Below are 53,923 nucleotides of genomic sequence, written 5' to 3'. Positions count from 1 at the left end.
CTCGTGCAGGCCGCCCGGGGTCGGCGCGATGACCTGGCTGGCCAGCAGCTCCGCCACGACCGGCGTGATGTAGCGGCTGCCCTGCGCGACCCGGCGGATGGCGATCGGGATTTCCGTGGGATCGCAGGCCTTGTTCAGGTAGCCGCTGGCGCCGCTGCGGATCAGGGGCACCGCGTACTGGTGCTCGGGATAGCCGGAGAGCACCAGCACGGCCACGTGTTCGGCCTTCGCCTTGATCATCGTGAGCGCATCGATCCCGCTCTGGCCCGGCATGTCGAGGTCCAGCAGCAGCACGTCGAGGGTCTGGGTGCGCACGAGGTCGATCGCCTCGCGCCCGGAGGAGGCCTCGGCCACCACGCGGATATCGTCCTGCTCGTCGAGGAAGGAACGCAGGGCACTGCGCGTGATCGGGTGGTCATCCGCAATGCCGACGCGGATCGCGCGCAAGCCCCACTGCCCCGAGGCCAGTGGCGGGGTCCCGGCCTGCTCGCGATCGCGGTGCAGCTTCACGGACCTTCCTGTGGTCTGCCGGGCCGACGGCCCGCACAGCTTGCATTAGGAAACCAGCTGCGTACGCACCCCGTAGGCCCGTACCTACACGGCAGTAAGAACTTTCCGCATTGTTGCGCACCGCTTCAGGGCGCCCTCAGGATGCAGGCGAGCGCGGCTCCACGTCGCTGACGTCGACCAGTCGGGTGCGGACTCCCGCAGCGGTGTCGGCACGGGGCGTGCGGCTCGCTGGCGGCGCGCGCCGCATCATGGCGGCAAACGCAGACCCCGAACCCATGCGCATCACGAAGGGAGCGACCGGCCGGCCGGTGAGGCGCGCCCAGAGCGCACGGACGGACCACAGAGCCAGCAGCAGCGCGAACGCCGCCAGCACGCTGGCAGCGAAGACGAGGCCCGCGGCCAGCAGGAGCACGCGCAGCAGGAAGCGGAGGATCAAGGTCATCTCCGTCGCATTGTGGGCGAAAAGAAAAGCCGGGGCATGCCCCGGCTCTTCTCGAAGTATCAGGCCGCTGCCGCTTCGCGCCTGGGACTCTCGTGCGCACCGAAGTGGAAGACGCCGGGCTCGCGCACCGGATCCACTTCCACCGGGATGGTGCTCTTGGGCGGGAAGCGGCCCTCCAGAATCAGCTTCGACAGCGGATTCTCGATGCGCTGCTGGATCGCCCGCTTGAGAGGCCGCGCACCGAACACCGGGTCGAAGCCCACCTTGGCGAGTTCTTCCAGCGCCGCCGGCGAAACCTCCAGGTGCAGGTCCATCTTGGCGAGGCGCTGCTCCAGCACGCGCAGCTGGATCTTCGCGATCTGCGCGATGTTCGCCGCGTCGAGGGCGTGGAACACCACCGTCTCGTCGATGCGGTTCAGGAACTCGGGCCGGAAGTGGTTCTTGAGTTCATCCCACACCGCTTCCTTCACGTCCTCGTACGGCCTGCCCACCATCGCCTGGATCATGTGCGAGCCGATGTTGGAGGTCATCACGATCACCGTGTTCTTGAAGTCCACGGTGCGGCCCTGGCCGTCGGTGAGGCGACCGTCGTCGAGCACCTGCAGCAGCACGTTGAAGACGTCGTGGTGCGCCTTCTCGATCTCGTCGAAGAGGATCACGCTGTAAGGCTTGCGGCGCACGGCTTCCGTGAGGTACCCGCCCTCCTCGTAGCCCACGTAGCCGGGAGGCGCGCCAATGAGCCGCGCCACCGAGTGCTTCTCCATGAACTCGCTCATGTCGATGCGCACCAGGTGCTCCTCGCTGTCGAACAGGAAGTACGCCAGCGCCTTGCACAACTCGGTCTTGCCCACGCCCGTCGGGCCGAGGAACAGGAACGAGCCGGTGGGGCGGTTCGGGTCGGACAAGCCCGAGCGCGAGCGGCGGATCGCGTTGGCCACCGCGCTGATCGCCTCGTCCTGGCCGATCACGCGTTCGTGCAGCTTGGCTTCCATCATCAGCAGCTTCTCGCGCTCGCCCTGCATCAGCTTGGATACGGGGATGCCGGTCGCACGCGCGACCACTTCGGCGATCTCCTCCGCACCGACTTGCGTGCGCAGCAACTGGCGCTTGCCTGCCTTGCCCTTCTCGCTCTCGGCGTCCTGCGCTTCCTTCAGCTGCTTCTCCAGCGCCGGCAGCTTGCCGTACTGCAGCTCGGCGACCTTGTTGAAGTCGCCCTTGCGCTTGAACTCCTCCATCTGGAACTTGACCTTCTCCATCTCCTCGCGGATCTGGGCGCTGCCCTGCGCAGCGGCCTTCTCGGATTTCCAGATCTCCTCGAGGTCGGAGATTTCCTTTTGCAGCCGGACGATCTCGTCGTTGATCAGGCCCAGGCGCTTCTGCGAAGCCTCGTCCTTCTCCTTCTTCATCGCCTCGCGCTCGATCTGCAGCTGGATCATGCGGCGGTCCAGCCGGTCGATGGCCTCGGGCTTGGAGTCGATCTCGATCTTGATCTTGGACGCGGCCTCGTCGATCAGGTCGATGGCCTTGTCCGGCAGGAAGCGGTCGGTGATGTAGCGGTGCGAGAGCTCCGCCGCGGCCACGATGGCAGGGTCGGTGATGTCCACGCCGTGGTGGGCCTCGTACTTCTCCTGCAGGCCGCGCAGGATGGCGATGGTCGCCTCGACGCTCGGCTCGCCCACCAGGATCTTCTGGAAGCGGCGCTCCAGCGCGGCGTCCTTCTCGATGTACTTGCGGTATTCGTCCAGCGTGGTCGCGCCGACGCAGTGCAGCTCGCCGCGCGCCAGCGCCGGCTTGAGCATGTTGCCGGCATCCATCGCGCCTTCGGCCTTGCCGGCACCGACCATGGTGTGCAGTTCGTCGATGAAGACGATGGTCTGGCCTTCGTCCTTCGCGAGTTCGTTGAGCACGCTCTTCAGGCGTTCCTCGAACTCGCCGCGGTACTTGGCGCCGGCCAGCAGCGCCGCCATGTCCAGCGACAGCACGCGCTTGTTCTTCAGCGTCTCCGGCACTTCGCCGGCGACGATGCGCTGCGCCAGCCCTTCGACGATGGCGGTCTTGCCGACGCCGGGCTCGCCGATCAGGACGGGGTTGTTCTTGGTGCGGCGCTGCAGGATCTGGATGCAGCGGCGGATCTCCTCGTCGCGGCCGATCACCGGATCGAGCTTGCCGATGCGGGCGCGCTCGGTGAGGTCGAGCGTGTACTTCTTCAGCGCCTCGCGCTGGCCTTCGGCTTCCGGGGAATTCACGTTCTGGCCTCCACGCACGGCATCCACGGCCGTTTCGAATGACTTGCGGGACAGCCCGTTCTCGCGGGCGATGCGGCCGATGTCCTGCTTGGTATCGGCGAGCGCCAGCAGGAAGTTCTCGCTGGCGATGAACTGGTCGTTGCGCTTGAGCGCTTCCTTCTCCGCGCCCTGCAGCAGCGCAGCGAGATCGCGGCCGACCTGGATCTGCTCCTGGCCCTGCACCTGCGGCAGCTTGTGCATGGCGGCCTCGGCGGCGGCGAGCAGGCCGGGCACGTTGACGCCGGCGCGCTGCAGCAGCGCCCGCGGGCCGTCTTCCTGCCGCAGCATCGCCACCAGCAGGTGGACCGGCTCGATGTAGGCGTGGTCGTTGGCCAGCGCCAGGCTCTGGGCGTCGCCCAGGGCTTCCTGGAATTTGGTGGTGAGCTTGTCGAGTCGCATGGAAATACTCCGTTACGGACCAGATAGGCCCCAGGCCGTTCTTTTCAAGCCCGCACTGTAGGACGGGCGCACGGAGTGCGGGGCTGACTAGAATCAACTCCATGCAGATCCACCAGATGTCGGTCACCTACATGCCCGAGCAGGACCGGATCCTCATGCGCATCAACACGGTCGAAGGCGAGGAGATGCGCATGTGGCTGACCCGCCGCCTGATGGTCGGCCTGTGGCCGCTGCTGTCCAAGCTGCTGACCGAGCACCTGCTGAAGCTGGAGTCCGCGGGCGCCTCCCTCTCCGGCGCCACCCCGGAGCTGAAGAAGATGCTGGCGGAGTTCCGCAAGGAGGAGTTCCTGCAGCACGCCGACTTCGACACGCCCTACAAGGAAGGGGAGCACCGGCTGCCGCTCGGCGAGGACCCGCTGCTGGTCACCGACGTCGACGCCGCGCCGATCGCCAGCGGGCCGCTGCGCCTGAACTTCAACGAGCGCCCGCCCAATGGCGACACCAAGCCGCGCAGCTTCCAGATGGAGATGCAGCCCAAGCTGATGCAAGGCCTCATGCACCTGCTGGACCAGGCGCTGCTGCAGTCGCAGTGGCGCGAGTCCTTCGTGCCGGTGACGGCGACGGAAAACGCCGCCGTCGAGGACGGCGAAGGCCGCCCCAAGTACCTGAACTGAGGCCGCCCTACTTCTTTTCCAGGGCGAAGCCGGCGACCTGCTTGTAGTGTTCCGAGATCCGCGCCAGCTCCTGCGGGCTGATCAGGTCGTCGATCGTTCCCGGGAAGGGTTTGCCCCCACTGAGTTCGTCCGCCTTCATGATGATGAAGTCCGGCGGCACCGTGCGATTGGTCTCCACCACCTTCGCCGTCGCCGGCAGGCGCAGCGCCTCGTATTCCTTCAGCGCCGCAGGCGCGTCGCCGCCGCGCGCGAGCAGCCGTGACAGCGCCGCCGCGTCGAGCAGCGCCTGCGCACTGCCATTGGAGCCGCGCGGGTACATCGGGTGCGCGGCGTCGCCCAGGAAGGTGACGCGGCCGAAGGTCCAGGCGGCGACCGGGTCCTTGTCCACCATCGGGTACTCGAGGATCTCGCGCGATTGCCGGATCAATTGCGGCACGTCGAGCCAGTCGAAGGTCCAGTCCTGGTAGATGGGCAGGAAGTCCTCCATGCGGCCGGGCCGGTTCCAGTCGTTCATGCCCCTTTGCGGCTGGCGGATCTCGGTCGTCCAGTTGATCAACTGGTTGCCCTGCCCATCGACGTTGTCGACGATCGGGTAGATCACGATCTTGCCGGTGTCGACGGTGCCGATGCGCAGGTAGCTCCTGCCGGTGAGGATCGGCTTGTGCACGCTCACGCCGCGCCACGTGTTGATGCCGCCGAAGGCCACCTGCTCCTGCGGATAGAACTGCCGCCGCACCGCGGAATTGACGCCGTCGCAGGCGATCACGATGTCGGCCTGCACCGGCGCGAGCGCCTGCCCCTTCGCATTGACGAAGGACAGCGTCACCTGCTGCGCGTCCTGCGACACGGCCACGCAGCGGTGGTCCAGGTGGATCGCCTGCGCGCCGAGCCGCTCCGTCGCGGCGCGCGCCATGGTCGTGTGCAGCTTGCCGCGGTGCATGCCGAGCTCGGGGAAGGCATAGCCCGCGTGGCGGCCGCGGGCCTCGCGGTAGACGAACTGCCCCCAGCGATTGAAGAAGACGCTCTCGAGGTTCTCGATGCCTTGCGGCTCGAGCTGCGGCTGCAAGCCCAGCGCCGCGAGCTCGCGCATCGCGTGCGGCAGGAGCGTGATGCCGACGCCGAGTTCCTTCAGCGCGGGCGCCTGTTCGTACACGTCGCAGGCGATGCCCTGCTGGTGCAGCCCGAGGGCGAGTGCGAGGCCGCCGATGCCGCCTCCGACGATTGCGATGCGCATCAGTCCGCCTTGATGTGGGCCGTGCGGACCACCTTCGCCCAGCGGTCGGCGTCGCGCGCCACCAGGCGGCGGAACTCCTCGGGCGTGCTCGTCGCCGGGTCCATGCCCTGCGCGTGGAAGGCCGTGCGAATCTCGGGGCTCGCCAGGATTTCCTTGAGGTCCTGGTTGAGCCTCTGCACCTGGTCGGCGGACGTGCCCGGCGGCGCGAAGATGCCGTACCACATGTCCATGTTCACGTCGCCCGCCCTGGCCTCCTTGAGCGTCGGCACGTCCGGCAGCAGGGGATGGCGCTGCTCGCTGCCGATCGCCAGAGCGACCAGCTTGCCGGCCTTCACGAACGGCAGCGCCACGTGGATCGGCAGGAACATCGCGTCCACCTGGCCGCCGACCAGGTCGGTCACGGCCGGTGCGCTGCCGCGGTACGGGATGTGCGTGAGGTACACCCCCGCGGTCTGCTTGAACAGTTCCATGGACATGTGGTGCGGCGTGCCCACGCCCGGGCTCGCGTAATTGAGCTTGCCGGGCCGGGCCTTGGCCGCCGCCACCAGGTCACCGACGGTCTTGAAGCCGGTCGAGGGCGACGTGACGAGGATCAGCTGGCCCCAGCTGGTGAGCGACACCGGCACCAGGTCCTTGACGGGATCGAAGGGCAGTTGCGGGTACAGGCTCTTGTTCATCACGAGCGTGTTCACGCTCACCAGCAGCGTGTTGCCGTCGGCCGGGGCACGCACCACGGCCTCCGTCCCGATGTTGCCGGAGGCGCCCGCGCGGTTCTCGACCACCACGGGTCGATGCAGCTTCTCGCCCAGGCGCGGTGCGACGGTGCGCGCGATCATGTCGATGCCGGTGCCCGGGGTGAAGGGCACGATCAGCTTCAGCGGAACGTTGGTGGGAGCCTGCGCGAGCGCGCCCAGGCTGCACAGCGCGAGCAAGGTGATTGCGAGGCGGACGAGCAGTTTCATGGGCGGATCCGGAAGTGAGTTGGCATGCTAACAATTATCGGCGCCGCGCCGCGAGGCACAATCCGCGCATACCCCAAGGATTTCCTGCCGTGCCTGCTCCCTCGAAGACGCCCCCCACCCTGGCCCGGCTGTATGCCCGGCCGGGCTTCCTGCTGCGCCGCGCGCACCAGATCTCGGCGGCCGTGTTCGAGGACGCATGCAAGGACCTCTCGCTCACGCCGGCGCAGTTCGGCGTGCTCACTGTGGTGCAGGCGCATCCGGGACTCGGCCAGTCGAGCCTGGCACGCGCGCTGGGCTTCGACAAGGTCACCGTGCTGCGCGTGCTGCGCGGCCTCGAATCCCGCGGCCTGCTCGCGCGCACGCCGGCGCAGGACAACCGCCGCAACGTCTGCGTCGCGCTGACGCGGGAAGGCGAACGCGTGCTGCAGCAGGCGCAGAAGCCCGCCGAGCGCGCGTACAAGCGCCTGATGGCGCCGCTGGACAAGCAGCAGCAGGAGCAGCTGCTCGAGCTGCTGCGACTCCTGACCGGCGAGCTGGAGGACGAGGCCCGGGCGGCCTTCGTGCGGCCCGGCGCGCCAGCGACCCGTCAGGCTGCCTGAGCCGGCTCGTTTATGCTCGGCCGATGGCCGATTCCCACCGCATCCAACCCTTGCGCCGCCTGCTGCTCGCGGGCCTGTTCTCCCTCGCCGCGGGCCTGAGCCACGCGCAGGGCTCGCAACCGATCCGCATCCTGGTGGGTTTTCCGCCCGGCGGCGGCACCGACGCCATCGCGCGCGTGCTCGCCGACAAGCTGAAGGACCAGCTCGGCGCGCCCGTGGTGGTCGAGAACCGTGCGGGGGCCGGCGGCCAGATCGCCGCGCAGGCGCTGAAGGCGTCCACGCCCGATGGCCACACCTTCTTCCTGAGCCACGATCACTCGATCTCCATCCTGCCGCTGGTGACCAAGAACCCCGGCTTCGATCCGGCGGTGGACTTCGTGCCGGTCGCCGGTTTCGCCACTTTCGCGAACGCGCTCGCGGTTTCCGGCGCCACGCCGGCGAAGTCGCTGCCCGAGTACGTGCGCTACGTGCAGGCGAACGGCGGCAAGGACACGGTCGGCATCCCGGCGCCGGCGTCCATTCCCGAGTTCCTGGTGGGCATGGTGGCCCGCAAGTACAAGCTGGACCTGCAGGCCGCGCCCTATCGCGGCAGCGCGCCGATGATGCAGGACATGCTGGGCAACCAGATCAAGGCCGGCGTCGCCTCGATCCCCGACTTCATCGAATACCAGAAGGCCGGCAAGCTGCGCGTGGTGGCCGTGATCGGTGACAAGCGCCAGGCGCTGCTGCCGGATGTTCCGACCTTCACCGAGCTGGGCATCGCAGGCCTGGAGGAGCTGCCCTACTACGGCATCTTCGCGCCGGCCGGCACGCCGGCGCCGGTGCTGGAGCGCTTCGACCAGGCGCTCGCGAAAGTGATCGCCATGCCCGACGTGCGCGAACGGCTCACCGGCATGGGCCTCACGGTGGACTACCAGCCGCAAGCCGCCTTCGCGCAACGCGTGAAGAGCTACACGCAGACCTGGGCGGGCATCATCAAGGCGAGCGGCTTCACGCCGAAGTAGGTGCGAGGACCAGCGAAGTAGGTGCGAGGACCAGCAAGGGAACGCAGAGGACGCAAAGGTTTCGCAGAGGACGCAGAGGAATCCCTTTCAAGATCTTTTCTGCGTCCTCTGCGTAATCTCTGCGTCCTCTGCGTTCCTCCTGTTCGCATTCGCACGCTTCAGGAATTGCGGCTCTCGATGCCCCAGCGCTGAAGCGCAGCATCGTCGGCCACGCGGGCGTCGACCCAGCGTTCGCCTTCGGGCGTGCGTTCCTTCTTCCAGAACGGCGCCTGCGTCTTCAGGTAGTCCATCAGGAACTCGCAGGCGCGGAAGCTCTCGGCGCGGTGCGCCGAGGCGACCACCACCAGCACGATCTGGTCCTGCAGCTGCAGCGGACCCACCCGATGGATCACGCGCGCGGCGCGGATGTCGAACCGGCGGAACGCCTCGTCGATCATCTGCTCGATGGCCTTCTCGGTCATGCCCGGATAGTGCTCCAGCTCCATCGCGCTCACCGCGCTGCCGTCGTTGCGGTCGCGCACCGTGCCGATGAAGCTGCAGACCGCACCCACGCCCGGGTCGTCCCGGCGCAGCGCCGCGATCTCGGCCGAGACGTCGAAGTCGCCGGACTGGATGGTGACGCGCGCTGCGGCCATGGCCTCGCTCAGCCGCCGGTCACGGGCGGGAAGAAGGCGACCTCGCAGCCTTCGCGCAGCGCGGCCGACTCGTCGCTCATGTCCTGGTCCAGTGCCATGCGCACCGCGCGGCCGCGCGCGAGCACGGACGCATAGGGCGCGCCGCGCGCGATCAGCTCGTCGCGCAAGCCGCCCAGCGTGCCGGTGCGCGTCTGCAGCTCCTCGCCGCCCTGCCCCAGCGCCTCGCGGATGGAAGCGAAGTAACGCACGCGCACCTTCATGCCAGCAACTCCGCCATCGGCAGGAAGCGCACGAGGTCGCCCCGGGCGATCGTCTGACCCGCCGGCACGTCCACCAGTCCGTCGGCCCACACGGTGGACGTCAGCACGCCGGAACTCTGGTTGGGGAACAAGGCGAGGCCGCCTTCCGCATCGCGGCGCACGCGCAGGAACTCGCGGCGCTTGTCGGCGCGAGGCCAGTCGAAATGGGCCGGCAGCTGCAGCGCGTGCGGGCCGAGCGTGCTGGCGCCCTGCAGCTTCAGCAGGAAGGGCCGCACCAGCAGCAGGAAGGTCACGAAGCTGGAGACGGGGTTGCCCGGCAGCCCGATGAAGTGCGCCTCGCCCACGCGCCCGTATGCGAAGGGCTTGCCCGGCTTCATCGCGATCTGCCACAGATCCAGCGAGCCGAGCTGCTGCACGGCAGGCCTGATGTGGTCCTCCTCGCCGACCGACACGCCGCCGCTAGTGAGGATCAGGTCATTGCCGCTGGCCGCGTCGCGTAGCGCGGCGATCGTGGCCTCGCGCTGGTCCGGCACGATGCCGAGGTCCTGCACTTCGCAGCCGAGCCGCTGCAGGAGGCTGCGCAGGAAGAAGCGGTTGGAGTTGTAGATGGCGCCCGGCCGCATGGCCCCGGGTGCGACATCGCCCGGCATCACGAGTTCGTCGCCCGTGGAGAACAGGGCCACGCGCGGCCGCGGCGCGACCTGCAGTCGATCGCGGCCGATGCTGGCGGCGAGGCCCTGCGCCGCCGGCCCCATGCGCGTGCCGCGCTCCAGCACCGTACTGCCGCGCGTGATGTCCTCGCCGCTGCGGCGGATCCACTGCCCTGCGGAAGGCACGCGCAGGATGCGCACGCGCCCGTCGGGCAGCGTCTCGGTGTCCTCCTGCATCACGATCGCGTCCGCGCCCTGCGGCACGGTGGCGCCGGTGAAGATGCGGGCAGCGGTGCCGGGTTGCAGGGGCTGCGCCACGCCACCTGCGGCGATGCGCTGGCTCACCAGCAAGGGCACGCCTTCGTCCGCGATCTCGGCGCTGCGCACCGCATAGCCGTCCATGGAGCTGTTGTCCTGCGGCGGCACCTGCAGCGGCGAGACGAGGTCCTCCGCCAGCACGCGGCCATCGGCATCGAAGGTGGCCACGCTGTCCGTGCCCGCGAGCAGCCGCGCATGCGCGAGCAGCTCGAGCAGCGCGTCGTCCAGGGGCCGCAGCGGGGGACGTTGCTGGGTCATCAGGCCTCCCGTGCGGTGCTCATGCGTAACTCTCCGCGTCGTAGTCGAACCGGTGCCCATTGTCGACCAGCCACTGGGCGATGGCATCCGCGTCGTTCAGATCCAGCACCGGGCGCAGGGTGGACTGCGGCAGCCGGGCGGCATCGTCGGTGGCGATCGCGACGATGAAGTCGTCGTCGGGATAGCGCGCCGGCTTGGCCGCCTCGGGCCGCCAGACCTCGACCTTCAGCAGGTTGCTGCTCTTGAAGCCCTCGACCAGCACCCAGTCCACGCCCTCGTAGAGCTCCGCCAGCAGGTGGTGCACGCTGAGCTCCGCCGGCTGCTCGAACTCGCGCATCAGCGCCAGCCGGCGATCGGATGCGACCACCACCTCGAAGGCGCCCGCCTCGCGGTGCCTCCAGGTGTCCTTGCCGGGATGGTCGATGTCGAACTTGTGGTGGGCGTGCTTGACCACCGACACACGCAAGCCGCGCATCTTGAGCGCAGGGATGAGCCGCTCGACGAGGTGGGTCTTGCCGGATCCCGAATAGCCTGCGAAGCCGACGACTTTCATGCGCAGTGCGCCGCGATGAACTGCTTCACCCGCTCGGCATCCGCAGGCAGCACGGTCACGCGCTTGGGCAGGTCCTCGATGCCGGCGAACTTCGCCGGCCGCTCGGGCTCGCGGCCCAGGGCTTCCACGATCGTCGCAGCGAACTTGATGGGCAATGCGGTCTCCAGGACGACCATGGGGATGCCGGGCTGGAGCTGCTCGCGCGCGACCTTCAGGCCGTCCGCGGTGTGCGTGTCGATCATCGTGCCGAAGCGCCGGTACGTGTCGCGGATGGTGGCGAGCCGATCCGCGTGCGTGCTGCGCCCGGAAGCAAAGCCGTAGCGGTCGCGCGCGACCAGCACCGCATGCGAGAGGTCGAACCGGCCCTTGGCCACGAGCTCCTCGGCGAACAGGTAGCGCAGCTTTGCGCCGTCCCGACCGAGCAGGTCGAACACGAAGCGCTCGAAGTTGCTGGCCTTGGAGATGTCCATGGAGGGACTCGAGGTCTCGTGCGTGTCCTGGCTGGCGCGGACGCGGTAGATGCCGGTGCGGAAGAACTCGTCGAGGACGTCGTTCTCGTTGGTCGCGACCACCAGTTTCGCGATGGGCAGGCCCATCATGCGCGCGACGTGGCCCGCGCAGACGTTGCCGAAATTCCCCGAGGGCACCGTGAAGCTGACCTTCTGCTTTGCCCCCTCCCCCTCTGGGGGAGGGCTGGGGTGGGGGCGCCCCGTCGCCTGGAAGTACCCCGCGAAGTAGTAGACGACCTGCGCCAGCAGCCGCGCCCAGTTGATCGAGTTGACCGTGCCGATGCGGTACTTGCGCTTGAAGGCGAGGTCGTTCGACACCGCCTTGACGATGTCCTGGCAGTCGTCGAACACGCCCTCGATGGCGATGTTGTGGATGTTGGCGTCCTGCAGGCTGAACATCTGCGCCTGCTGGAACGGGCTCATGCGGCCGTGCGGCGAGGTCATGAACACGCGCACGCCCTGCTTGCCGCGCATGGCGTATTCGGCGGCGCTGCCGGTGTCGCCGGAGGTCGCGCCCAGGATGTTCAGCTCCTCGCCGCGCCGGGCCAGCTCGTACTCGAACAGGTTGCCCAGCAGCTGCATGGCCATGTCCTTGAAGGCCAGCGTGGGGCCGTTGGACAGGGCTTCGAGGAAGACGCCTTCCTCCAGCGGCTTCAGCGGGACGATCTCCTGCGTGCCGAACACCTCCCGCGTGTACGTCTTGCGGCAGATCGCGTGCAGGTCCGCCGCCGGGATGTCGTCGATGTAGAGCGAGAGGATCTCGAAGGCGAGGTCCGCATACGGCAGCGTGCGCCACTTCGCGAGCGTCGCTGCATCGACCTGCGGATAGCGCTCGGGCAGGTACAGCCCGCCGTCGGGCGCGAGGCCTTCCAGCAGGATCTCGCAGAAGTGCTTGCGGTCCGGGTGGCCGCGGGTGGAGATGTACAACATGGTCCTCAGCGCCCGCAGGGCCGCCCCAAGGGAGCCGACGGCCCCCTCGGGGGGCAGTGAACGAAGTGAACGTGGGGGCACATGTTCATCAGGCCAGTTCTTCCTTGCGAATGCGGGTGATGGGGGCGAGCACGGTCGCGAGGCCCTGCATCTGGGCGATGACCTCGTTCATCGTGCCCTCGCGCACGCTGTGCGTAAGCAGGATGAGGTCGGTCTGGGTCGCGCCCTTGCCGCCCAGGGCGGAGGCTTCGCGCTGCAGCATGGCGTCGATGCTGATGCCCGCCGTCGCGAGCAGGCCCGCCACCTTGGCGAGCACGCCGGCCTGGTCGGCCACCCGCAGGCGCAGGTAGTAGCTGGTCACCACCTCGCTCATGGGCAGGATCGGCTCCTCGCTCATCTGGTCGGGCTGGAACGCCAGGTGCGGCACGCGATGCGCTGCGTCCACGGTGTGCAGCCGCGTCACGTCGACGAGGTCGGCGATCACGGCGCTCGCGGTCGGCTCGCTGCCGGCGCCCTTGCCGTAATAGAGCGTGGTTCCCACGGCATCGCCCTGGACCACCACCGCGTTCATCGCGCCTTCGACGTTGGCGATCAGGCGCTTGGCCGGCACCAGCGTCGGGTGCACGCGCAGCTCGATGCCCTTGGCCGTGCGCTTGGTGATCCCCAGCAGCTTGATGCGGTAGCCCAGCTGCTCGGCGTACTCGATGTCAACCGACGACAGCTTGGTGATGCCCTCGACATAGGCCTTGTCGAACTGCACCGGCACGCCGAACGCGATGGCGCTCATGATCGTCGCCTTGTGCGCGGCATCCACGCCCTCGATGTCGAAGGTCGGGTCCGCCTCGGCATACCCCAGGCGCTGCGCTTCCTTCAGCACCTGCTCGAAGTCCAGGCCCTTGTCCCGCATCTCCGAGAGGATGAAGTTGGTGGTGCCGTTGATGATGCCGGCGATCCACTCGATGCGGTTGGCGGTGAGGCCTTCGCGCAGCGACTTGATGATCGGGATGCCGCCGGCGACGGCGGCCTCGAACGCGACCATCACGCCCTTGGCGTGGGCCGCCGCGAAGATCTCGGTGCCATGCACGGCCAGCAGGGCCTTGTTGGCCGTGACCACGTGCTTGCCCTGCGCGATGGCCTCCATCATCAGCTGGCGCGCGATGCCGTAGCCGCCGATCAGCTCGATGACGATGTCGATGTCCGGGTTGGCGATGATCTCGCGGGCGTCCTTCACCACCTTCGCGGTGTTGCCCACCACGGCTTCGGCGCGCGCCGTGTCGAGGTCCGCGACCATCGTGATTTCGATGCCGCGGCCGGCGCGGCGGCGGATCTCGGCCTGGTTGCGCTTCAGGACGTTGAAGACACCGCTGCCCACGGTGCCGATGCCCAGCAGGCCGACTTGGATCGGTTTCATTTCGAGTGGCGTTTCCGGTAGGAGTCGAGGAAGCGCGCGATGCGCGAGATGGCCTCCCTCAGGTCGTCCTCGTGCGGCAGGAAGACGATGCGGAAGTGCTGGTTGTCCGGGTAGTTGAACCCGGACCCCTGCACCAGCATGACCCGCGTCTGCTGCAGGAGCTCCAGGAAGAACTGGCGGTCGTCCGCGATGGGATAGACCTTCGGGTCCAGGCGCGGGAACATGTAGAGCGCCGCCTGCGGCTGGTTGCAGGTGACGCCCGGGATGGCGGTGATCAGTTCGTGCGCGAGGTCGCGCTGCCGGCGCAAGCGCCCGCCCGGGCCGATCAGCTCGTTGATGCTCTGGTAGCCGCCGAGCGCGGTCTGGATCGCGTACTGTCCCGGCACGTTCGAGCACAGGCGCATGTTCGAGAGCATGTTGAGGCCCTCGATGTAGTCGCCCGCGGACTTCTTGTCGCCCGACACCACCATCCAGCCGGCACGGTAGCCGCAGGAACGGTAGCTCTTCGACAGCGAGTTGAAGGTGAGCGTGAGCACGTCTTCGGACAGGCTGGCGAGCGCGGTGTGCTTCACGCCGTCGTACAGCACCTTGTCGTAGACCTCATCGGCAAAGATGACCAGCCCGTGCTGGCGCGCGATGCCCACGATTTCGCGCAGCAGTTCGTCCGAGTACAGCGCGCCGGTCGGGTTGTTCGGGTTGATCACCACGATGCCCTTGGTCGCGGGCGTGATCTTGCGGCGGATGTCGTCGAGGTCGGGCATCCAGCCGTTCGCCTCGTCGCACATGTAGTGCACCGGCGTGCCGCCGGACAAAGCCGTGGATGCGGTCCACAGGGGATAGTCCGGCGAGGGCAGAAGCAGCTCGTCGCCTTCGTTCAGCAAGGCGTTGGTGGACAGCGCGATCAGCTCGCTCGCGCCGTTGCCCAGCCACACGTCGTCCAGCGTCACGCCCTTGATGCCCTGCTGCTGGGTGTAGTGCATGACCGCCTTGCGTGCGGCGAAGATGCCCTTGCTGTCCGTGTACCCGGCCGAATTCGGCAGGTTCCGGATCATGTCCTGCTGGATCTCTTCGGGCGCATCGAAGCCGAACGGGGCGAGGTTGCCGATGTTCAGCTTGATGATCTTGTGCCCCTCCTCCTCCATCTGCCGGGCCGCATCCATGATGGGACCGCGGATGTCGTACAGCACGTTGGCGAGCTTGGTGGATTTCTGGACGGTCTTCAATGGCCCTCCGCAAGGCGGTGACGCGAGGTGAAACCTATAATTTGACCATAGTTCCGCAGCGGCCCTTCCGTGGCGCGCGGATGCACCCGACCTCCCCTGCCTTGAAGCTCCAACCCGATCAATCCGACGCGCAGACCATCAGCGGCTATGGGCCCGGCTGGGTGGGCGTGGGCGCGGAACGCATCACGCACAACGTGGTGCTCGGCTCGCGCGGCGAGCGTTTCGAGTGGGCCGGCAGCTACGAGGAGCTCGGCCCCGAGCACTTCGCGCAGATCGCGGCGCTGAAGGTGGAGGTGGTGATCTTCGGCAGCGGCGCGCGCATCCGCTTCCCCCAGCCGGCCTGGCTCGCGCCACTGGCGGCGCGGCGCATCGGCCTCGAGACCATGGACACGGCGGCGGCCTGCCGCACCTACAACATCCTGGCGCAGGAAGGGCGGGAAGTCGCGGTGGCCCTGATCCTCGACCGGCCCGCCTAGCCCCTCCTGGGGCGGCTGTAGCCGTTTCGCGGTAAAATCTACACTTGCGGGCGGGCCTGCGCGAAGCCCGCCGCCACCGCAGCCTGTCACACAGAACCACACACCGCACCAGGACCTTATGGCGATCGTTGTCAACAAACCCCTTCCAGAATTCGAAGCGAACGCCACCGGCGGCATCAAGGTCACCAACACCTCCCACCTGGGCCAGATCCTGGTGCTGTACTTCTATCCGAAGGACAACACCCCAGGCTGCACGACCGAGGCCATGCAGTTCCGGGACAAGTACAAGGATTTCGTGAAGGCCGGCGCCGTGGTGTTCGGCGTGTCGCGCGACAACATGAAGTCGCACGAGGACTTCAAGACCAAGCTGGAACTGCCGTTCGAGCTGATCGCCGACACCGAGGAAAAGATGTGCCACATGTTCGGCGTGGTCAAGAACAAGATCATGTACGGCAAGAAGGTGAAGGGCATCGAGCGCAGCACCTTCCTGGTGGGCGCGGACGGCATCCTCAAGCAGGAGTGGCGTGGCCTGAAGGTTCCCGGCCATGTCGACGAAGTGCTGAAGGCGGTCAAGCTGCTGAAGAAGGCCGCCTGAGGGCCTCGGCGAGCGCGTCCTTCGCCCTGGGTGGCATTGACGCGTCAGCACAACAGCGTGGCGTCCGACATTGTTCCGTCACCCGCGCTATGCATAATGGGTTCATGCCGTTGATCCCGACGCCCCGCGTCATCACCGTCAGACCCGAAGAAGCCGCCCGGCCCGCCTGGCGGCTTTTTTGTTTCACGCGTATCTCAACAGGAAGCCGTACCACCCATGCCCCTGCCCCCCGCCCCGACCAAGCGCGCTGCCATGCTCCCGCCGGAAGCGTTCGACGCTCCGGCCCGTTCCTCGCACAAGGTCGCGCGAAAATCGGAGGCAGCTTCGTCTGAGAGCCCGATCGCGGAGCATCCGCAGGCCGAGGACGAGTTCGACCCGCACGCAGGCGGCGGCGACGTGGTGGCCGGCAGCTACGACCAGGACATCGAGACCTACCTCGACGAGCCGCAGCCGGCCCGCCGCAAGAAAGACCTGACGGTCCCCGCGCCTCAGCCCAAGAAGAAGAAGTCTTCGGGCCCGTCGAAGATGTTCGTGCTGGACACCAACGTGCTGATGCACGACCCGATGAGCCTGTTCCGCTTCGACGAGCACGACATCTTCCTGCCGATGATCGTGCTGGAAGAGCTCGACGGCCACAAGAAGGGCACGACCGAGGTCGCGCGCAACGCGCGCCAGGCGAGCCGGTCGCTGGACCAGCTCGCGAGCGGCCAGGGCGCGGACATCGCGCACGGGCTGCGGCTGGACAGCACGGGCCACAAGGAGTCGGGCGGCAGCCTGTTCTTCCAGACCATGCCGCTGTCGGCGACCGGCCTGCCCATGGGCCTGCCGCCCGGCAAGGCGGACAACCAGATCCTGGGCGTGGTGCAGGCCTTGCAGGAGAAGCATGCGCCGCGCGAGGTGGTGCTGGTGTCCAAGGACATCAACATGCGCGTCAAGGCCCGCGCGCTGGGCCTGAACACCGAGGACTACCGCAACGACAAGACGCTGGACGACCTGGACCTGATGTACTCGGGTTCGCTCGCCCTGCCCGCGGACTTCTGGTCCAAGCACGGCAAGACGGTGGAGAGCTGGCAGTCGGGCCAGCACACCTTCTACCGCATCAGCGGCCCCGTGGTGCCCAGCCTGCTGATCAACCAGTTCGTCTACTTCGAGGCGCCGGGCGAGCCCAGCCTGTATGCGCGGGTGATCGAGATCCGCGGCAAGACGGCGGTGCTCAAGACGCTGAAGGACTACGGGCACCTGAAGAACTCGGTGTGGGGCGTCACCACGCGCAACCGCGAGCAGAACTTCGCGATGAACCTGCTCATGGATCCCGAGGTCGACTTCGTCACCCTGACCGGCACGGCCGGCACCGGCAAGACGCTGATGGCTCTGGCCGCCGGGCTCACGCAGGTGCTGGACGACCGCCGCTATACCGAGATCATCATGACCCGCGCGACCGTGAGCGTGGGCGAGGACATCGGTTTCCTGCCCGGCACGGAGGAAGAGAAGATGGGCCCCTGGATGGGTGCGCTCGACGACAACCTCGAGGTCCTGGGCAAGAGCGACAACGCCGCTGGCGAATGGGGCCGTGCGGCGACCAACGAGCTGATCCGCTCCAAGATCAAGATCAAGAGCATGAACTTCATGCGGGGGCGGACCTTCCTCAACAAGTACGTGATCATCGACGAGGCGCAGAACCTCACGCCCAAGCAGATGAAGACGCTGATCACGCGCGCGGGCCCGGGCTCCAAGATCATCTGCATGGGCAACCTGGCGCAGATCGACACGCCCTACCTCACCGAGGGCTCCTCGGGCCTGACCTTCGCCGTCGACAAGTTCAAGGGCTGGCCCCACAGCGGGCACATTACCCTCGCGCGCGGCGAGCGTTCACGGCTGGCGGACTTCGCGAGCGAAGTGCTTTGAGTGAGGTCCCCGCCAAGGGGGCCGGAACGGGAAAGGGGCGCGATGCGCCCCTTTTTTCTTCTGCGCCGGATCTTCGGGCAAACCCTTGATGCGGGCCTGCACCGCACGCCACCTGCCGCGACGCCCCCACACTCCCACGAGGGAGCTGTTTGCGCCACCGCAAATGAACGCCCTCAGTGCGTCCCGGAGCCTTGCTGCTGCAGCCGCTCCTGCGTGCACGGCGGGCAGTTGCTGATGCCCTTGCCCAGCGGCGTATAGCGCAGGACCTTGGACAGGCCCTGGCGACCGCTGGCGGCGCGCGCGACCAGCGAGGTCGCCCCGAAGCCGCCGGCCATGCGGACGTACCAGCGCCGGTCCTTGCGCGTGAGCTGCCACAAGGCGATGCCGAGGGCCAGGACGATCCAGTGCTCGCCGGGGAAGCCATCGCGCGCCTCGTCCGCCGCCTTCAGCTTCTCGATCGGCGATGCATCCTCGTCGATCACGGCCGGCACCGGCTCGGTGGCCATCGCGATCTGGCCTTCGGCCAGGGTGGGCATGAGGTCGAGGTCTTCCATGGTCGTCTCCGGCGGTGTTGTGTCCGCCGAGGATCGTCCCGCCGCCGCGGGCGCGGCGTAGGAAAGAAGCGTCAAGCCGTGCGCTAGAAGTCCGAGTTGCCCATGGCGAGGTTCTCGAACTTGGTCAGCTGCTTGATGAAGGCGAGCTTGACCGTTCCGGTGGGGCCGTTTCGCTGCTTGGAGATGATCACCTCCGAGACCCCCGGCTCCTTCGAGTCCTTGTTGTAGTAGTCGTCGCGGTAGATGAACATGATCACGTCGGCGTCCTGCTCGATCGCGCCGGACTCGCGCAGGTCGGACATCATGGGTCGCTTGTCGGTGCGCGCCTCGACGCCGCGCGAGAGCTGCGAGAGGGCGATGAGCGGGCAGCCGAGCTCCTTGGCCAGCATCTTGAGGCCGCGCGAGATTTCGCCCACCGCCGTGGCGCGGTTCTCCTCGCTCATGCTGCTGGAGGTGCTCATGAGCTGCAGGTAGTCGACCACGATCAGCCCCAGCTTGCCGCCGCATTGCCGCGCCAGCCGGCGCGCGTTGGCGCGCAGTTCGCTCACGGTCAGGCCCGGGGTCTCGTCGATGTGCAGGGAGATGTTGCGCAGCTTCTCGATGGCCTCGGTGAGGCGCGGCCACTCGTCGTCGGTGAGCTTGCCGGTGCGCAGGTGGCCCTGGTCGATCCGGCCGATGGAGCCCACGATACGCACGGCGAGTTGGGAAGCGCCCATTTCCATGGAGAACACCGCGACCGGAAGGCCTTCGTTGAGCGCCACGTGCTCTGCGATGTTGATGGCCAGCGAGGTCTTGCCCATCGAGGGACGCGCGGCCAGGATGATGAGGTCTCCGGCCTGCAGGCCGGACGTCATGCGGTCGAAGTCGTAGAAGCCGGTCGGCACGCCGGTGATGTCGTTCGGGTTGTCGGCCATCTCCTGGACGCGGTCCAGCAGTTGCACGACCAGGGTGTCCATCGACTGGAAGCCCTGCTTCATCCGGGAGCCTTCCTCCCCGATGTTGAAGATCTTCTGCTCCGCCTCGTCGAGGATCTTCTCGACGGCCTTGCCCTGCGTGTTGAACGAGGCCGTGGCGATCTCGTCCGAGGCGGAGATGAGCTTGCGCAGGATGGCGCGCTCGCGCACGATCTCCGCGTAGCGGCGAATGTTGGCGGCGCTGGGCACGTACTGCGCCAGCCCGTTGAGGTAGGGCAGCCCGCCCATCTCCTCGGCCTTGCCGAGCGCCTGCAGTTGCTCGTACACCGTGATCACATCCGCCGGCCGCGAGGTGTTGATCAGGCCACCGATGGCCGAATAGATGAGCTTGTGCTCGTAGCGGTAGAAGTCGCCGTCCACCAGCAGGTCGCCGACGCGGTCCCAGGCCGCGTTGTCCAGCAACAGGCCGCCCAGGACGCTGGACTCGGCCTCGATGGAATGCGGCGGGATGCGCAGCTGCGCCACCTGCCGGTCACGCGGGAAATCGTCTTCGACGGCGGTCAGCACTGCGGACATGGATTCACTCGCTCCTCAAGGATGGGATTGTCCTGCCGTAGCTGTAAGCATGTCCAGTGATAACACTGGGCAGATGCTGTGGACAAGCGTCGGGAAACTGTGGACGGAAAGGCGGGGGCGGGGGCGGGGGCGGGAGCGAGAGCGGGAGCGGGAGCGGGCAACCGGAACGCAGAGGACGCAAAGGTTTCGCAGAGGACGCAAAAAGACTTCCATGCATGAATGTCTTCTTTGCGTAACTTGGCTGTTCTTCTTTGCGTCCTCTGCGTTCCGGAAGTCCGCCTTCCCAAAAAGAAAGCCGCCCGAAGGCGGCTTTCGATGCGAGCGGGGGACGCTCAGGCGGTTTCGCCCAGGACGGTGACGTTGACCTCGACCACCACGTCCGTGTGCAGCGCCACGGAGACCTGGCTGTCGCCGACGGTCTTGATGGGGCCGTTGGGCATGCGCACTTGCGCCTTCGCGACCGGGAACCCCATCTTGGTGAGTTCCTCTGCGATATCGAAGTTGGTGACCGAGCCGAACAGGCGGCCGTCCACGCCGGCCTTCTGCGTGACCTTGACGGTCTGGCCGGCCAGCTTCTCGCCTTGCGCTTGCGCGCCGGAGAGCTTGGTGGCGGCCTGCTTCTCCAGGTCGGCGCGGCGGGCTTCGAATTCGGCCTTGTTCGCCTCGGTGGCGCGGCGGGCATGGCCCTGCGGGATCAGGAAGTTGCGGGCGTAGCCGTCCTTCACCTTCACGATCTCGCCCAGGTTGCCCAGGTTCACGACTTTCTCGAGCAGGATGACTTGCATGGCGGGATCCTCAGATGCGGTGCTGGTCGGAGTACGGGATCATCGCCAGGAAGCGCGCGCGCTTGATCGCGGTGTTCAGCTGGCGCTGGTAGATCGCGCGGGTGCCGGTCAGGCGCGCCGGGATGATCTTGCCGTTTTCCGAGATGAAGTCGCGCAGCGTGTCGACGTCCTTGTAGTCGATCTCTTCGACGCCGGCGACGGTGAAGCGGCAGAAGCGCTTGCGCTTGAACAGCAGCGACTGGGTGTTGCGCTTCGGACGCTTGTCCTTGTTGAACTTCTTGAACGTGGCCATGTGGGACCTCTACGAATTTGAATCTTGCTGAAATGACTGGATGTGCAGGACCGGGTGCTTGCCGTGGCGGGGCGCTGCGAGGAAACCGGTGAAGCGCAAGCCGCTGCCGATCGCCTGGCGCGCGAGCGTTTCCGCATCCGTCCCGAAGGCCACCGCCCTGATCTCCACCCTCACCTGCCGCGGGCTCCCTGCTTCCAGGGCTTCCGACTCGTGTTCGAGCCGCAGGTCGAGGGCCGGGAGTCCGGCCGGCGTGTAGCGCAAGGCCTGGGCCTCGGCGATACGCGCGCTCAGGATCGTCTGGTTCACACCCGGCGAATGCCGACGCTCAGGACTGGAACTCCGCCTGGGCCGCCTTGCGGGCTTCTTCGCGCTCCACGGTCTTCATCATGGAGGACGGGCCGGTCTCGGCCTTCTTCTTCACCACGGTCAGGTGGCGCAGCACGGCATCGTTGAAGCGGAACGCGTGCTCCAGCTCGCTCATCACGGCCTGGTCGGCCTCGATGTTGATGCACAGGAAGTGGGCCTTGGCGAGCTTGTTGATCTGGTAGGCCAGCTGGCGGCGGCCCCAGTCTTCGACCCGGTGCACCTTGCCGTTGCCGGCCGTGATCATGCCCTTGTAGCGTTCCAGCATGGCCGGAACCTGCTCGCTCTGATCCGGGTGGATCAGCAAGACGATTTCATAGTGACGCATTGAGACTCCTTGTGGATGGAAGCTGCCCCGGCGTCGGCGACCGCGTGGGTCGCTGTCCCGAAGGACGAGGGTGCAGCAAGGGGAAAGCCCGCGATTATAGCCCGCCTCGCGCAGCCCTGCCCGACGGCAGGCGGCGAGGGCTCAGCGGATGCGCAGCAAGGCGGCGAGGGGACCGAACTTCAGCGGGCCCACGGCCGCCCGGATCCGCGGCGCCAGCGCCTCGAGGTCTTCCAGGTTCTCCGCGGACTCGACGGCGAGATCGAGGTTGCCCCACTTGCCCCCGAGTTCGGCGGTCAGCTGCGTCGCGAGGGCGTAGGCCTGCAGGTAGCGGTCCCGATCCAGCCCGCCCGGGGCGGAGTCGCTGAACGAAGGCGTGCCGGCCGGCAACTCCGCGACGAGCCCCAGTTGCACAAGGCGCTCGACGTCGTCGAGCGTCACGCCGCCGGCCGACGTGGCGGCCAGCACTTCCGCCAGCGAGCGTTGCCCGTCCAGCAGGATCAGCACTGCGCGCTGCCGCGGCGACAGGCCGCTGCTGCGGTCCTTGAGCATCCGCAGCCCGGCGTCCGTCTTGGCCAGTGTCATGCGCACCTCGCATCGGTCGCTTGCCCGGAACAAAAAGGCCCGCACGGGGCGGGCCTTCCGTGCTCGGCAACAGCTTAGTCGCCGGCGTAGATATCCACGTCCTTGGTTTCCCGGATGAAGAGCATGCCGACGACGAACGTCATCGTCGCCACCACCACCGGGTACCACAGGCCGTAGTAGATGTCGCCGGTCGCCGCCACCATGGCGAACCAGGTGGTGGGCAGCAAGCCGCCGAACCAGCCGTTGCCGATGTGGTACGGCAGGCTCATCGACGTGTAGCGGATGCGGGTCGGGAACAGCTCGACCAGCATGGCGGCGATCGGGCCGTAGACCATCGTCACCAGGATCACCAGGAAGACCAGGATGGCCAGGACCATGCCCTTGTTCATCTTGTCCTTGTCCGCCACCTGCGTGAGGCCGGCCGCCTTGGCCGTGTCCCCCACCTGCTTCCTGAACTCGGCGAGGCTCTTGGCGGAGTCCGCCGCGAACCCGTGGCCTTCCGCATTCAACGACAGCGTCGGCGCGGTGAAGGTCTTGTCGCCCAGGGTCACCGTCGCCGGCGTGCCGGCGGGCGCGGCCTTGTTCTCGTACGGGATGTACGACTGGGCCAGCGCGCGCTTGGCCACGTCGCAGGACGAGCGGAAGTCGATCTCGCGGGCGATGGGGCTACCCTGGAACGAACAGGTCGCCGGGTCGGCGGTGACCGTCACCTTGTTGGCGGCCTGGGCGGCAGCCAGGCCCGGGTTCGCGGCCTTCAGCAACATCGGGAACACCGTGAAGTAGGTGAGCGCGGCGATCAGGCAGCCGGCCATGATGATCGGCTTGCGCCCGATCTTGTCCGACAGCGCACCGAAGACGACGAAGAAGGGCGTGCCGATCAGGAGCGAGCCGGCGATGAACAGGTTGGCCGTCGTGACGTCCATCTTGGCCATGGTGGTGAGGAAGAACAGCGCCTGGAACTGGCCCGTGTACCAGACCACGGCCTGGCCGGCGGTCAGGCCCAGCAGCGCGAGGATCACGATGCGCAGGTTGCGCCATTCACCGAAGGACTCGGTCAGCGGCGCCTTCGAGGTCTTGCCCTCGGACTTCATCTTCTGGAAGGCGGGAGACTCGTTCAGGCTCAGGCGGATCCAGACGGACACGGCCAGCAGCAGGATCGAGACCAGGAAGGGAATGCGCCAGCCCCACTCTGCCCAGGCCTTGGGGTCCATGCCTTCGCGCACGCCCAGGATCACCAGCAGCGACAGGAACAATCCCAGCGTCGCCGTGGTCTGGATCCACGAGGTGTAGGCGCCGCGCTTGCCGTGCGGAGCGTGCTCGGCCACGTACGTGGCCGCGCCGCCGTATTCGCCGCCCAGCGCCAGGCCTTGCAACAGGCGCAGCGCAATCAGGATCACCGGGGCCGCGATGCCGATGGACTTGTACCCGGGCAGCAGGCCGACAATGAAGGTCGACGCGCCCATGATCAGGATGGTGACCAGGAAGGTGTACTTGCGGCCGATCATGTCGCCGAGCCGGCCGAACACCAGGGCGCCGAAGGGCCGCACCAGGAAGCCGGCCGCGAAGGCGAGCAGCGCGAAGATGTACGCCGACGTGGGGTCGAGGCCGGAGAAGAACTGTGCGCCGATGATGGCGGCGAGCGAGCCGTACAGGTAGAAGTCGTACCACTCGAAGACCGTACCGAGGGAAGAAGCGAAGATGACCTTCTTCTCCTCGCGGGTCATCGGTACGTCGGCGTGCACGCTTCCGACCGCGTTTGCGGAGGCTGTTGCCATGATGTCTCCTGATGGATGGAGCCCGCAGTGTTGAAGCGCGCACTGACACGTCGCTGACGCGCGACCGGCCCCACCCCCGGAGATTCCCTAGGAGAATCCCTAGGTACGTGCCAGCGTGCGGCGGCCGAGGAGGCTCGCGCCCCAGGTCACGGCGAAGCCCACTGGCACGCCGAAGACTGCAGCCGACAGCGGCTGGATGCCGAACCAGAGCTGCTGCCCCGGCGGCCAGCCCCAGAACGCGCGGACGGCGGGCGCGTTGGCCAGCATGTAGTAGACCGTGATGCCGAGGCCCGCCAGCATGCCCGCCGCCGCTCCAGTGCGGTTGGCGCCGCGCCAGAGGATGCCCAGGAGCATCGCAGGCACGAAGGCCGCCGCCGCCAGCGAGAACGACGCGGAAACCAGCGGCAGGATTTCCGCCGGCTTGGTGGAGGCGACGACCGCTGCCACCAGCGCCACGGCCATCAGCGCGAACTTCGAGAGGATCACGCGCTGGTCGGCGCGCAGCTCCGGCTTGAAGTCGTGGCAGAAGATGTCGCGCACGAGTGCATTGCTGATGGTGAGCAGCAGGCCGTCCGCGGTCGACAGCGCCGCGGCGAGGCCGCCCGCGGCAACGAGCGCGGAGATGACGTAAGGCAGGCCGCCCAGCTCCGGCGTCGCCAGCATGATGATGTCGGCCCCGAAGCGGATCTCGCCCCATTGCAGGATGCGGTCGCCATTGACATCGGCCACCGAGATGAGCGACGGGTCCACGCGCGCCCACTGCGCGATCCAGGGCGGCAGCGCGTCGAAGCTGCTGCCCACCAGGTGCTGCATCACCTCGTACTTCACCAGCGCGGCGAGCGCCGGCGCGCTCACGTACACCAGCACGATGAAGAACAGCGACCAGGCGACCGAGGAGCGCGTCGCCGCGACACTCGGCGTCGTGTAGTAGCGCGTGAGCAGGTGCGGCAAGCCCGCCGTCCCGACCATGAGGCAGAACATCAGCGCGAGCACGTTGCGCCGCGAGAGCTCGAAGGCCTCGCGCTGCTGCGGCGTGCCATCGGGGTCGCCCGCGAAGGGCCGCGTGTGGCGCGCGACGCCGCCCAGCGGGCGGGCGCGTTCGTAGCTTTCCTGCATGGCGCGGGTCCACTGCTCGCGCGCGGTGGCGGGGTCGCGCGGCAGGGCGGCCAGCGCGCGGCTGGCGGCGAACACCTGGCCCGAGTCGGCGCCCTCCTCCCGTAGGCGCCGCAGGCGTGCCAGCGCCGCGGCGCGGTCCCTGGCCAGCGCCGCGTCCACGTCCTGCAGGCGCGCTTGGTAGTCACGCGCCCGCTTCAGGAAGATCGCCGCGACTTCCTGCTCCTTCGGGTCGCGCGCGATCTGGTCTTCCAGCGCCGCGATCCGCTGCAACTGCTTGCCGTACACGAGCGGCGCCGCCGGCTGTCCCAGTTGCTTGTACGCGAGCCACGACACCGGAATGAGGAACGCGAGCAGCATGACCACGTACTGCGCGACCTGGGTCCAGGTGATCGCCTTCATGCCGCCGAGGAAGGAGCACAGGAGCACGCCGCCCAGGCCCAGCATGATCCCGATCTCGAACTGCACGCCCGTGAGGCGCGACGCGATCAGGCCGATGCCGTAGATCTGCGCGACCACGTAGACGAACGAGCACAGCACCGCCGAGAGCGCCGCGACGATGCGCGGCCAGCGGCCGCCGAAGCGCACGGCAAAATAGTCGGGCACCGTATACAGCTGCAGCTTGCGCAGGTGCGGCGCGATCAGCAGCGCCACGAGGCAGAAGCCTCCGGTCCACCCCAGCACGTACGCGACGCCGCCGGCCTGCCCCTCCGTCCCGCCATAGCCTTGCAGGTACAGTCCGCCGGCCAGGCTGATGAAGGACGCGGCACTCATCCAGTCGGCGGCGGCGGCCATCCCGTTGTACATCGGCGGGATGCGCCGGCGCGCGACGTAGTACTCCTCGGGATCGGTGGTGCGGCTGCGGATGCCGATGACCGCATACATCATGACGGTCGCGAAGATGAAGATCGGCCCCAGCCACACGCGCGAGAGGCCCTCGTGCTCGGCCCAGGTGAGCAGCCCGAGGAACAGCAGGAACCCGGACAGGAACCAGAGCAGGAAGCGGCGCAGGCGCCGCTCGTACGTCTTCACCGCGGTGCCTCGGGCGCTTCACCGTCGGCCAAGCCGTCCCCGGGCTGCAGGCGCTGCATCGCCCAGGCATACACGGCCAGGATGGCGACGAAGGCGAGCAGCGCGCCCTGCGCCGCCAGCCAGTACCCGAACGGCCAGCCCAGCACCGGGAAGTCGAGGCTGCGCGCGAAGAACACCGAGCCGAAGCTCACCACGGCCCAGAGCGCGAGCAGGCCCAGTTTGAGGGCCAGCACGCTCCGTGGCTGCGGCGTGGACGACAGTTCATCCATGCCGGCATCATCGCATCACGGCCGAGCCGCGCGGCTCGGTGTTTCGCCGAGGACGGGCGCCGGCCGGGCCGCTATTCGGCCAGCTTCTGCCAGGTGGCGATCACGCTGTCCGGGTTCAGCGAGATCGAGGTGATGCCCTGGTCCACCAGCCATTTCGCGAAGTCGGGGTGGTCGCTGGGGCCCTGCCCGCAGATGCCCACGTACTTGCCCTGCTTCACGCACGCCTGGATCGAGAGCGTGAGCATGGCCTTGACCGCGGGGTCGCGCTCGTCGAAGTCGACCGCCAGCAGCTCCAGCCCCGAGTCGCGGTCCAGGCCCAGCGTGAGCTGCGTCAGGTCGTTGGAGCCGATCGAGAACCCGTCGAAGAACTCCAGGAACTGGTCCGCGAGGATGGCGTTGCTGGGGATCTCGCACATCATGATGACCTTGAGGTCGTTCTCGCCGCGCTTCAGGCCGTGCTCGGCGAGCAGCTTGGTGACCCGCTCCGCCTGGCCGAGCGTGCGGACGAAGGGCACCATGACCTGCACGTTGGTCAGGCCCATCTCCTCGCGCACGCGCACCAGCGCCTCGCACTCCATCTCGAACGCTTCCTTGAATTCGGCGCTGATGTAGCGCGCCGCGCCGCGGAAGCCCAGCATCGGGTTCTCTTCCTCCGGCTCGTAGCGGCTGCCGCCGATCAGCTTGCGGTACTCGTTCGACTTGAAGTCCGACAGCCGCACGATCACCGGCTTGGGCCAGAAGGCCGCGGCAATGGTCGCCACGCCTTCGGCCACCTTGTCGACGTAGAACGCGCGGGGCGAGGCATGGCCGCGCGCCACGGACTCGACCGCCTTCTTGAGGTCGGCATCGACGTTCGGGTAGTCGAGGATCGCCTTCGGGTGCACGCCGATGTTGTTGTTGATGATGAACTCGAGGCGGGCCAGGCCCACGCCGTCGTTCGGCAGCTGGGCGAAGTCGAACGCGAGTTGCGGGTTGCCGACGTTCATCGCGATCTTGGTCTTGATCGGCGGCATCTGGCCGCGCTGCACTTCGGTGACTTCCGTCTCCAGCAGGCCGTCGTAGATGAAGCCGGTGTCGCCCTCAGCGCAGCTCACCGTGACCAGCGTGCCGTCCTTGAGCACCTCGGTCGCGTTGCCGCAACCCACCACGGCGGGGATGCCGAGCTCACGCGCGATGATCGCCGCGTGGCAGGTGCGGCCGCCGCGGTTGGTGACGATGGCGCTGGCCCGCTTCATCACCGGCTCCCAGTTCGGGTCGGTCATGTCGGTGACCAGCACGTCGCCCGGCTGCACGCGGTCCATCTCGGAGGTGCTGTGCACCAGCCGCACGGGACCGGTTCCGACCTTCTGGCCGATCGCGCGCCCTTCGGAGAGCACCGTTCCTTTGCTCTTCAATTTGTAGCGCATCTCGGACTTGCCGGCGGCCTGGCTCTTCACCGTCTCCGGCCGCGCCTGCAGGATGTAGAGCTGTCCGTCGGTGCCGTCCTTGCCCCATTCGATGTCCATCGGGCGGCCGTAGTGCTCCTCGACCACCAGCGCGTAGCGGGCCAGTTGTTCCACGTCCTCGTCGCTGAGCGAATAGCGATTGCGCTGCTCCAGCGGCACGTCGATGGTCTTCACCAGCTTGCCGCCCTTGGCCTTTTCGGCGTCGGTCGTGAACACCATCTGGATCAGCTTGGAACCCAGGTTGCGGCGGATCACCGCGCGCTTGCCCGCCTTGAGCATGGGCTTGTGCACGTAGAACTCGTCCGGGTTCACGGCGCCCTGCACCACCGTCTCGCCGAGGCCGAAGCTCGAGGTGATGAAGACGACGTCGGCGAAGCCGGATTCGGTGTCGATGGTGAACATCACGCCGGAGGCGCCCAGGTCGGAGCGGACCATGCGCTGCACGCCGGCGGAGAGCGCCACGTGTTCGTGCGCGAAGCCCTTGTGCACGCGGTAGCTGATCGCGCGGTCGTTGTAGAGCGACGCGAACACCTCCTTCATCTTGTGCAGCACGTCGGTGATGCCGTGCACGTTGAGGAAGGTCTCCTGCTGGCCCGCGAAGGACGCGTCCGGCAGGTCTTCCGCGGTGGCGGACGAGCGTACGGCAAAGGTCGCATCGGGGCTGCCGGCCGAGAGTTTCTCGAACGCCGCACGGATTTCCTGCTCCAGCGCGGGCGGGAACGGCTGCGACTCGATCCAGCCGCGGATCTCGGCCCCGGCCACGGCCAGGGCGCGCACGTCGTCGATGTCGAGGGTGGCTAGGCGCTGGCGAATGCGTTCGTCCAGCCCGCCATGCTTCAGGAACTCGCGGAAGGCGTGCGCCGTCGTCGCAAATCCGGTGGGCACCCGCAGGCCGTGCGGCAGCTGCGAGATCATTTCGCCGAGGCTGGCGTTCTTGCCGCCGACCACCTCGACGTCGGTCATTCTCAGGTTCTCAAACGGAACGACCAGGGCGGTCGCGTTGAAACGTGCAGACATGGGGAAGCTCCGGAAGTTGAAAGCGGCTCTGCGCGCAGGCGCATGGTCCGGTGCCCCGCCGTCGGGCTTTGTGCTTGTTCTAATGGGCTGCGGCGGTGCATCGGCTCGAGAATTCGGATAATGGCCGGGATTGTAGGTCCCACCATGCACACGCGTACCGTCTTCTTCGTCTCCGATGGCACCGGCATCACGGCCGAGACTTTCGGCAACGCCATCCTGGCGCAGTTCGAGTTCAAGCCCCGCCATGTCCGCCTTCCCTTCATCGACACGGTGGACAAGGCGCACCAGGTGGTGCGGCAGGTGAACCATACGGCGGAGGCCGAGGGGCGGCGGCCTGTGGTGTTCACCACGCTCGTCAACGTGGAAGTGCTGCAGGTCATCGAGGAAGGCTGCCGGGCCATGGTGCTCGACATGTTCGGCACCTTCGTGCGTCCGCTGGAGATCGAGCTCGGCATGAAGTCCAGCCACCGGGTGGGCCGCTTCTCCGACGTGAGCAAGAGCAAGGAATACCACGACCGGATCGAGGCGATCAACTTCAGCCTGGCGCACGACGACGGCCAGTCGAACGCAGACCTGGAGCAGGCCGACGTGATCCTCGTGGGCGTGAGCCGCAGCGGCAAGACGCCGACCTCGCTCTACCTGGCCATGCAGCACGGCCTGAAGGCCGCGAACTACCCGCTGATCCCGGAAGACTTCGACCGGCGCCAGTTGCCGCCGGCGCTGGGCGCGTTCCGCAAGAAGATCTTCGGGCTCACGATCCAGCCGGAGCGGCTCAGCGAGATCCGCAACGAGCGACGCCCCAACTCGCGCTACGCATCGCTGGAGAACTGCCGGACCGAAGTGGCCGAGGCCGAGGCGATGATGCGCCGCGAGGGCATCCGCTGGCTGTCGACGACCACCAAGTCGATCGAGGAGATCGCGACGACCATCCTGCAGGAAATCCGGCCCGAGCGACTGGAGTATTGACGCAGCCTCTACGCGCCTGCGGCCCTGGAGCAGGCTTGCCTCGTCTTCGCTCCTTCCGGCGCCGCACGCGGCCATAGCCGACAGCTAAAGGTGCCATGGGGCCTTTCAATGGGAAAGTCCGCCGCGCGCCCTTACTATTCATAGGCGCGACAAATCGAAGCGTTCTTAGCCATAGAGGAAAAACAAGTGTCCCTGATCAATTCCGAACTTCCCGCCTTCACCGCCACGGCCTACCACAACGGCAAGTTCGTCCCCGTGACGGAACAGAACTTCAAGGGCAAGTGGTCCGTCGTCGTGTTCTATCCCGCGGACTTCACCTTCGTCTGCCCGACCGAGCTGGGCGACCTGGCCGACAACTACGCCGAGTTCCAGAAGCTGGGCGCCGAGGTCTATGGCGTGTCCACCGACACGCACTTCACGCACAAGGCCTGGCACGACACGTCCGACACGATCAAGAAGGTGCAGTACCCGCTGGTGGGCGACCCGAGCCAGCAGCTGGCCCGCTTCTTCCAGGTGCTCATCACCGAGGGCGAGGACACCGGCCTGGCCTTGCGCGGCACGTTCATCATCGATCCGGACGGTCGCATCAAGACCATTGAAGTGCACGACAACGGCATCGGCCGCGACGCCAAGGAAACGCTGCGCCGGCTGAAGGCCGCCCAGTACGTCGCCTCGCACCCGGGCGAAGTCTGCCCCGCGAAGTGGGAAGAAGGCGCGCAGACGCTGAAGCCTTCGCTGGACCTCGTCGGCAAGATCTAAGCCGACTGCCGCTGCGTCACCGGCGCCGCGCGCGCCGGCCACAAGCCCACCAAGGCCCGGGCATGCCCGGGCCTTGCCGTTTCCGAACCAGATCAGACAAGGAGTCCCATGCTCGACGCCAACATGAAAGCCCAGCTCGCCGCCTACCTGGAGCGCATGACGCAGCCGGTGGAGATCGTCGCTTCGCTGGACGACACTCCCGCTTCGGCCGACATGCAGGCGCTGCTGGAGGACATCGCGGAAGCCTCGGCGCGCATCACCGTCACCGAAACGCGCGGCGGCCCGCAACGCACGCCGTCGTTCCAGATCAACCGGCCCGGCGAGACCACGGGTCCGCGCTTCGCGGGGCTGCCCATGGGCCACGAGTTCACTTCGCTCGTGCTGGCGCTGCTGCAGGTGGGCGGGTATCCGCCCAAGGTGGAGCAGGCGCTGCTGGAGCAGATCCGCGCGCTCGACGGCGACTTCGATTTCGAGGTCTACGTATCGCTCACCTGCCACAACTGCCCGGACGTCGTGCAGGCCCTCAACCTGATGGCGGTGCAGAACCCGCGCATCCGTGCCACGATGATCGAAGGCGGCCTGTTCCAGCAGGAGATCGAGGAGCGCCGGATCATGGGCGTGCCCACGGTGTTCCTGAACGGCACCTTCTTCGGCTCCGGCCGCATGAGCCTGGAGGAAATCGTCGCCAAGGTGGACAGCTCCGCCGGCGAGCGCGAAGCGAAGAAGCTCTCCGCCAAGGAGCCCTTCGACGTGCTGATCGTGGGCGGCGGTCCTGCGGGCGCGGCTGCGGCGGTGTATGCGGCGCGCAAGGGCATCCGCACCGGCATCGCGTCCGAGCGCTTCGGCGGCCAGGTGCTGGACACGCTGGGCATCGAGAACTTCATCTCGGTGAAGGAAACGGAAGGACCGAAGTTCGCGCTGGCGCTGGAGGAACACGTGCGCCACTACGACGTTGACATCATGAACCTGCAGCGCGCGAAGGCGCTGCGGCCCGGTGCGCTGGTGGAAGTGGAGCTGGAAAGCGGCGCCACGCTCAAGGCGAAGACCGTCATCCTCACGACCGGTGCGCGCTGGCGCAACATCAACGTGCCCGGCGAGCAGGAGCTGAAGAACAAGGGCGTGGCCTACTGCCCGCACTGCGACGGTCCGTTGTACAAGGGCAAGCGCGTCGCGGTCATCGGCGGCGGCAACTCCGGCGTCGAGGCGGCGATCGACCTCGCGGGCATCGTCAGGCACGTGACGCTGATCGAGTTCGACACGAAGCTGCGCGCCGACGAAGTGCTGCAGCGCAAGCTGCGCAGCCTGCCCAACGTGGAGGTGATCGTCAATGCGCAGACGACGGCGATCACCGGAACCGACAAGGTGGATGGCCTCACGGTCCGCGACCGCGCCGGCGGCGAAGAAAAGCGCGTGGAACTCGAAGGCGTGTTCGTGCAGATCGGCCTGGTGCCGAACACCGAATGGCTCAAGGGCACCCTCGAGCTGTCGCGCCACGGTGAGATCGTGGTGGATGCGAAGGGGCAGACCTCGGTGCCGAACGTCTTTGCGGCCGGCGACTGCACGACGGTGCCGTTCAAGCAGATCGTGATCGCGGCGGGAGACGGTGCGAAGGCGGCGCTCGCCGCGTTCGATCACCTCATCCGCAACTGAGCGAAGGGACCAAGGGGGCGCAAGCCTCCTTTGCCTTGCGCCACAATCGCCGCACCCCCAAGCGGAGACGACGATGCAAGGCGATCCCCAGATCATCCAGCTGCTGCAGGCGCAGCTGAAGAACGAACTGACGGCGACCAACCAGTACTTCCTGCATTACCGCATCCTGAAGCACTGGGGCTTCGATCGCCTGGCGAAGAAGGAGTACGAGGAATCCATCGGCGAGATGAAGCACGCGGACAAGCTGATGGAGCGCATCCTGTTCCTCGACGCCTTGCCCAACCTGCAGGACCTCGGCAAGCTGATGGTGGGCGAGGACGTGCCCGAGATCCTGGACTGCGACCTGCGCAGCGAGCGCGGTGCCCAGGCCACCATCAAGGCCGGCATCGCGCAGAGCGAGGCGGCCAAGGACTACGTCTCGCGCGAGATCCTCGCGGAGATCCTCGTCGATACCGAGGAGCACATCGACTGGCTGGAAACGCAGATCGACCTGCTGAACAAGGTCGGCCTGCAGAACTACCTGCAGTCGCAGATGGGCGAAGCTTCCTGATCAGCCCCAGCCGAGCGCGAGCGCCACGCGGTAGGTGATGAAGGACGCGATGTAGGCCAGCCCGAACAGGTAGGCCGCCATCACCAGCGCCCATTTCCAGCCGCCGGTTTCGCGCTTCACGGTCGCGAGCGTCGCCATGCATTGCGGCGCGAACACGTACCACGCCAGCAGCGACAACGCGGTCGCCAGGCTCCAGCTGTGCGCGATGATCGGCGTCAATGCCTGGGCCGTGTTCGTTCCCGTGGCCGACAGCGCATAGACCGTCCCGAGCGCGCTCACCGCCACCTCGCGCGCGGCGAGCCCGGGCACCAGCGCGATGCTGATCTGCCAGTTGAAGCCGATCGGCGCCAGCAGGACGGACAGCCCGTGCCCCAGGATGCCGGCGACGCTGTACTCGATGGCGGGACGCGTGGCTCCCTCGGGCGCGCCCGGAAAGCTCGCGAGAAACCACAGCGCGATCGTCAGCACCAGGATGATGGATCCGACGCGCCGCATGAAGATCACGGCGCGCTGCCACAGTCCCAGCGCCACGCTGCGCAGGTGGGGCCAGTGGTACACGGGCAGTTCCATCATCAGCGGACGCACCAGGCCTCGCGCCGTCGTGCGTTTCAGGATCCACGCCACCATCAGCGAGCCGGCGATGCCCGCGAGGTAAAGCAGGAAGAGCACGAGCCCCTGCAATTCCAGGCCCGGCCCGACGCTGCGATGCGGGATGAACGCGCCGATCAGCAGCGCGTAGACCGGCAGGCGCGCCGAGCAGGTCATCATCGGCGCGATCATGATGGTGACCAGCCGGTCGCGTGGATTGGCGATGGTGCGCGTGGCCATGATGCCGGGAATGGCGCACGCGAAGCTGGAGAGCAGCGGGATGAACGAACGGCCGGACAGGCCGACGCCGCCCATGATGCGATCGAGCAGGAAGGCCGCGCGTGGCAGGTAGCCGGATTCCTCCAGCACCAGGATGAAGAAGAACAGGATCAGCACCTGCGGCAGGAACACGATCACTCCGCCGACGCCGGCGACCAGGCCGTCGACGAGGAAGCTGCGCAGGTAGCCCTCGGGCAGCAGGCTGCCCACGGCGTTGCCCACCCAGTTGGTCGCCTCCTGGATGGCGGCCATCGGCATCTTGGCCCAGGCGAACACGGCCTGGAACACGAAGAACAGCAGCAGGGCCAGCAGCACGGGACCGACGACGGGGTGCAGCACCACGCGATCCATACGGTCGCTGAGCAGATGAGGAGCGACGTTGTCGAGGCCCAGCCGTTCGAGGATCTGGCGCACGCGATCGTGGTCGGGCAGCTCGTCGCCCGGCGGCATCGGCACCGGCATCAGGCTGGTGGTGGGCTGCCAGATTTCCGGACGTGCCAGCAGTTCGCGCAAGGCCGCATCGCCCTCGCCCTGCACGGCCACCGTGCTCACCACCGGCACGCCGAGTTCGCTGGCGAGCGCATCCGGGTCGAGCCGGATGCCGCGACTGGCGGCGAGGTCCGCCATGTTGAGCGCGACCACGCAGGGCAGGTTCATGCGCTTGATGCCCAGCACCAGGCGCAGGCCCCGGCGCAGGTTGGTCGCGTCGAGCACGCACACGACCAGGTCGGGGCGCTTCTCGCCACGCGCCCTGCCTTGCAGGACTTCGCAGGTGATGCGCTCGTCGGGCGAGCGCGGGTTCAGGCTGTACGTGCCCGGCAGGTCCAGCACACGCACCGTCTTGCCGGAAGACAGCGTGAGCTTGCCTTCCTTGCGCTCGATGGTCACGCCGGCGTAGTTCGCAACCTTCTGGTTGCTGCCGGTCAGGCGGTTGAACAGCGCCGTCTTGCCTGCATTGGGATTGCCGACCAGCGCCGCGAGCCGGCCGGTCGGATGCAGGTGGACGACGGCCTCGTTCATGCGCCGCGGCCGGCGGTCCCTTCGACCTGGATGCAGGCCGCCTCGGCGCCGCGCAAGGCGAAGGTGGACTGGCCGACGCGCACCACCAGCGGGTCGCCGCCGGGAATGCCGCGGGTCATCACCATCACCTGCTCGCCGGGATAGAAGCCGATCTCCTCGAGCTGGCGCGCCCGTTCGGGCACCTGCGGATCAGGCAGCACCTGCTTCACCACGAAGGGCTTTCCCGTGGGCGCCTGCGCGAGCGATTCGCGCGGGACGACGTGCGCGCCGGGATGCGGCTCAGGAGTGGAAAAGGTTTCGCGTCGCATGGCTTGGTTTCCGTTCCAGCGCATTGTATTGCAAATGCGAGGGATTCGCATTTATACTGAAGTCTCTGTTCCACCCTGTCGCCAGCAAGCCATGATCGTCTGCGTCTGCCGCCGAGTTTCCGATCGCGAGATCGCCCGCCACGCACGCGCCGGGATGAGCTTCGACGACATCCAGTTCGAGCTGGGCGTCGCCACGCAGTGCGGGCAATGCGAGGGCTGCGCCCGCGACGTGGTGGCGCAGTGCAATCCCCTCCATCCGGTGGCAGCGGTGCAAAGCGAAGTACACAGCCACGCCGGGGAGTCGTCCGCCCACGTGCAGGACAGCGCGGCGCGGCCCTGCCCTGGCTGCGGCTGCGGCGCGGCCGGCTGATCCTCGCCCCGGTGCTGCGCCGGGTGGCGCACTGACTGCCCTATCCTCGCGGCATGCCCGCGCGAACGTCCTCCGCGATCCCTGCATTCCAGCGCAAGCTCGTCGCGGCCGGCGGCGTGGTGCTGTTGCACGTAGCCGCGCTCTGGGCGCTGCAGTCCGGGCTGCTCCACCGTCCCGCCGAGATGTTCGTCCCCGTCCAGATCGTGACCGAGATCATCACGCCGCCGGTGCCTCGCCCGGCGCCTCCGGTTGCCACGCCCGAGCCGCCCTCCAAGCCCACCAGGGCAGCCGAGCCGCACGTGCCCGCGCACAAGACACCGCCTCCGCCCGCACCTAAGCCTGCGGCCGCGCCCGAACTGCCGCCCGCGCCGAATGCGCCCACCGGGCTCGCCCAGCCGCAACCCACGCCGCCCCCGGTCGCCGCTGCGGCTGCTGCTGCACCCGCACCCGCGCCGGCGCAAGCCACCGCCAGCGTCGAACTGCCCGTGAGCGACGCCGACTACCTGCACAATCCAAAGCCCGCCTACCCGCCGACCAGCAGGCGCCTGGGCGAGCACGGCAAGGTGGTGTTGCGGGTGCTGATCGGGGTGGACGGCAGGGCGCAGGATGCGACCGTGCTCGAATCGAGCGGCTTCGCCCGTCTCGACCGCGCGGCGCTGGAGGCCGCGCGCCAGTGGCGCTACGTTCCGGGCAAGCGAGGCGGCGTCCCGGAGCCGATGTGGGTGAAGGTCCCCATCGATTTCGATCTTTCGGAGTAGGACGGAGAACATGAACACGGAACTGGGGCTCGCGCACTTCTGGAGCGCGGGCGACATCGTCACCAAGGCCGTCGCGCTGCTGCTGCTCGCCATGTCCCTGGCGTCCTGGATGGTCATCGTCCTGAAGGCCATGGACTTGCAGCGGTATCGCCGGCAGGCCCGCAGCATCGAGAGCTTCTGGCACGCCGCCGATTTCGCGGATGGCCTCAGCAAGCTAGGCACCGATCCCGCGAATCCCTTCCGCGCGCTCGCACTCGAGGGGCGGGAGGCGGCGGCCCACCACAACGCGCAGCCGCAGTTGCACGACTCGCTGGGTGCGAGCGAGTGGCTCACGCGTGCGATGCGCAACTCCATCGACGAATCGACGGCGCGCCTGCAGGGTGGCCTGGCGGTGCTCGCCTCGGTCGGTTCGACGGCGCCCTTCGTGGGCCTGTTCGGAACCGTCTGGGGCATCTACCACGCGCTGCTCGCCATCGGCACTTCCGGCCAGGCCACCATCGACAAGGTCGCGGGCCCGGTGGGCGAGGCTCTCATCATGACCGCGCTGGGCCTGGCGGTCGCGATCCCGGCGGTGCTGGGCTACAACGCGCTCGTGCGCGGCAACAAGGGCGTGCTGTTCAAGCTGAATCGCTTCGCGCACGACCTACACGCGTACCTTGTCACGGGCTCGCGCGTCTCCGTGGACGACGCGGGCAAGGTGGTCCCGATGAAGAAAGGATCCTGAGCATGGCGTTCGGCACGCAGGACGACACCGACGACGTGATGAACGAGATCAACATGACGCCGCTGGTGGACGTCATGCTGGTGCTCCTGATCATCTTCATGATCACCGTCCCCGTGATGAAGCACTCGGTGGAAGTGGACCTGCCGCGCGCGAACAGCCAGCCGCTGGACGTGCAGCCGCAGACCGTGCGGCTGACCGTCGACGCCCGGGGGCAGTACTGGTGGAACGAGGCGCCCGTCAGCGACCAGGACCTGGCGCGCATGCTGCGCGCCGCGGCGGCGCGCGACCCGCAGCCGGAGCTGCACATCCGCGGCGACAAGGACGTGCGCTACGAGCGCGTGGCACAGGCCCTGTCCGCAGCGCAGCAGGCGGGGCTGCGCCGCATCGGCTTCCTCACCGAGCCGAAGCCCCAGTGACGCACCGGCTCAGAGGCCAAGCGCCGCGATGCCGGCGCGGGCGATCTGGGCGTCCTCGCTGCTCTTGACGCCGCTCACGCCGATCGCACCGATGCACTGGCCGTCCTTGAGGATGGGGAAGCCGCCCTCCAGCATGCCGTCGATGACCGGTGCGCTCAGGAAGGACATGCGGCCGCCGTTGATCATCTCCTCGTAGGTCCGGCTTTCGCGGCGGCCGAGCGCCGCCGTGCGGGCCTTGGCCGGCGCGATGTGCGCGGACACCGGTGCGGTGCCGTCCAGGCGCTGCAGCCAGAGGAGGTGACCGCCGTCGTCGACGATGGCGATGCACACCGCCCAGTGGTTGGCCAGGGCCTCCGCTTCGGCGGCGGCGGCGACCGCCTTGACGTCGGCGAGCTCGAGGACAGCTTTGTTTTTCATGGGACGCAGGAACAACGGGAAAGCAGCAAGCATAGCCGCTGGACGGCAAACTCTTTCCGGGCAACACGGGAACCCTCCTAGAATCCGCTCATCCAATCGCCTGACAGGAGAAACCAGCCATGAGCGACCCGATCCAGAACTTCCCTGCCTACGCGTACGGCAACACCGCGGCGCTGGAACAGCGCAACAAGGTGCTGCGCAACACCTACTGGCTGCTCGCCATCAGCCTGATCCCGACGGTGCTCGGCGCCTGGGTGGGCGTGACCACCGGCATCACCCGCAACCTCACCGGGGGCTTGGGCCTCGTCGTCTTCCTCGGCATCGCGTTCGGCTTCATGTACGCGATCCAGAAGACCAAGGACTCGGCGGCCGGCGTGGGCGTGCTGCTCGCCTTCACCTTCTTCATGGGCCTGATGCTCTCGCGCCTGATCGCGATGGTGCTCGGGTTCAGGAACGGCACCGGGCTGGTGATGATCGCCTTCGGCGGCACCGCCGGCGTGTTCCTGGTGATGGCTACGCTGGCCACGGTGATCAAGCGCGAGCTGTCCGGCCTGGGCAAGTGGCTGTTCGCCGGCGCCGTCGTCCTGGTGGTCGGCAGCGTCATCAACGTGTTCGTGGGCTCCACGATGGGCGTGCTGGTGATCAGCACCCTGGCCATCGGCATCTTCAGCATGTACATGCTGTACGACCTGAAGCAGATCATCGACGGCGGCGAGACGAACTACATCAGCGCCACGCTGATGCTGTACCTGGACCTGTTCAACGTGTTCCAGAGCCTGCTGATCCTGCTGGGCATCACCTCCGGCGACGACTGAGCGCAGATCGCTCCACGAAAAAGGCCCGCTTCGCGCGGGCCTTTCTTCTGGTCGTTTGCGGAGGGGCACAAAGAAGTGCCCTCTGAGGTGCGGGGGCGACTCACGGGCCTTCGTACTCGTAGGCTGGCGGTGAGCAATGCGAACCCCAGCGATCCGGCGCAGCGCAGCAAGCTGGGGTTCGCCTGCGGCTCACCAACCAGCCTACGGTCTCCGGTTCAACTGCCGCAACATGCAACGCGGCGCAGGCCAGGGGCCGCACCGACCGAGATTCGCCGGAACCCGGCGAACACCCCCCCACTTCAGGCCAGGTCGAACACGGCGATCGACTCCACGTGCGCCGTGTGCGGGAACATGTTCACCACGCCGGCGTGGGTGCAGGTGTAGCCCGCCTGGTGCACCAGCAGCCCGGCATCGCGCGCCAGCGTCCCCGGGTTGCAGCTGACGTAGACGATGCGCCGCGGCGGCTTCCAGGTGCCGCGCAGCGACGGGTCCTGGTGCAGGTCGGCCAGGGCTTTCGCGAGCGCGAAGGCTCCTTCGCGCGGCGGATCCACCAGCCAGCGGTCGGCCGCGCCGTCGGCAACCAGCTGCTGCGGCGTCATCTCGAACAGGTTGCGCGCGAGGAAGCGCGTGCCCGCGAGCGGCGCCGCGCGGCCGGCCTGGTTGCGCTGGTAGTTCTCGCGCGAGCGGGCCACCAGCGCCTCGCTTCCTTCGATGCCCAGCACCTCGCCCGCGCGCGTAGCCAGCGGCAGCGTGAAGTTGCCCAGCCCGCAGAACCAGTCGATCACGCGCTCGCCGCGCTGCACGTCCAGCAGTCGCACGGCCCGGTCCACCAGCACGCGGTTGATGTGCGGGTTGACCTGCGTGAAGTCCGTCGGCTTGAACGGCATGGTGATCCCGAACTCCGGCAGCGCATACGCGAGTTCCGGACCGCCCTCGTCCAGCAGCCGCACCGTGTCGGGCCCCTTCGGCTGCAGCCACCACTGCACGCCTGCCGACGCATGGTCGCTCGCGAACTCGCGCAGCTTGGCCAGGTCGCCTTCCGACAGCGGCTCCAGGTGACGCAGCACGAGCGCCGTGACCGTGTCGCCGCAGGCCAGCTCGATCTGCGGACAGGTCTCGATCGCGTCCATGGAGCCGATCAGCGCGCGCAGGGGCAGCAGCAGGTCGCTCACGTGCTTCGGCACGACGTGGCACTCGCGGATGTCGGCCACGTAGCGGCTCTTGCGCTCGTGGAAGCCGACCAGCACCGTCTCCTTCTTGCGCACGTGCCGCACCGAGAAGCGGGCGCGCCAGCGGTAGCCCCAGTCGGGCCCCTGGATCGCGGGCAGCATCGTCCCGGCGCGCACCTTGCCGAGGTGCCACAGGTTGTCTTCCAGCACGCGCTGCTTGATGGCGACCTGGGCGGCGACGTCCAGGTGCTGCATCTTGCAGCCGCCGCAGGCGCCCTCGTGCAGGCCGAAATGCGGGCAGCGCGGACGCACGCGCAGCGCCGACTCGCGGTGCACCTCGACCAGGGCGGCCTGCTCCCAGTTGTTCTTGCGGCGCTGGACCTTCGCGGTGACGCATTCGCCCGGCAGCGCGCCGTCGACGAACACGACCTTGCCGTCGGGGCGGCGCGCAACGCCCTGCGCCTCGATGTCCAGCGATTCGATCTGCAACCAGCCCTCCGGCAGCGGGGGCGGCTCCTGCCTGTCTGTCATCCCTCGATTGTCTCAGGGGCCGGGTTCAGGCCCAGGCGGCCAGGTATTCCCGCCAGTGCGGCTCGTTCGGCGCCAGCTCGCCCAGCGTCTGCTTCACGAAGTCGATCTCCTGCGCGTACTCGGCCTCGGTGAAGCCGCAGCGCATCTTCTGGAAGCGGCAGTACAGCAGGTAGGTGTTCATCACGTCCGTCTCGCAGTAGCGGCGGATCTCCTCCAGCTTGCCGTCGACGAACGCGGAGTAGACCTGCGAGCCGTCCATGCCCAGCTTGCCCGGGAAGCCGCACAGCTTGGCCATCGCATCCAGCGGCGCATTCGCGCGCGGCTGGTACATGGCCAGCAGGTCCATGAGGTCCAGGTGGCGCATGTGGTAGCGGCTGATGTAGTTGTTCCACTTGAACTCGCGGTCGTCCGGCGCCCCGCCCTCGCCCATGCACCAGTAGCGGTCCGCGCTCACGCCGTGGCGCAGGCCGCGGTAGTGCAGCACCGGCAGGTCGAAGCCGCCGCCGTTCCAGCTCACGAGCTGCGGCACGTACTTGTCCAGCACGTTGAAGAAGGTCTGGATCACCTTGCCTTCGCTCGCGTTGTCGCGGTCCACGAACGAGTGCACGCGCAGGCCGTCCGCGTTGCGGAACACGCAGCTGATCACCAGCACCCGCTGCAGGTAGTGCGGCAGGAAATCGCTCTGGTTGTTGTCCTTGCGCTCCTGCACCCAGGCGGCGTGGACCTGCTGGTCGCTCATGTCCGCGGGGGCGTCGCGCAGCTGACGCAGGCCAGCGATGTCGGGGATGGATTCGATGTCGAAAACGAGTACAGGCCAGGGCATGTTTCGACTGTATCAGTCGAAACATGCCCTGGCCTGCGGCCGCATCAGGAGCCCCCCATCCCAGCCTTCCCCCCGAAGGGGGAAGGAGCGGGGCGTCGTTGCACGAGCGCAGCGGGCAAGGCGAAAAGACTCGCGCAGCTAGCGGGTAGGCTGGCGGTGAGCGCAGCGAACCCCAGCTAGAACAGCGAGTCGCGATCGACGCCGCTGCGCGCCATCTGCCGTTTCAGCTTCGTCAGCGCTTCGTTCTGGATCTGGCGCACGCGCTCGCGCGTGAGGCCCAGGCGGTCGCTCAGGACCTCGAGGGTTTCGGGTTCGCGGTGGTGCAGGCCGAAGCGGCCTTCCAGCACTTCCTTCTCGCGGTTGGTGAGCGTGTCGATCCAGCCCGCGAGCAGCCGCTCGACTTCGTGGTTCTGGGTGACGCCCGTGGGATCGAGCGTCAGTTCGTCCGCCATGAAATCGCCCAGCGTGTGCTCGTCGTCCGAGCGGTCGACCACCGCGTCCAGCGACTTGGGCGTTTCGGCCATCGCGAGCAGCTGCGCCACCTCGTGCACGTCGCGCCCGAGCAGCGCCGCCACGTCCTCGACGCGCACGCCTTCGGCATCGCCTCCCCGCCGCGCGAGAAAGGCCGGATCGTTCTCCAGCGTGCGGCGCGCGCGCAGCACCTGCTGCAGCTCGCGCACGACGTGCACCGGCAGGCGGATCACGCGGCCCTGGTTCATCACCGCGCGCTCCACGGCCTGGCGGATCCACCAGGTCGCGTAGGTGGAGAAACGGAAACCGCGCTCCGGTTCGAACTTGTCGATCGCGTGCATCAGGCCCAGGTTGCCTTCCTCGATCAGGTCCGACAGCGGCACGCCGCGCCCGAGATAGCCTTTCGCGATGCTCACGACCAGCCGCAGGTTGTGCTCGATCATCGACTGGCGCGCGCGGAAATCGCCGGCACGCGCGCGCACCGCGGTGGCGTATTCCTCTTCGGCGGTGAACAACGTGGTGCGGCGCACGTCGCGCAGGTACAGCGTCAGCGTGTCGCTGCTCTCGCCCGAGAGGTCCGAAGGCAGCTCGCGCAACTGCACTTCGGGCACCGGCTCGAGGTTGGCCGGCGGCTCCGGCTCATCCGTGGGAACACTGTCCGCGTCGGGACCGGCGCCTGCAGGCGCCGGCAAGCCGTGCCCGTTGCGCCGCTTCATGGCTACTTCGCCGGCAGGTACCGCGTGGGGTCCACCGGCTTGCCCTGCCGGCGGATCTCGAAATGCAGCTTCACGCGGTCGGTGTCGGTGGACCCCATCTCCGCGATCTTCTGCCCCTTGCGCACGGCCTGGTCCTCCTTCACCAGCAGGGACTGGTTGTGCGCGTAGGCGGTGAGGTAGGTGTTGTTGTGCTTCAAGATGATCAGGTTGCCGTAGCCGCGCAGGCCCGCGCCCGCGTAGACGACGCGGCCATCCGCCGCTGCGAGCACAGGATCGCCGGCCCGGCCGCCGATGTCCAGTCCTTTGTTCTTCTGCTCGTCGAAACCCGCGAGCACCGTGCCCGCGCCGACCGTGGGCCAGCCCCAGGCGATGTCGTCGTCGGGCCCCGTGCTCGCCGGCGGCGTGGGCGCGGGCGTGCTGCTGGGCGCCGGCGCGGGCGCGGGCGCCGCCGATGCGACCGGCCGGGGTGCGCTGCTCGCCGCACTCGCCGGGGGCTGCGCCGCGACAGCGGGGGCCGGCGCGGACGCGGGCGAAGAGGCCGGCGGCGCTACCGCGACGGCCGTGCCGCCGGGGGGCGGGCCGACGCGCAGCACCTGCCCGACCTCGATCACGTTCGGGTTGTCGAGTCCGTTCCAGCGCGCGATGTCCCGCCAGTTCTGGCCCGACTCCAGCGCGATGCGCAGCAGCGTGTCGCCCGGGCGCACGGTGTAGTACCCCGGCTTGCCTGCATTCTCCGCACCGGGCAGCGGCCCCGCATGCGTCGTCTCGGTTGCGACCGCCGTCGGATGGCGTGCGGCCACCCGGTCTTCCACCGGGGCGGGCGCGCGGCGCGGCGCGGCGCAGGCGGCGAGCACGGCGCACGCGCACAGCACCCACAGCCAGTTCAGGGCGCGTTCGCGCCACAGCAATGTCTTCAGTCTCATGCGATGCCAGATTTTAGGGGGACAAAGTGAACGCTCTCAAGGATCGATTGCGAGAGCCGTCCCGCATTCTTCTCGATCACGACCAGCGCCTGCTGCCGGTTCGCCATCACCATCGGCGCGACGATGCGCCCGCCGTCGGCGAGCTGATCGGTCCACGTCGCAGGCACCGCCTCGCCGCCGGCTGCCGCGATGATGCCCGCATAGGGCGCGCCCTGGGCGAAACCGGCCATCCCGTCGCCGAACAGCAGGTGCACGTTCGCCAGACGAAAGGCGCGCAGGTTCGCGCGCGCGCGCTCGTGCAGGCCGCGCAAACGCTCGATGCTGTACACCTCGCTGGCCACGTGGCTCAGCACGGCGGCCTGGTAGCCGCAGCCGGTGCCGACTTCCAGCACCCGGCCGCAGCGGGCCTTGGCGCCGGGCGCTCCCAGCAGCAGCTCGATCATGCGCGCCACCACGCCGGGCTTGGAAATCGTCTGCCCAAGGCCGATCGGCAGGCTCGTGTCTTCATAGGCCTGGTTCACCAGCGCACTGTCGACGAAGCGGTGCCGCTCCACCGCGTTCATGGCGGCGAGCACACGCGCATCCGACACACCCTGGGCCGCGATCTTCTGCACCATGTTCGCCCGCACGGCCTGCGAGTCGAGCCCGAGCCCGCGCGGCGCAGTGGCCGGAGCCACCACCGCCGCGGGCTTGCGCTCCGCCGGTGCGGGCGCGCCGGGAAGGCGGGCCGGAAAGCCCGGACGGCGGCTCATCGGACGTCGCCCGTCGACAGGCGCGCGGCGGACTGCGCCCAGTAACGCAGCGCATCGTGATCGGTCAGGTCCACCTTCAAGGGCGTGATGGTGGGATGCCCTTGCAGCGCCGCGTGGAAGTCGGTGCCCTCCGCGTCGTCCTTGGGCAGGCCCGCCCCGCCGATCCAGTACATCACGTCGCCGCGCGGGCTGGGCTGCGAGATCACCTGCTCCGCCGCGTGGCGGCGTCCGAGGCGGCACACCTTGAAGGGCTTCAGTTCTTCGTACGGCCGGTTCGGGATGTTGACGTTCAGCAGCCAGTGCGCCTCGTCGGTGCGATGCTGCTCGGTGAGGAACTGCACCAGCTCGCGCGCCTTGCGCGCCGCCGCGTCGAGGTGGCCCCAGCCCTTTTCCGTCTGCGAGAAAGCGATCGCGGGAATGCCGAAGAGGTAGCCCTCCATCGCGGCACCCACGGTGCCGGAGTAGATGGTGTCGTCGCCCATGTTGGCGCCGTTGTTGATGCCGCTCACCACCAGGTCCGGTCGGTAACCGAGCAGGCCCGTCAGCGCGATGTGCACGCAGTCCGCCGGCGTGCCGTTCACATAGCGGAAGCCGTTGCCCGCGAGGTTCACGTACAGCGGCGCATGCAAGGTGAGCGCATTCGACTTCGCGCTGTTGTTGTGCTCGGGCGCGACCACTTCCACCTCGCCGAGATCGCGGATCGCTTCGTACAGCGCCACGATGCCCGGCGCCTGGTAGCCGTCGTCGTTGGAGAGCAGGATCTTCATCGCAGGGATTGTAGGCGCGGGTCACCGCAGGGACATTGCGCCCGGCGGCGGCTTGCCTATGATCGGGCCCGCACGAATAGAAGGAGAACGCCATGCAGGCCTGGCTATGCGAGAACCCCGTCGGCGTCGAGGCGCTGCAATGGAAGGAACTGCCCACCCCGCAACCGAAGGCGGGCGAGGTGCTGGTGGAGATCAAGGCGGCGAGCCTCAACTTCCCCGACCTGCTGATCGTGCAGAACAAGTACCAGCACAAGCCGCCCCTGCCCTTCGTGCCCGGCTCCGAATACGCAGGCATCGTGGCCGCGGTCGGCGAGGGCGTGACGCAGCTGAAGGTGGGGCAAGCGGTCGCCTGCCTCTCGGGCACCGGCGGCTTCGCGACGCACACCATCGCGAAGGCGGAGCTGTGCATGCCGCTGCCCGCAGGCTTTCCCTTCGTGGATGCGGCGGCGTTCATCATGATCTACGCGACCTCGCACCACGCGCTGGTGGATCGCGCGCAGCTGAAGGCCGGCGAGACCGTGCTGGTGCTCGGTGCAGCGGGCGGCGTCGGCACCTCGGCGATCCAGATCGCGAAAACGATGGGCGCGCGCGTGATCGCCGCGGCCTCGAGCGACGAGAAGTGCGAGCTGTGCCGCTCCATCGGCGCGGACGCGACCATCAACTACACGACGCATCCGGTGCCGACCGCCTTCCGCGACGCGATCAAGGCCGCCACGGACGGCAAGGGCCCCGACGTCATCTACGACCCGGTGGGCGGCGATTTCGCGGAGCCGGCCTTCCGCTCCATCGCCTGGCGCGGCCGCTACCTGGTGGTCGGCTTCGCCGCAGGCCCGATCCCCAGCCTGCCGCTCAACCTGCCGCTGCTCAAGGGCGCTTCGCTGGTCGGCGTGTTCTGGGGCGACTTTGCACGGCGCGAACCGAAGGCCAACGCGGCCATGATGCAGCAGCTGGCGCAGTGGTACGGACAGGGCAAGGTCAAGCCCGTCATCGACCGCACCATGCCGATGGCCGAGCTCAAGGCCGCGTACGAGCGCATGGGCTCGCGCGCAGTGAAAGGCAAGCTCGTGATGGTGAACCCCTGAACGGGGCGCGCCGCCCGGCTATAATCGCCGGCTCACGGTGGCTGTAGCTCAGTTGGTAGAGTCCAGGATTGTGATTCCTGTTGTCGTGGGTTCGAGTCCCATCAGCCACCCCAGGATCCCCAGGCCCTGAAGGCACCCGCCTCCAGGGCCTTTCTCTTGCCCCGGGTACGCGCGCCCGCCCTACCTCGCGGTGCCGCGCTCCTTCTCCCTCTCTTCCTCCTCGTGCGTCTCGTCGATTTCCTTGGCGAGCGCATCCAGCCGCGTCGCCTGCGCCAGCGCACTGACCTCCGGATCCTCGCCCTGCTGCACGCCCAGGTGCCGGGCGACGGACTCGAGCAGTTGCAGCGTCTTCGTCGTTTCCTGCTCCGCCAGCAGGTTCACCTGCAGTTCCAGCTGGTCGCGCCGTTCGCTCTGGCGCATCGCGTAGTTCTGCGCGATCAGGATGAAGGAGGCGATGAAGATCGACTCCATCGACGCCCACATGGTGAGGAAGGTGAAGGGATACGGATCCCAGTGCGGCAGCCCCGGGATCACGTTGACGGCGATCCAGGCGCCGAACACCACGGCATGGACCCAGACGAAATGGATGCTGCCGCAGAAGCGCGCGACGAAGGACGCCGTGCGGTCCGCGAAGCTCGGGTCGGCGACGGCCATCTGCTCGAGCTCGCGCACCGTGCGGACGTTGCGGCGCGTGATCTCGGCGGCCTCGGGCCGTTGGGGCGGTTCCTGCGACATGGGCGCCAGTGTCGGCCCAGCCGCAGGGCGGGCCTGCCGGACAGGCCCGGATGGCGCTGTCAGCCAGCGCAGCGCCAGCGCGCCGCGCCGCCGGCGCGTTTCGCTTATTCCGGGAGCGCTTCCTTCGGCTTGGGCACCTTGATCTGCACGTTGAAGCGCTCCTTCAGCGCATCGTAGAACGCGGCCGTCTCGGCCATCGCCCAGGCGCGCTGGTACTGCTGCTGCTCCTGTTGCGCCTGCGCCGGAGGCGGCGTGTCGCGGGGCAGCACCTTGTCGACCTGCACCACGGCGTAGCCATCGGCGCCGAGGTCCACGCCGAGCAGCGCGGGCAGCTTGGACGGGTCGGCACGCAAGGCCGCCTCGATGACGGCGCGCGGCTGCTGCTTGTCCTGCCGCGAGAGAGTGACGGGCGCTGGCAGCGTGGCGCTGGCCGGCGCGGCCTTCCATGCGGCGAGCTTCGCCTCGCCGTCCTTGCGCGCGAGTTCGGCGGCCCGCGCTGCCACGACGCGTTCACGCACCTGCGCCTTCACCTCCTCGAAGGGGCGCGTGTGCGCAGGGCTGTACTTCACGATGCGGCCCGAGACCATCTGGTTCGGGCCGACCTCCACGGCCTCGGTATTGCGCTTGCGCTCCACGGCGTCTGGCGCGAACAGCGCATTGAGGAACTTGGGGTTGGCGAGCGGGCCGGTGGCGCCGGGCTGCGGCGTGCGCGAGACGTCCTGCGCGCCGTGCACCTCGAGCTTCAGCTTGTCGGCGACCGGCTTGAGCGAATCCGACTGCTCGTAGACCGTGTTGGTGAAGGTCTCGGCCGCCTCGGCGTACTTCTTCTGCGCCAGGTCCTTGCGCATCTGCGCTTCGAGCTGCGGCTTCAGTTCCTCGAAGGTCTTGGGCTTGTCCAGCTTGATGTCGGTCAGCTTGATGATGTGGTAGCCGAACTCGGATTCGACGACACCGCTGATGTCGCCCTTCTTGTTGAGGGCGAACACGGCGTCCTCGAACGGCTTGGTCATCGCGCCGCGCGCGAAGTAATCCAGGTCGCCGCCGTTGGCCGCCGAGCCGGGGTCCTGCGAGTTCTTCTTCGCCAGCTCGGCGAAACTGTCCGGGTTCTTGCGGACCTGCGCGAGCAGCTCCTCCGCCGTCGCCTTCGCCTTCGCCTTCACGTCGGGCGTCGCGTTCTTCGGCACGGCGATCAGGATGTGGCTCGCGCGGCGCTCCTCCGGCTTGGCAGCGAGCCGCGCGGCGTTCTGGTCGTAGTAGCTCTTGAGGTCCGCCTCGTTGACGGTGATGCCCTTCTCGATCGAGGAGAGATCCAGCACCACGTACTGGATGTCTGCCTGCTCGGGCGCCTGGAACAGTTTCGCGTTGTCCTTGTAGAAGGCCTGCAGGTCCGCGTCCGTGGGCTGCACCTTCGCCTGGTAGTCGGCGGTGTTGAAACGCGCGACCTGCACCTCGCGTTTCTCGAAATACGCATTGAGCGCCACGTTGGCTTCGGCGGGCGGCGTGAACGAGGACTGGCCCGCGGCGGCCAGCACCTGGCGCACGGCGAGGTCGGCGCGCACCTGGTTCTCGAACATCTCCGGCGTCATGCCGCGCGCGGCGAGCAGCTGGCGATAGCGCTCCATGTCCAGCTTGCCGTCGGGGCCGCGCAGGGCGGTGATGACCTGGTTGGACTGCAGCTCGCGCGCGACGCGCTGGTCGGACACCAGCAGGTTGTCGTGCGCGACCGCCGCGGCCAGCACCTGCTGCCGCACCAGGCGCTCCAGCGTGCCGTACTTCGCCTCGGGCGTGTCGAAGATCTTGGGATCGAGCGTGGGCATCTGCTCGCGCAGCTGGTCGACCTGCTGCTTGTGCGCGTTGTCCCATTCCTGCTGCGTGATTTCGTGCCCGTCCACCTTGGCGACGGTCTCCCCGCGCTCGCGCATCCGGTTGTAGCCTTGCAGGCCGAACAGCACGAAGGAAGGCACGATCAGCAGGAACAGCAGGAACTGCATGACCTTCGTGTGCTTGCGGACGAAATCGAACATGGTTGTGGACTCGGGCTCGGGGACAAACAAAAAGGCGAACCGCGGTTCGCCTTTCTTCGTTGGTGGGTGCTGACGGGATCGAACCGCCGACCTACGCCTTGTAAGGGCGCCGCTCTACCAGCTGAGCTAAGCACCCCACCGGGAGAATACCGTCTTCAGTTCAGCGCATCCTTCAGCGCCTTGCCGGGACGGAACTTGGGCACCTTGGCAGCCTTGATTTTAATCTGCGCGCCGGTCCGCGGATTGCGGCCGCTGCGCGCGGCCCGTTTGCCCACGGCAAAGGTGCCGAATCCGACCAGCGACACCGAGCCGCCCTTCTTCAGGGTGGTCTTCACCGCGCCGATCATCGACTCGAGCGCGCGGGTGGCCGCGGCCTTGGAAATGTCAGCGTGCTTCGCGATGTGCTCGATCAGTTCAGTCTTGTTCACAGGGGCCCCTCGTCCAGATATGTTTATTGCTGCTCCGGTCCAAAAATTTGTCTCCCGTTCCCGGGTCGACGCTCGCGAAGGAGGGTGGCGGGAAGGGGAGACAGTGCGGGCGGCCTTGCGGCCACTGCCGGTGATTAGAAACAGCGCCGCGAGGGGTGTCAATACGCCATGCGGCAATACAACAGCGCAGCGGACTTAGTGCGCGGGTGCGCGTGCACCGCGCGGCGGATGGTGCGCCGCCGCGCGACTGCGGCTCACAGTGCTTCGGCGACCGCCTTGCCGACGTCGGTGGTGCTCGCCTTGCCGCCGATGTCGGCGGTGCGCGGCGCGCCCGACTTCGGGTCCAGCACCGTCTCGATCGCCTTCAGGATCGCGTCGTGCGCATCCTTGTGCCCGAGGAACTCCAGCATCATCGCGCCGCACCAGATCTGGCCGATCGGGTTGGCGATGTTCTTGCCGTAGATGTCGGGCGCGGAGCCGTGCACCGGCTCGAACAGCGAGGGGAACTTGCGGTCCGGGTTCAGGTTGGCGCTGGGCGCGATGCCGATGGTGCCCGTGCACGCCGGGCCCAGGTCGGAGAGGATGTCGCCGAACAGGTTGCTCGCCACCACCACGTCGAAGAAGTCCGGGCGCTGCACGAAGTGGGCGGTGAGGATGTCGATGTGGAACTTGTCCGTCTTGACACCGGGGTAATTCTTCGCCATCTCGGCGACGCGCTCATCCCAGTAAGGCATGGTGATGGCGATGCCGTTGGACTTGGTGGCGCTGGTGAGGTGCTTCTTCGGGCGCGACTGCGCCAGCTCGAAGGCGAACTTCAGCACGCGGTCCACGCCGACGCGCGACATGATGGTTTCCTGCATCACGATCTCGCGCTCGGTACCGGGGTACATGCGGCCGCCGACGGCGGAGTACTCGCCCTCGGTGTTCTCGCGCACGATGTACATGTCGATCTCGCCCGGTTCGCGCCGGCTGCCGTCCTTGCGCACGACCGGCGCGATGATGCCGGGCATCAGCCGCGCGGGGCGCAGGTTCACGTACTGGTCGAACTCGCGGCGGAACAGCAGCAGCGACTGCCACAGCGAGGTGTGGTCCGCGATCTTCTCGGGCCAGCCAACCGCGCCGAAGAAGATCGCGTCGTGCCCGCCCACCTGGTCCTTCCAGTCGTCCGGCATGTACTGGCCGTGCTTCTCGCAGTAGTCCCAGCTGGAAAAGCCGAAGTGGTCGAACTGCAGGTCGATGCCGAACTTGCGCGCGGCCGCGTCCACGACGCGCACGCCTTCGGGCATGACTTCCTTGCCGATGCCGTCGCCGGCGATGACTGCGATGCGTTTCTTGCTCAAGGTGCTCTCCTGAAGAATGCGAGGGTTTCGTCGAGCAGAAGGGCCGGGGCCTCTTCCGCGATGTAGTGGCCGCAGTCGACGCTGCGGCCGGTGAATTCGGTGGCCGCGGCGCGCCAGAGCGCGGCCACGTCGAAGCAGCGGCCCACGGCACCATGCTGCCCCCACAGCACGCGCAGCGGCTGGGTGACTTTGCGGCCGGCGTCCTGGTCCGCCTGGTCGTGCTGCAGGTCGATTCCGGCGCTGGCCCGGTAATCGCCGCAGATCGCTTCGGCCGTGCCGGCGATGCCGGCGCAGCGCTCGTATTCGGCCAGTGCCTGGGGCGCGAACGCGGCGAGCCCAGCGTGCCGCGCACCCATCACGCTGCGCACGTAGCGCGCCGGGTCGGAGGCGATCAGCGCCTCGGGCAGCGGCGGCGGCTGGATCAGGAAGAACCAGTGCCAGTAGGCGCGTGCGAAGGCCTCGCTGGTGTTCCGGTACATGGCGAGGGTCGGCGCGATGTCCAGCAGCAGCATGCGCTCGACCGCCTGCGGATGGTCCAGCGCGAGCCGGTGCGCGACGCGGGCGCCCCGGTCGTGCGCCAGCACCTGGAAGCGCGCGTGCCCGAGTTCGCGCATGACGTGCAGCGCATCGGCTGCCATCTCGCGCTTGCTGTACGCCACCGACTGTTCGCCGGCAGCGGGCCGGCCCGAGTCGCCGTAGCCGCGCAGGTCCATCAGCACGACGTCGAAGCGTTCGGCGAGTTGCGGCGCGACGCGATGCCACATCGCGTGCGTCTGCGGATGGCCGTGCAGCAGCAGCAGCGGCGCGCCCTGCCCCGCGCGGCGCACGTTCAGCGTGACGCCGTCGCGAGCGATGCGCAGGGATGCGAAGCCTTCCAGCATGGCCGCGATTCTGGCATCGCGGCGGCAGCCGAGCCAGCAATAATGCGGCAAGCGATTCTTTCCGTTCCGGCAGCAATGCGACCCCATCTCGACCGACCCGACCTCGAACTGCTGCTCGCGATCCGCAGCCACGGCAGCCTGGCCGGCGCAGCCGCGGCGGCCGGCGTCGTGCCCTCCGTGATCACCAAGCGCCTCGCGGCGCTGGAAGCGCGGCTGGGACTGAAGCTGTTCCAGCGCACCACCCGGCGCGTGGTCCCGAGCGCCGAAGGCGAGGCGCTGTGCGAACGCGCACTGGGCCTGCTGGCGGGATTCCAGGCGATGGAGGCCGAACTGCAGGAGCGGCAGCGCGAGCCGGTGGGCCGCATCCGGCTCGCTGCGACCTTCGGCTTCGGGCGGCTGTGGCTCGGGCCTGCACTGGCGCAGTTCCAGCAGCGCCATCCGCAGCTGGAAGTGCAATTGCAGCTCACCGAGCAGCTCCCTGACCTCGCCATCGAAGGCTTCGACGGCGCCGTGTGGTTGTGGGCGGTGCGCGGGCAGCGCGCGAGCGAGTGGACAGGACGGCGTCTCGCGCGCAACCAGCGCGTGCTGGTCGCGGCGCCGGAGTACCTGGCCCGCCGCGGCACGCCGGCCACGCCGGAGGAACTCGCCGCGCACGACTGCCTGGTGGTGCGCGAGAACGAACAGTTCGGGCTCTGGCGGCTGCAACGCGAGCGCGATCGCGCGGAGCTGCGCGTGCGCGTGGGCGGCAAGCTCTCCAGCAACTCCGGCGAGCTGGTGCGCGACTGGTGCCTGGCCGGCCACGGCATCATGCTGCGCAGCCTGTGGGACATTGCCGGGGCGCTCGCGAGCGGCGAGCTGGTACGGGTGCTGCCTGGCTACGCGATGGCGGACGCGGACGTGCACTGGCTGGCGCCGCACACCGCGAGCACGCCGCGCCGCATCAAGTTGCTGGTGGACTTCCTGGCCGCGCGCTTTCGAGAGGAACCGTGGAAGGCGCAGGCGCCTGCACCTTCGGCGGCCGCACCACGAGGCTCACGCCCACGGCGGTGAGCGCCATGCCGCCGACGATGGCCGGCGTGATCGCCTCACCGAACAGCGCCCAGGCCATCAGCGCAGTGGTGGGCGGCACCAGGTACATGAGGCTGGTGACCGAAGTGGCGGCGCCGCGCTGGATCAGCAGGTACAGCAGCGAGCTGCCCCCCAGCGTGAGGCCCAGCACCGACCAGCCGACTGCGCCGACCAGTTCGCGGTTGATCGCGCCCGTGGGCAGCCACCAGCGCATCTCTTCCTGTTCCAGCAGCGCCAGCGGCAGGGTCACGGCGAACGCGGCTGCGAGTTGCACGAGATTGGCCGTGCGCACGTCGCACGGCGCGACAAAGCGCTTCTGGTACAGCGTGCCCGCGGTGATCGAGACGAGCGCCACCAGCGCGAAGGCGAGGTTCAGGGGCGTGACCTCGCCGTGCCCCAGTTTCTGCCACACGACCATGACGAGGCCGGCCAGCCCGAGCGCCAGGCCGCCCCACTGCCGGCGGGCCACCCGTCCGCCCCGCGCGGAGATCCACACGGCGGTCAGCACCGGTTGCAGGCCGACCAGCAGGGACGACAGGCCCGCGCCCATGCCCGCCTTCACCGCGGCCCAGACCCCACCAAGGTAGCCGGCATGCATCAGGATGCCGGTGATGGCCAGGTGCCCGGCCTGTCGCCGGTCACGCGGCCAGGCGGCGCCGGCCACGACGGCCCACACCAGGAAAGCCGTCACCGACAGCGCATAGCGCAGCACGAGGAACTTCATGGGCGGCGCATGCGGCATCCCGAAGCGCGCGACGATGAAGCCGGTGCTCCAGATCAGCACGAAGACGGCGGGCATCGCCCGCACCATCGCACCGGGGCGCGGGACGGCGGCGCTGGTCATGCGTTCACTTCTTCACGCGGCGCCGGATTTCCGGCAAGGCCTTCTGCAGGTAGTAGATCATCGACCAGACCGTGAGCACGGCGGCGAGCCAGATCAGCCAGCTGCCCCACACCTGCGTGTCGATGCGCCCGAACAGCACGCCGTCGTACAGCAGGAAGGGAATGGCGATCATCTGCACGGTGGTCTTGATCTTGCCCAGCATGTGCACGGCCACGCTCTTGGACGCGCCGATCTGCGCCATCCATTCGCGCAAGGCCGAGATGGCGATCTCGCGGCCGATGATGATCAGGGCCACGAACACGTCGGCGCGCCGCAGGTGCACCAGCACCAGCAGCGAGGCGCACACCAGGAACTTGTCCGCGACCGGGTCGAGAAAGGCCCCGAACGACGAAGCCTGGTTCAACTTGCGTGCGAGGAAGCCGTCGAGCCAGTCGGTCGCGGCGAACACCACGAACATCACGGTCGCGATGAGGTTCTGCAGGCCGGGCTCCAGACCGATGTAGAACACCCCCACCAGCAGCGGGATGGCCACAATGCGCGTCCAGGTCAGGATCGTGGGGACCGTGAAGAACATGGATGCGCATTGTGCATGAGGGCGATGCAAACCCAACAACCGGACGCAGAGGGCGGCGGATTCAACCGGTCACCGCAACAGTGCCTTGGCTAGTGTATCGGCCGGGGTGCTATAGCCAAGGGTCTTGCGTGGACGGGTGTTGAGCCTGTCGGCCACAGCATCGAGCTGGTCCTGGCTGAACCCGGACAGGTCTGTGCCCTTGGGGAAGTACTGGCGCAGCAGTCCGTTGGTGTTTTCGTTGGATCCTCTCTGCCAAGGGCTGCGGGGATCACAGAAGTACACCTGGACGTCCGTGGCA

At 67.9% G+C, this 53,923-nt stretch carries 57 protein-coding genes and 2 tRNA genes (1 of these 59 cut by a window edge); 18 read left to right on the top strand and 41 right to left on the bottom strand.

The window, feature by feature from the left end; all coding sequences use genetic code 11:
- From JJB11_RS15215 to clpB, 3 genes are all read right to left on the bottom strand, one after another.
- Positions 1-438: the 5' portion of a response regulator gene (locus JJB11_RS15215; RefSeq protein WP_201173581.1), read on the bottom strand. The gene continues 192 nt to the left of window position 1, outside the view; 438 of the gene's 630 nt are visible here — the first part of the coding sequence; the start codon lies at positions 436-438; its stop codon lies beyond the left edge, outside the window.
- A 208-nt stretch (positions 439-646) separates the two neighbouring features.
- Entirely contained in the window at positions 647-952 is a 306-nt protein-coding gene (locus JJB11_RS15210) for a hypothetical protein (protein WP_201964865.1), read from the bottom strand.
- Between the two features lie 59 nt (positions 953-1,011).
- Positions 1,012-3,636 carry an ATP-dependent chaperone ClpB gene (clpB, locus tag JJB11_RS15205; protein WP_201172923.1) on the bottom strand — a complete coding sequence of 875 codons (2,625 nt, stop codon included), beginning with the start codon at positions 3,634-3,636 and terminating at the stop codon, positions 1,012-1,014.
- A 101-nt stretch (positions 3,637-3,737) separates the two neighbouring features.
- On the opposite strand from clpB, the gene JJB11_RS15200 reads away from it, so the two are divergent.
- Positions 3,738-4,310 (top strand): hypothetical protein, encoded by a 573-nt coding sequence (locus JJB11_RS15200; protein WP_201172915.1) that lies wholly within the window; start codon positions 3,738-3,740, stop codon positions 4,308-4,310.
- A gap of 7 nt (positions 4,311-4,317) precedes the next feature.
- Here JJB11_RS15200 and JJB11_RS15195 read toward each other — a convergent pair whose 3' ends face one another.
- Both JJB11_RS15195 and JJB11_RS15190 read right to left on the bottom strand, forming a co-directional pair.
- Positions 4,318-5,544 (bottom strand): flavin-dependent oxidoreductase, encoded by a 1,227-nt coding sequence (locus tag JJB11_RS15195; protein ID WP_201172913.1) that lies wholly within the window; start codon positions 5,542-5,544, stop codon positions 4,318-4,320.
- Entirely contained in the window at positions 5,544-6,506 is a 963-nt protein-coding gene (locus JJB11_RS15190) for a tripartite tricarboxylate transporter substrate binding protein (protein WP_201172911.1), read from the bottom strand. The genes JJB11_RS15195 and JJB11_RS15190 overlap by 1 nt, the downstream gene beginning before the upstream one ends.
- Positions 6,507-6,595: 89 nt before the next feature.
- Here JJB11_RS15190 and JJB11_RS15185 point away from each other — a divergent pair, with 89 nt between their 5' ends.
- Together JJB11_RS15185 and JJB11_RS15180 are read left to right on the top strand one after the other, a co-directional pair.
- Positions 6,596-7,105 carry a MarR family transcriptional regulator gene (locus tag JJB11_RS15185; RefSeq protein ID WP_201172907.1) on the top strand — a complete coding sequence of 170 codons (510 nt, stop codon included), beginning with the start codon at positions 6,596-6,598 and terminating at the stop codon, positions 7,103-7,105.
- A gap of 23 nt (positions 7,106-7,128) precedes the next feature.
- Positions 7,129-8,109 carry a Bug family tripartite tricarboxylate transporter substrate binding protein gene (locus JJB11_RS15180; protein WP_201172905.1) on the top strand — a complete coding sequence of 327 codons (981 nt, stop codon included), beginning with the start codon at positions 7,129-7,131 and terminating at the stop codon, positions 8,107-8,109.
- A gap of 158 nt (positions 8,110-8,267) precedes the next feature.
- On the opposite strand, the gene JJB11_RS15175 is transcribed toward JJB11_RS15180, so the two are convergent.
- The 7 genes from JJB11_RS15175 to JJB11_RS15145 form a co-directional block, all read right to left on the bottom strand.
- Positions 8,268-8,744, bottom strand: coding sequence for a molybdenum cofactor biosynthesis protein MoaE (locus tag JJB11_RS15175; RefSeq protein ID WP_201172903.1), 477 nt, complete (start codon positions 8,742-8,744; stop codon positions 8,268-8,270).
- An 8-nt stretch (positions 8,745-8,752) separates the two neighbouring features.
- Positions 8,753-9,004 (bottom strand): molybdopterin converting factor subunit 1, encoded by a 252-nt coding sequence (moaD, locus tag JJB11_RS15170; protein WP_201172902.1) that lies wholly within the window; start codon positions 9,002-9,004, stop codon positions 8,753-8,755.
- A complete protein-coding gene (locus JJB11_RS15165) occupies positions 9,001-10,230 on the bottom strand; it encodes a molybdopterin molybdotransferase MoeA (RefSeq protein WP_201172900.1) in 1,230 nt (409 codons plus the stop codon). The genes moaD and JJB11_RS15165 overlap by 4 nt, the downstream gene beginning before the upstream one ends.
- Before the next feature lie 19 nt (positions 10,231-10,249).
- Positions 10,250-10,783, bottom strand: a complete 534-nt coding sequence (mobB, locus tag JJB11_RS15160; RefSeq protein ID WP_201172898.1) for a molybdopterin-guanine dinucleotide biosynthesis protein B — start codon at positions 10,781-10,783, stop codon at positions 10,250-10,252.
- Entirely contained in the window at positions 10,780-12,222 is a 1,443-nt protein-coding gene (gene thrC, locus JJB11_RS15155; protein ID WP_201172897.1) for a threonine synthase, read from the bottom strand. The genes mobB and thrC overlap by 4 nt, the downstream gene beginning before the upstream one ends.
- 88 nt (positions 12,223-12,310) lie before the next feature.
- Positions 12,311-13,633 carry a homoserine dehydrogenase gene (locus JJB11_RS15150; protein WP_201172895.1) on the bottom strand — a complete coding sequence of 441 codons (1,323 nt, stop codon included), beginning with the start codon at positions 13,631-13,633 and terminating at the stop codon, positions 12,311-12,313.
- On the bottom strand, positions 13,630-14,856 hold the full coding sequence (locus JJB11_RS15145) for a pyridoxal phosphate-dependent aminotransferase (RefSeq protein WP_201172893.1): 1,227 nt from the start codon (positions 14,854-14,856) through the stop codon (positions 13,630-13,632). Before JJB11_RS15145 ends, JJB11_RS15150 begins: the two co-directional genes overlap by 4 nt.
- Positions 14,857-14,957: 101 nt before the next feature.
- On the opposite strand from JJB11_RS15145, the gene JJB11_RS15140 reads away from it, so the two are divergent.
- From JJB11_RS15140 to JJB11_RS15130, 3 genes are all read left to right on the top strand, one after another.
- The gene (locus tag JJB11_RS15140) at positions 14,958-15,332 is read left to right on the top strand and encodes an Mth938-like domain-containing protein (RefSeq protein WP_201172892.1); all 375 of its coding nucleotides are present in this window, start codon (positions 14,958-14,960) and stop codon (positions 15,330-15,332) included.
- Between the two features lie 118 nt (positions 15,333-15,450).
- Positions 15,451-15,927 carry a peroxiredoxin gene (locus JJB11_RS15135; RefSeq protein WP_201172891.1) on the top strand — a complete coding sequence of 159 codons (477 nt, stop codon included), beginning with the start codon at positions 15,451-15,453 and terminating at the stop codon, positions 15,925-15,927.
- A 216-nt stretch (positions 15,928-16,143) separates the two neighbouring features.
- Positions 16,144-17,832 carry a PhoH family protein gene (locus tag JJB11_RS15130; RefSeq protein WP_201172890.1) on the top strand — a complete coding sequence of 563 codons (1,689 nt, stop codon included), beginning with the start codon at positions 16,144-16,146 and terminating at the stop codon, positions 17,830-17,832.
- 173 nt (positions 17,833-18,005) lie between these two features.
- Here JJB11_RS15130 and JJB11_RS15125 read toward each other — a convergent pair whose 3' ends face one another.
- The 11 genes from JJB11_RS15125 to ppsA form a co-directional block, all read right to left on the bottom strand.
- Positions 18,006-18,386, bottom strand: a complete 381-nt coding sequence (locus JJB11_RS15125) for a hypothetical protein (protein WP_201172889.1) — start codon at positions 18,384-18,386, stop codon at positions 18,006-18,008.
- An 83-nt stretch (positions 18,387-18,469) separates the two neighbouring features.
- Complete coding sequence (dnaB, locus tag JJB11_RS15120; RefSeq protein WP_201172888.1) at positions 18,470-19,876, bottom strand: replicative DNA helicase; 1,407 nt, start codon at positions 19,874-19,876, stop codon at positions 18,470-18,472.
- Positions 19,877-20,208: 332 nt separating this feature from the next.
- Complete coding sequence (rplI, locus tag JJB11_RS15115) at positions 20,209-20,661, bottom strand: 50S ribosomal protein L9 (RefSeq protein WP_201172887.1); 453 nt, start codon at positions 20,659-20,661, stop codon at positions 20,209-20,211.
- Between the two features lie 10 nt (positions 20,662-20,671).
- Positions 20,672-20,953, bottom strand: coding sequence for a 30S ribosomal protein S18 (rpsR, locus tag JJB11_RS15110; protein WP_193677739.1), 282 nt, complete (start codon positions 20,951-20,953; stop codon positions 20,672-20,674).
- 9 nt (positions 20,954-20,962) lie between these two features.
- Positions 20,963-21,259, bottom strand: a complete 297-nt coding sequence (priB, locus tag JJB11_RS15105) for a primosomal replication protein N (protein WP_201172885.1) — start codon at positions 21,257-21,259, stop codon at positions 20,963-20,965.
- A 19-nt stretch (positions 21,260-21,278) separates the two neighbouring features.
- Complete coding sequence (rpsF, locus tag JJB11_RS15100) at positions 21,279-21,644, bottom strand: 30S ribosomal protein S6 (protein ID WP_201172884.1); 366 nt, start codon at positions 21,642-21,644, stop codon at positions 21,279-21,281.
- Between the two features lie 141 nt (positions 21,645-21,785).
- The gene (locus JJB11_RS15095; protein ID WP_201172881.1) at positions 21,786-22,226 is read right to left on the bottom strand and encodes a hypothetical protein; all 441 of its coding nucleotides are present in this window, start codon (positions 22,224-22,226) and stop codon (positions 21,786-21,788) included.
- Between the two features lie 74 nt (positions 22,227-22,300).
- On the bottom strand, positions 22,301-24,001 hold the full coding sequence (locus tag JJB11_RS15090) for an MFS transporter (RefSeq protein ID WP_201172878.1): 1,701 nt from the start codon (positions 23,999-24,001) through the stop codon (positions 22,301-22,303).
- A 99-nt stretch (positions 24,002-24,100) separates the two neighbouring features.
- Positions 24,101-26,146 carry a VC_2705 family sodium/solute symporter gene (locus JJB11_RS15085; protein ID WP_201172876.1) on the bottom strand — a complete coding sequence of 682 codons (2,046 nt, stop codon included), beginning with the start codon at positions 26,144-26,146 and terminating at the stop codon, positions 24,101-24,103.
- Positions 26,143-26,415, bottom strand: coding sequence for a DUF4212 domain-containing protein (locus tag JJB11_RS15080; protein WP_201172873.1), 273 nt, complete (start codon positions 26,413-26,415; stop codon positions 26,143-26,145). Before JJB11_RS15080 ends, JJB11_RS15085 begins: the two co-directional genes overlap by 4 nt.
- 71 nt (positions 26,416-26,486) lie before the next feature.
- Positions 26,487-28,877, bottom strand: a complete 2,391-nt coding sequence (gene ppsA, locus JJB11_RS15075) for a phosphoenolpyruvate synthase (RefSeq protein WP_201172870.1) — start codon at positions 28,875-28,877, stop codon at positions 26,487-26,489.
- A 144-nt stretch (positions 28,878-29,021) separates the two neighbouring features.
- On the opposite strand from ppsA, the gene ppsR reads away from it, so the two are divergent.
- From ppsR to bfr, 4 genes are all read left to right on the top strand, one after another.
- Positions 29,022-29,843, top strand: coding sequence for a posphoenolpyruvate synthetase regulatory kinase/phosphorylase PpsR (ppsR, locus tag JJB11_RS15070; RefSeq protein WP_201172867.1), 822 nt, complete (start codon positions 29,022-29,024; stop codon positions 29,841-29,843).
- Positions 29,844-30,029: 186 nt separating this feature from the next.
- Positions 30,030-30,602 (top strand): alkyl hydroperoxide reductase subunit C, encoded by a 573-nt coding sequence (gene ahpC, locus JJB11_RS15065; RefSeq protein ID WP_201172864.1) that lies wholly within the window; start codon positions 30,030-30,032, stop codon positions 30,600-30,602.
- A gap of 108 nt (positions 30,603-30,710) precedes the next feature.
- Entirely contained in the window at positions 30,711-32,252 is a 1,542-nt protein-coding gene (gene ahpF / locus JJB11_RS15060) for an alkyl hydroperoxide reductase subunit F (RefSeq protein ID WP_201172862.1), read from the top strand.
- 73 nt (positions 32,253-32,325) lie between these two features.
- The gene (gene bfr / locus JJB11_RS15055) at positions 32,326-32,802 is read left to right on the top strand and encodes a bacterioferritin (protein ID WP_201172860.1); all 477 of its coding nucleotides are present in this window, start codon (positions 32,326-32,328) and stop codon (positions 32,800-32,802) included.
- On the opposite strand, the gene feoB is transcribed toward bfr, so the two are convergent.
- A complete protein-coding gene (feoB, locus tag JJB11_RS15050) occupies positions 32,803-34,689 on the bottom strand; it encodes a ferrous iron transporter B (protein ID WP_201172858.1) in 1,887 nt (628 codons plus the stop codon).
- The gene (locus JJB11_RS15045) at positions 34,686-34,997 is read right to left on the bottom strand and encodes a FeoA family protein (RefSeq protein ID WP_201172856.1); all 312 of its coding nucleotides are present in this window, start codon (positions 34,995-34,997) and stop codon (positions 34,686-34,688) included. Before JJB11_RS15045 ends, feoB begins: the two co-directional genes overlap by 4 nt.
- Before the next feature lie 91 nt (positions 34,998-35,088).
- Here JJB11_RS15045 and JJB11_RS26045 point away from each other — a divergent pair, with 91 nt between their 5' ends.
- The 4 genes from JJB11_RS26045 to JJB11_RS15025 are packed head-to-tail and all read left to right on the top strand — an operon-like array spanning position 35,089 to position 37,265.
- Complete coding sequence (locus tag JJB11_RS26045; protein ID WP_201964864.1) at positions 35,089-35,367, top strand: (2Fe-2S)-binding protein; 279 nt, start codon at positions 35,089-35,091, stop codon at positions 35,365-35,367.
- A 53-nt stretch (positions 35,368-35,420) separates the two neighbouring features.
- Positions 35,421-36,125: an energy transducer TonB gene (locus tag JJB11_RS15035; RefSeq protein ID WP_201172853.1), complete on the top strand. Its 705-nt coding sequence runs from the start codon at positions 35,421-35,423 to the stop codon at positions 36,123-36,125.
- Positions 36,126-36,135: 10 nt separating this feature from the next.
- Positions 36,136-36,849, top strand: a complete 714-nt coding sequence (locus tag JJB11_RS15030; protein ID WP_201172850.1) for a MotA/TolQ/ExbB proton channel family protein — start codon at positions 36,136-36,138, stop codon at positions 36,847-36,849.
- Between the two features lie 2 nt (positions 36,850-36,851).
- On the top strand, positions 36,852-37,265 hold the full coding sequence (locus tag JJB11_RS15025; RefSeq protein WP_201172847.1) for an ExbD/TolR family protein: 414 nt from the start codon (positions 36,852-36,854) through the stop codon (positions 37,263-37,265).
- A 9-nt stretch (positions 37,266-37,274) separates the two neighbouring features.
- Here the strand turns inward: JJB11_RS15025 and JJB11_RS15020 are convergent, their stop codons facing one another.
- A complete protein-coding gene (locus JJB11_RS15020; RefSeq protein ID WP_201172844.1) occupies positions 37,275-37,682 on the bottom strand; it encodes a GlcG/HbpS family heme-binding protein in 408 nt (135 codons plus the stop codon).
- Positions 37,683-37,801: 119 nt separating this feature from the next.
- Here JJB11_RS15020 and JJB11_RS15015 point away from each other — a divergent pair, with 119 nt between their 5' ends.
- Complete coding sequence (locus JJB11_RS15015; protein ID WP_201172843.1) at positions 37,802-38,497, top strand: Bax inhibitor-1 family protein; 696 nt, start codon at positions 37,802-37,804, stop codon at positions 38,495-38,497.
- Between the two features lie 299 nt (positions 38,498-38,796).
- On the opposite strand, the gene rlmD is transcribed toward JJB11_RS15015, so the two are convergent.
- The 6 genes from rlmD to surE form a co-directional block, all read right to left on the bottom strand.
- Positions 38,797-40,197 (bottom strand): 23S rRNA (uracil(1939)-C(5))-methyltransferase RlmD, encoded by a 1,401-nt coding sequence (rlmD, locus tag JJB11_RS15010; RefSeq protein ID WP_201172829.1) that lies wholly within the window; start codon positions 40,195-40,197, stop codon positions 38,797-38,799.
- Positions 40,198-40,222: 25 nt separating this feature from the next.
- Entirely contained in the window at positions 40,223-41,020 is a 798-nt protein-coding gene (locus tag JJB11_RS15005; RefSeq protein ID WP_201172815.1) for a 3'-5' exonuclease, read from the bottom strand.
- A gap of 176 nt (positions 41,021-41,196) precedes the next feature.
- The gene (gene rpoS / locus JJB11_RS15000) at positions 41,197-42,207 is read right to left on the bottom strand and encodes an RNA polymerase sigma factor RpoS (RefSeq protein WP_201172811.1); all 1,011 of its coding nucleotides are present in this window, start codon (positions 42,205-42,207) and stop codon (positions 41,197-41,199) included.
- Between the two features lie 2 nt (positions 42,208-42,209).
- Positions 42,210-43,130 carry a peptidoglycan DD-metalloendopeptidase family protein gene (locus tag JJB11_RS14995; protein WP_201172799.1) on the bottom strand — a complete coding sequence of 307 codons (921 nt, stop codon included), beginning with the start codon at positions 43,128-43,130 and terminating at the stop codon, positions 42,210-42,212.
- Positions 43,127-43,882: a protein-L-isoaspartate(D-aspartate) O-methyltransferase gene (locus JJB11_RS14990; protein ID WP_201172797.1), complete on the bottom strand. Its 756-nt coding sequence runs from the start codon at positions 43,880-43,882 to the stop codon at positions 43,127-43,129. Before JJB11_RS14990 ends, JJB11_RS14995 begins: the two co-directional genes overlap by 4 nt.
- Complete coding sequence (gene surE / locus JJB11_RS14985) at positions 43,879-44,649, bottom strand: 5'/3'-nucleotidase SurE (protein WP_201172795.1); 771 nt, start codon at positions 44,647-44,649, stop codon at positions 43,879-43,881. The genes JJB11_RS14990 and surE overlap by 4 nt, the downstream gene beginning before the upstream one ends.
- A gap of 92 nt (positions 44,650-44,741) precedes the next feature.
- Between surE and JJB11_RS14980 the strand changes: the two genes are divergently transcribed.
- Together JJB11_RS14980 and JJB11_RS14975 are read left to right on the top strand one after the other, a co-directional pair.
- Complete coding sequence (locus JJB11_RS14980) at positions 44,742-45,731, top strand: NADPH:quinone oxidoreductase family protein (RefSeq protein WP_201172793.1); 990 nt, start codon at positions 44,742-44,744, stop codon at positions 45,729-45,731.
- A gap of 37 nt (positions 45,732-45,768) precedes the next feature.
- Positions 45,769-45,844 (top strand) — tRNA-His (locus JJB11_RS14975).
- A 67-nt stretch (positions 45,845-45,911) separates the two neighbouring features.
- On the opposite strand, the gene JJB11_RS14970 is transcribed toward JJB11_RS14975, so the two are convergent.
- The 6 genes from JJB11_RS14970 to JJB11_RS14945 form a co-directional block, all read right to left on the bottom strand.
- Positions 45,912-46,466 (bottom strand): DUF1003 domain-containing protein, encoded by a 555-nt coding sequence (locus JJB11_RS14970; RefSeq protein WP_201172790.1) that lies wholly within the window; start codon positions 46,464-46,466, stop codon positions 45,912-45,914.
- A gap of 104 nt (positions 46,467-46,570) precedes the next feature.
- Positions 46,571-48,490, bottom strand: coding sequence for a SurA N-terminal domain-containing protein (locus JJB11_RS14965; protein ID WP_201172788.1), 1,920 nt, complete (start codon positions 48,488-48,490; stop codon positions 46,571-46,573).
- Positions 48,491-48,550: 60 nt separating this feature from the next.
- Positions 48,551-48,626: transfer RNA gene (locus JJB11_RS14960), tRNA-Val, on the bottom strand.
- A 19-nt stretch (positions 48,627-48,645) separates the two neighbouring features.
- A complete protein-coding gene (locus tag JJB11_RS14955; RefSeq protein WP_013901776.1) occupies positions 48,646-48,918 on the bottom strand; it encodes an HU family DNA-binding protein in 273 nt (90 codons plus the stop codon).
- Between the two features lie 254 nt (positions 48,919-49,172).
- Positions 49,173-50,258, bottom strand: a complete 1,086-nt coding sequence (locus tag JJB11_RS14950; protein WP_201172775.1) for a tartrate dehydrogenase — start codon at positions 50,256-50,258, stop codon at positions 49,173-49,175.
- The gene (locus tag JJB11_RS14945) at positions 50,255-51,139 is read right to left on the bottom strand and encodes an alpha/beta fold hydrolase (RefSeq protein WP_201172764.1); all 885 of its coding nucleotides are present in this window, start codon (positions 51,137-51,139) and stop codon (positions 50,255-50,257) included. The genes JJB11_RS14950 and JJB11_RS14945 overlap by 4 nt, the downstream gene beginning before the upstream one ends.
- 75 nt (positions 51,140-51,214) lie before the next feature.
- Between JJB11_RS14945 and JJB11_RS14940 the strand changes: the two genes are divergently transcribed.
- Positions 51,215-52,189 (top strand): LysR substrate-binding domain-containing protein, encoded by a 975-nt coding sequence (locus tag JJB11_RS14940; RefSeq protein WP_201172761.1) that lies wholly within the window; start codon positions 51,215-51,217, stop codon positions 52,187-52,189.
- Here JJB11_RS14940 and JJB11_RS14935 read toward each other — a convergent pair.
- From JJB11_RS14935 to JJB11_RS14925, 3 genes are all read right to left on the bottom strand, one after another.
- Positions 52,080-53,051, bottom strand: coding sequence for a DMT family transporter (locus JJB11_RS14935; RefSeq protein WP_201172752.1), 972 nt, complete (start codon positions 53,049-53,051; stop codon positions 52,080-52,082). The two genes, JJB11_RS14940 and JJB11_RS14935, sit on opposite strands and share 110 nt — an antisense overlap.
- Before the next feature lie 4 nt (positions 53,052-53,055).
- Positions 53,056-53,625: a CDP-diacylglycerol--glycerol-3-phosphate 3-phosphatidyltransferase gene (gene pgsA / locus JJB11_RS14930; RefSeq protein ID WP_201172750.1), complete on the bottom strand. Its 570-nt coding sequence runs from the start codon at positions 53,623-53,625 to the stop codon at positions 53,056-53,058.
- A 69-nt stretch (positions 53,626-53,694) separates the two neighbouring features.
- A partial coding sequence (locus JJB11_RS14925; RefSeq protein WP_201165857.1) for an IS30 family transposase occupies positions 53,695-53,923 on the bottom strand: 229 nt, incomplete at its 5' end.

Source organism: Ramlibacter ginsenosidimutans (assembly GCF_016654015.1).
GTDB lineage: Bacteria > Pseudomonadota > Gammaproteobacteria > Burkholderiales > Burkholderiaceae_C > Ramlibacter > Ramlibacter ginsenosidimutans.
Note: the sequence above shows the minus strand (reverse complement) of the source record. Positions and strands in the feature narration are given on the sequence as shown.

Coding starts and splice junctions, on each gene's coding strand:
- bfr (WP_201172860.1), top strand. CDS start 32,326: ATGCAAGGCGATCCCCAGATCATCCAGCTGCTGCAGGCGCAGCTGAAG.
- JJB11_RS14995 (WP_201172799.1), bottom strand. CDS start 43,130: ATGAGACTGAAGACATTGCTGTGGCGCGAACGCGCCCTGAACTGGCTG.
- JJB11_RS14945 (WP_201172764.1), bottom strand. CDS start 51,139: ATGCTGGAAGGCTTCGCATCCCTGCGCATCGCTCGCGACGGCGTCACG.
- JJB11_RS15190 (WP_201172911.1), bottom strand. CDS start 6,506: ATGAAACTGCTCGTCCGCCTCGCAATCACCTTGCTCGCGCTGTGCAGC.
- ppsA (WP_201172870.1), bottom strand. CDS start 28,877: ATGTCTGCACGTTTCAACGCGACCGCCCTGGTCGTTCCGTTTGAGAAC.
- JJB11_RS14970 (WP_201172790.1), bottom strand. CDS start 46,466: ATGTCGCAGGAACCGCCCCAACGGCCCGAGGCCGCCGAGATCACGCGC.
- JJB11_RS15135 (WP_201172891.1), top strand. CDS start 15,451: ATGGCGATCGTTGTCAACAAACCCCTTCCAGAATTCGAAGCGAACGCC.
- rpsF (WP_201172884.1), bottom strand. CDS start 21,644: ATGCGTCACTATGAAATCGTCTTGCTGATCCACCCGGATCAGAGCGAG.
- JJB11_RS15150 (WP_201172895.1), bottom strand. CDS start 13,633: ATGAAACCGATCCAAGTCGGCCTGCTGGGCATCGGCACCGTGGGCAGC.
- JJB11_RS14940 (WP_201172761.1), top strand. CDS start 51,215: ATGCGACCCCATCTCGACCGACCCGACCTCGAACTGCTGCTCGCGATC.
- moaD (WP_201172902.1), bottom strand. CDS start 9,004: ATGAAGGTGCGCGTGCGTTACTTCGCTTCCATCCGCGAGGCGCTGGGG.
- dnaB (WP_201172888.1), bottom strand. CDS start 19,876: ATGTCCGCAGTGCTGACCGCCGTCGAAGACGATTTCCCGCGTGACCGG.
- JJB11_RS15045 (WP_201172856.1), bottom strand. CDS start 34,997: ATGCGACGCGAAACCTTTTCCACTCCTGAGCCGCATCCCGGCGCGCAC.
- clpB (WP_201172923.1), bottom strand. CDS start 3,636: ATGCGACTCGACAAGCTCACCACCAAATTCCAGGAAGCCCTGGGCGAC.
- JJB11_RS15035 (WP_201172853.1), top strand. CDS start 35,421: ATGCCCGCGCGAACGTCCTCCGCGATCCCTGCATTCCAGCGCAAGCTC.
- JJB11_RS15200 (WP_201172915.1), top strand. CDS start 3,738: ATGCAGATCCACCAGATGTCGGTCACCTACATGCCCGAGCAGGACCGG.
- JJB11_RS15195 (WP_201172913.1), bottom strand. CDS start 5,544: ATGCGCATCGCAATCGTCGGAGGCGGCATCGGCGGCCTCGCACTCGCC.
- JJB11_RS15180 (WP_201172905.1), top strand. CDS start 7,129: ATGGCCGATTCCCACCGCATCCAACCCTTGCGCCGCCTGCTGCTCGCG.
- feoB (WP_201172858.1), bottom strand. CDS start 34,689: ATGAACGAGGCCGTCGTCCACCTGCATCCGACCGGCCGGCTCGCGGCG.
- JJB11_RS15130 (WP_201172890.1), top strand. CDS start 16,144: ATGCCCCTGCCCCCCGCCCCGACCAAGCGCGCTGCCATGCTCCCGCCG.
- JJB11_RS15210 (WP_201964865.1), bottom strand. CDS start 952: ATGACCTTGATCCTCCGCTTCCTGCTGCGCGTGCTCCTGCTGGCCGCG.
- rlmD (WP_201172829.1), bottom strand. CDS start 40,197: ATGACAGACAGGCAGGAGCCGCCCCCGCTGCCGGAGGGCTGGTTGCAG.
- JJB11_RS15165 (WP_201172900.1), bottom strand. CDS start 10,230: ATGACCCAGCAACGTCCCCCGCTGCGGCCCCTGGACGACGCGCTGCTC.
- JJB11_RS14935 (WP_201172752.1), bottom strand. CDS start 53,051: ATGACCAGCGCCGCCGTCCCGCGCCCCGGTGCGATGGTGCGGGCGATG.
- JJB11_RS14990 (WP_201172797.1), bottom strand. CDS start 43,882: ATGAGCCGCCGTCCGGGCTTTCCGGCCCGCCTTCCCGGCGCGCCCGCA.
- JJB11_RS15095 (WP_201172881.1), bottom strand. CDS start 22,226: ATGACACTGGCCAAGACGGACGCCGGGCTGCGGATGCTCAAGGACCGC.
- rpsR (WP_193677739.1), bottom strand. CDS start 20,953: ATGGCCACGTTCAAGAAGTTCAACAAGGACAAGCGTCCGAAGCGCAAC.
- thrC (WP_201172897.1), bottom strand. CDS start 12,222: ATGTTGTACATCTCCACCCGCGGCCACCCGGACCGCAAGCACTTCTGC.
- JJB11_RS26045 (WP_201964864.1), top strand. CDS start 35,089: ATGATCGTCTGCGTCTGCCGCCGAGTTTCCGATCGCGAGATCGCCCGC.
- JJB11_RS15125 (WP_201172889.1), bottom strand. CDS start 18,386: ATGGAAGACCTCGACCTCATGCCCACCCTGGCCGAAGGCCAGATCGCG.
- JJB11_RS15090 (WP_201172878.1), bottom strand. CDS start 24,001: ATGGCAACAGCCTCCGCAAACGCGGTCGGAAGCGTGCACGCCGACGTA.
- JJB11_RS15030 (WP_201172850.1), top strand. CDS start 36,136: ATGAACACGGAACTGGGGCTCGCGCACTTCTGGAGCGCGGGCGACATC.
- ahpF (WP_201172862.1), top strand. CDS start 30,711: ATGCTCGACGCCAACATGAAAGCCCAGCTCGCCGCCTACCTGGAGCGC.
- rpoS (WP_201172811.1), bottom strand. CDS start 42,207: ATGAAGCGGCGCAACGGGCACGGCTTGCCGGCGCCTGCAGGCGCCGGT.
- JJB11_RS14980 (WP_201172793.1), top strand. CDS start 44,742: ATGCAGGCCTGGCTATGCGAGAACCCCGTCGGCGTCGAGGCGCTGCAA.
- rplI (WP_201172887.1), bottom strand. CDS start 20,661: ATGCAAGTCATCCTGCTCGAGAAAGTCGTGAACCTGGGCAACCTGGGC.
- JJB11_RS14965 (WP_201172788.1), bottom strand. CDS start 48,490: ATGTTCGATTTCGTCCGCAAGCACACGAAGGTCATGCAGTTCCTGCTG.
- JJB11_RS15005 (WP_201172815.1), bottom strand. CDS start 41,020: ATGCCCTGGCCTGTACTCGTTTTCGACATCGAATCCATCCCCGACATC.
- JJB11_RS15015 (WP_201172843.1), top strand. CDS start 37,802: ATGAGCGACCCGATCCAGAACTTCCCTGCCTACGCGTACGGCAACACC.
- surE (WP_201172795.1), bottom strand. CDS start 44,649: ATGAAGATCCTGCTCTCCAACGACGACGGCTACCAGGCGCCGGGCATC.
- JJB11_RS15080 (WP_201172873.1), bottom strand. CDS start 26,415: ATGGATGAACTGTCGTCCACGCCGCAGCCACGGAGCGTGCTGGCCCTC.
- ppsR (WP_201172867.1), top strand. CDS start 29,022: ATGCACACGCGTACCGTCTTCTTCGTCTCCGATGGCACCGGCATCACG.
- JJB11_RS15020 (WP_201172844.1), bottom strand. CDS start 37,682: ATGAAAAACAAAGCTGTCCTCGAGCTCGCCGACGTCAAGGCGGTCGCC.
- JJB11_RS15175 (WP_201172903.1), bottom strand. CDS start 8,744: ATGGCCGCAGCGCGCGTCACCATCCAGTCCGGCGACTTCGACGTCTCG.
- JJB11_RS15025 (WP_201172847.1), top strand. CDS start 36,852: ATGGCGTTCGGCACGCAGGACGACACCGACGACGTGATGAACGAGATC.
- pgsA (WP_201172750.1), bottom strand. CDS start 53,625: ATGTTCTTCACGGTCCCCACGATCCTGACCTGGACGCGCATTGTGGCC.
- mobB (WP_201172898.1), bottom strand. CDS start 10,783: ATGAAAGTCGTCGGCTTCGCAGGCTATTCGGGATCCGGCAAGACCCAC.